Source organism: Vreelandella andesensis, assembly GCF_003989795.1.
GTDB lineage: Bacteria > Pseudomonadota > Gammaproteobacteria > Pseudomonadales > Halomonadaceae > Vreelandella > Vreelandella andesensis.
In genome coordinates this window covers 1-44221 of the sequence record NZ_RZHG01000031.1, presented here as the reverse complement: position 1 = coordinate 44221, position 44221 = coordinate 1, and the positions used below count along the sequence as shown (strand labels likewise).

Sequence of the window (44221 nt, the reverse complement as noted above, 5' to 3'; positions counted from 1 at the left end):
TAAATGCCGCCTGCAATATCTTACAAGCAGGCACCGCGCTGTTAGCCGGTGCTGAGAGTTGAAGTAATACCGAGGGTCACTCGGAAATCGACGCCTGTGGAGTTTGTATAAGACCGGCAATGCCAAGGCATTGAAGGCAACGGACAACGAAGCAGGAACCAGGAAGGCAACGACCTGGGAATCCGCCACTATAATCTCTGATTTAGTGGTCGGAGCGTGTCAACCGGCTGGCCCTTACGTCTGCTCTTTAGTCCGCCTACCTGTGCCACGGTGAGCGGCCTTCAAGCACAGCCGAGCTAAAGGCACCAGCAACCACAGCAGCGGCGTAAGTATCCAACGATAGACAAAACGGCCAATAATCAGCACTGGCAGTAATACCATCAACCAGACAAGAAATTGCCCAAGCCATATTGGCCAACCGAGCCATTGCGAAAAATTGGCCCCTAGAGCACTGACTAGGCTTGGGTGGCGAATAACCACATAGCCTGTGGTAGCCACCGCAGCCACTTTGGCCATACGCGGCAGCGCGGCGAAACGCCCGCCAGAGGCAACGACTCCTTGTCGTAGCCCTGCACGGGCACCCTGCGCTTCAACGCTGCCAAATCGAGCGGTACGGGCGGCTCGACCTGCCTTTAAGACCTTGACGGTGCTAGCCATGACGAATATGTCAACGCCAGCCCAGCCAAGGTCGCTTATGCCTATGGCCTCGCCGCGCCGCCACTGGCTTTCCAAATCACGCAGGCCTCTGGTAAAAAAATCTCCCACGCCCGATACCAACCGCTCGCCTTGCAGCCACTCAACATTACCATCATCGTCTACTACAAATTGATTGAGCAGCCCATGGCCGTTGCTATCGAGTAGCGCAATGCCCATCTGGCCACGCCGGTAAGGGGTCAGTTTTGCTATTGCGGTTTCGATGTCTGCCTCATCCATTTCAATGCCCGCAGCGGACTCATCGCTCCACCAGCGGCTGACCTGCTGATAGCGCTCACCAATCCAGTGCTGGGCGCGCAGCGACGCAATATCGTGATCACGGAAGTAGCTTATGGGCAGCACCGCATCCGCACCAAAGCGCACTAGCACTTGCTGGAATTGAGGCGATAATCCATAGTCGAGCAGCGTGCTTCGGGCGATATCCCCATGGCGTAATATCGCCAACGAGGCGCTCATCCATAGCGCTTGATCAGAGGCATAGCTGAGAAAGAGCGAGTTGATCGCCGCAGACTCTTGTTGAAGCCCAGGTTCAAGGGCGGGCAGCATCCGCTCGACTTCCAAGCGCACCAGTTTGTCTTCAAATGGCTCGTGGGAAGCGGCGACCGACAGCAGTCCAGCAATTACCACTGCTGATAGCACTATTAACTGCCAGGGCCGGAACGCCATTTACCCTAACGACTCCGCTGTCACAGCCTGGGTACCTGAGTTAGCACCTGAATCGTCACATCTCCAGGAATTTTATCCTGCTCAATCAACGAACGTACAAAGTGTACAGCCACGAAGGGGCGATATTTTTTAGAGGGGGCGGACAACATCATAGCAGCGCTCCATTCATTACTTTTTTCCAGGTAAATCTATTTTAGCTGGCCCTGTTTTAGCTGACCCTGTTCTAGGTGACTCTGTTTTAGGCTGGTCGGCTTGGTCGCTTATAGTAGATGACGTGCCGTTATGGACCATGGCAGCCTCCATACGATCAAGCTGAGCTTTTAACGTATGCACGTCGCTACGCAGAGATTGAAGTTGAGCAGAATCCCCTTCACCGCTATCCAACTCCATCTGCGCGCTCTCCTTTTGCATAACGTCGAGTACAATGCCGATCATCATATTGAGGAAAATAAACGCGGTGAGAAATATAAACGTCAAATAGTAGATCCAACTCCAAGTATATACTTCTTGGGTGGCATACATGACGTCAGTCCAATCCTCAAACGTAGCGATGCGAAACAACGTAAGCATCGCTACGGAAATGTTCCCCCACAAAAAATCGTCAACGTTATGGAACAAAAAGCTACCAAGGGCAGCATAGATATAAAAGATAATAAACATCAGCAGTACGACATAACCCATCCGGGGTATCGACTTCACCAACGCGCCCAGCAACATTTGCAATTCAGGAATCATCGACACCAAACGCAAAACACGGAAAATCCGCAGCAACCGCGCCAGCAACACCATCTCTGAGTCGTCCATGGGGATCAGGCTAGCAGTCACTATCAAAAAATCGAAAACATTCCAACCTTTCTTAAAAAAGCTGACTAAGTTGCGCTCGGCTGCCATTCTGATCAAAATCTCAATCAGAAAGAACACGGTTACGGCAATATCAAGATAAAGCAGCCACTGCTCTATTCGGGAGGTTTCCTCATAGGTTTTCGCGCCTATTACCAGGGCAGAAATCACAATGATGGAAATCACTACCCCTTCAAACAGCTTGTTGCTACGCAGCTTTTCGAAGCGGGCTTGCCAGGTATTGAATGGTTCACTCATGGAACAAGGAGTCTCTAAACGGTTAACGGCATCACTTTATATTAAAATCACACGCTTACTCTACAAGTGATACCTTGTTGTTTCACTTGGTGTATCTCCGTCACCCAGGTACCTGCTGCGACCTAGGTAATCTTTGATTTTTTGCGCTGGATAAGCCCATGACACTGCTGTGGATAGCCTTACTGCCCCTGCTCGGCGTGCTGGTGCCGGCACTCAATGCAAAACGCAGCCGCACTCTGTGCTCGCTAGCGACAAGCATACTGCCGGCCGTTGCCTTGCTGTTGACACTGCTGCAGATCCCTGCCCTGTTAGAAGGTGAAGCGCTGCGTTTTAACGCGGCATGGATGCCCGAACTAGGCCTGGAACTAGCCTTTCGATTAGATGGTCTGTCACTGCTCTTTAACCTTCTGATTATTGGCATCGGCCTTCTGATTTTATTGTATGCACATTTTTACTTAGCTAAAGATGAGCCATTTGGACGTTTCTACGCCTTTCTCATGCTGTTTATGGCATCGATGGTGGGTATTTCGATGTCAGACAATCTCATCTTACTCTGGTTATTCTGGGAACTAACTAGTCTTTCGTCATTTTTGTTGATTGGCTTTTGGTCGTATCGCAGTGATGCCCGAAAGGGTGCCCGTATGGCACTTACCGTTACCGGTGCCGGTGGACTGGCCCTGCTAGCAGGCTTACTGCTACTGGGTGATATGGCGGGCAGCTACCGAATGGACGACGTACTTGCCAGCGGTGCTGTGATCGTTGCCGACCCACGCTACCCACTGATGCTTGGGCTAGTTTTACTCGGTGCGTTTACCAAATCAGCCCAGTTTCCCTTTCAGTTTTGGCTACCTCATGCGATGGCAGCCCCAACGCCAGTTTCAGCCTATCTGCACTCGGCCACTATGGTAAAAGCAGGTATTTTTCTAATGGCACGTTTGCATCCTGCCATTGCTGGCAGCGAGCTTTGGAGTGTAGTAGTACCGCTAATAGGTACTATCACACTGCTCTATGGCGCGTGGTTTGCCCTCTTTAAAACTGACTTAAAAGGAATCTTGGCATTCTCGACCGTCAGTCACCTAGGCTTAATCACCGTATTGCTGGGCATTGGCAGCCCAATGGCGGTGTTAGCCGCCCTGTTTCACATTTTGAATCATGCCACCTTTAAAGCCGCGTTGTTTATGAGCGCAGGGATTATTGACCACGAAACGGGCACACGAGAACTCAAGCAACTCGGTGGGCTAAAAAAAGCTATGCCTGTTACAGCGTTGCTAACTACCCTGGCTGCCGCTGCCATGGCTGGTGTACCGTTTTTTAACGGCTTTCTTTCTAAAGAGATGTTTTTTACCGAAACGCTAGCGACCCCAGTGCTGGGTGGGCTTAGCTGGATACTCCCTGCCCTTGCAACATTAGGTGGCATTCTTTCAGTGGCTTATTCAGTGCGTTTGGTGCACGCCGTCTTTTATAAGCCCGCCAAAGAAGCAACGCCTAAAGCTCCTCACGAGCCACCTCACTTGATGCGACTACCCGTGGAAGTTCTAGTGGCTCTATGCGTTTTGGTCGGACTCTTCCCCGCTTTTTTTGCCACTGGCATTTTACAACTGGCGACTCAAACCGTATTGGGCGAACCGCTTGATTTCCATTTGGCAATTTGGCACGGCGTCAACCTTCCCTTAATCATGAGTGGGCTGGCTTTTGTTGTGGGATTCGCGCTTTATTGGCGACATGCTGACCTACGCCGTTTAGTAAAGCCGTTTGCCAGTGTTGATGCACTCCGAGTGTTTGAGCGCTCTATCATTACGCTTGGTTATCGTGCCGAGCAACTGATCACCAAGTTTGAAGGCAACTCGCTACAACGCTACATGGGCTGGCTGCTTTTTGCGGCGTTATTGATGGGCGCGGTTGGCTTGGCAAATATGAACGGCTTAACTGGCTCAAAAGGTAATCAGCCGATCGACGGCGTTGTTATGTTTGGTGCAGGCATGCTGATATTTGGGGGGATAGCAACCGCGGCAACCCATCGATACCGGCTAATTTCACTACTGATGCTTTCGGTGGTGGGTTTATTCGTTGCTCTCACATTTGCGCGTTTTTCAGCTCCGGACTTGGCACTGACTCAGCTATCGGTAGAGGTTGTGACCATGATATTGCTGATGTTGGCGCTATTTTTCTTACCCCAAAAAACGCCACGCGAATCGAGCCCTAAGCGCAACGCAAGGGATTTGTTACTGGCAGGGTCACTGGGCTTAGTGGTGGCTAGCCTTAACTATGCAGTGATGACTCGTGAAACACTGTCGATTTCTGAATTTTTTGTTGAAAACAGCAAGCCAGGCGGCGGCGGCTATAACGTCGTCAACGTGATTTTGGTCGACTTCCGTGGTTTCGATACGCTTGGTGAGATTACGGTACTCGCTATTGCAGGCTTGGCGATTTTCAAACTCTTGAATCGACTACGCCTGTTCATCCCCCATAGCGACGGCGAAGGGCGTGTTTGGTCTCCCGATCGCTACCCCGCCATTTTAACGTCGATTTCAATGACGTTACTGCCGCTAGCACTGCTGGTTTCTGCGTTTATCTTTCTGCGCGGGCACAACCAACCTGGCGGCGGTTTTATCGCCGGCTTGATTACTGCTGTCGCGCTTATCTTGCTCTACATGGCACGCGGCGTGGAATGGGCGCAAGAACGTCTTAACTTCCCTTTCCAACCCGTCGCCGTAGTAGGCGTTGCTGTTGCAACACTCACGGGGCTGGGCAGCTGGCTGCTGGGTTATCCGTTCCTGACGTCGTCTTTCGGTTACTTTACCTTGCCACTGATTGGCACCTTTGAGCTGGCTACCGCCCTGCTATTCGATCTCGGCGTTTATTTAGCCGTTGTTGGTGCAACACTAATGATTCTTGCTAATTTGGGTAAGGTCACGACATCACACCGCCCAGTCACAGAGCCTAAAACAAGCGCTGGTTCGAATACGCCCAACGACAAGGAGCCCCACTAAATGGAAATGCTTTATGCCATTACAACAGGCATATTAACTGCGTGCGGACTCTATCTAACTCTGCGGAGACGTACATTCCCCGTTGTGGTTGGCTTAACACTGCTCTCCTACGCGGTTAACTTGTTTTTATTTTCCATGGGGGGATTAACGACGGACGGGGCCGCCCTGGTTAATGAAAGCAAGAACATTGCTGACCCCCTGCCCCAGGCACTGGTATTGACGGCGATCGTCATCGGTTTTGCAATGACAGCCTTCGTGGTCATCCTGGCCATGCGTGCACGCAGCGAAGCGGGTAACGACCATGTCGACGGTAAAAAGGAAGACCACGAATGATTCAGCATCTAATTGTTTTACCCGTGGTACTACCGTTAATCGCGGGCATTTTATTGCTTTATCAACGCCAAGGATTAGTGCGTTATAAGCGCGCCGTCAGCGTAGTCGCCTCCGTGCTTTTGCTATTCGTCTCAATCGCGTTGGTCAACCAAGCAGCGAGTGGTGAAATTACTTACTACGCGCTAGGCGACTGGCAACCACCGTTTGGCGTAGTGCTGGTGCTAGATCGCTTGTCGGCATTGATGGTGCTAGTGACCGCTATTCTGGCAGTCGGTGCGGTCATTTTTGCCTGCGGCGGTGATGATGAAAAAGGCAGTAACTTTCATGGGTTGTTTCAATGGCAATTGTTGGGCATTAACGGCGCGTTTTTAACCGGCGATCTTTTTAATCTCTTCGTATTTTTCGAAGTATTGCTCTTAGCCTCTTACGCCCTACTGCTGCACGGGGGTGGCAAAGCACGCATCCATGCCAGTGTTCACTATGTGGTACTCAACTTAGCGGGCTCTTCACTATTTCTAATTGCCGTAGGCATCCTCTATGGTGCAACGGGTACACTGAACATGGCTGACATGGCCCATAAGCTGGCCAGTCTGCCCGCAGAGCGCGAAGGTTTAGTCACCGCAGGCGCATTAATGCTGCTGGTGGTTTTTGGTTTAAAGTCAGCTATTTTGCCCCTCTATTTTTGGCTGCCCCGCGCTTATGCTGCCGCACCTGCGCCAGTGGCAGCGTTATTCGCCATTATGACGAAGGTGGGTATTTACGCGATTTTGCGTGTTTATTCACTGATATTCAGCGATCAGGCAGGTGGGTTAGTGGCTCTAGAGCAGCCCTGGATATGGTGGTTAGCGCTAGCAACGCTAGCAGCAGCAGGTGTCGGTGTTATCGCTGCACGTGATTTACGCCTACTGGTAGCTTATCTGGTACTTATCTCGGTGGGCACACTACTGGCTGGAATTGGCATGCGCTCACCTGCTGCGACTTCAGCGCTGCTTTTTTATCTTATTCACACTACGTTGATTACTGGTGGGCTCTTTCTGCTGGCCGAAATGATAGGCCTTCAGCGGGGTAAACCCGGCACACGCATCGTTAAAGGCCGACCATTGGTTCAAGGGAATGCTCTGTCAATTACCTTTTTTGTTGGTGCCATTGCCATCGCAGGGTTACCGCCACTATCCGGCGCGCTAGGGAAAGCACTAATGCTCAACGCAGCAGAAGGTAGTGAACGTCTGTGGCTTTGGCCACTACTGCTACTGACAAGCCTTGCGTCATTAATTGCGCTATCTCGCGCAGGTTCAACGCTGTTTTGGCGCAGTCACCGAGGCAGCCCAAGTGGTAGTATCCTCTCACGTTACCAATGGATTGGCATGCTGTGGCTGCTTAGCGCGGCACCCCTAATGGTGGCCTTTGCTGGGCCAGTGAGTAGCTATACTCAAGCCACGGGAGAGCAGTTGGCCAACCCACAGCTATTGATAAATACGCTTCTGCCTGATGCTGGAGACACCCAATGATTGCCCCCCGCGCTTGGCTTCCTACGCCGGTACTATCACTGCTGCTGCTATTGGTATGGTTATTACTCGTACGCAGCTTTGCGTTTGGTCAAATTGTGCTAGGCAGCGCACTGGCTATCCTCATTCCGTTATTGACCCACCGCTTTTGGGATGCACGTCCGCGCATTGGTAAACCGTTCAAGCTGTTGCGTTTTGTACTTCGCGTACTAGGCGATATCGTCATCGCCAATTTCGAAGTAGCGTATTTAATTGCCAACCCCTGGCGCAAAGTTAAACCTCACTTTATTGAATATCCGCTGATGCTTGAAGAACGGTTCACTATTACGTTACTCGCCAGTACGGTCAGTCTCACACCTGGCACCGTCTCGGCAAATTTACGCATGGACGGAAAATCTCTTCTTATTCATGCACTTGATGTGGACGACGAGGACGCCTTAATTACCCATATACGCGAGCGTTATGAGCGCCCACTTAAGGAGATCTACGAATGCTAAGCGCTGCCCTGGTGATTACTTTAGCGCTGGTGGTAATGGCGCTGTTGATGAATCTTTATCGCCTAACCATTGGCCCTGACCTGCCAGACCGCGTGTTGGCGCTCGATACAATGTATGTCAACTCGATTGCACTCATCGTCCTGCTAGGGCTGTGGCTCAATAGCAAGACGTACTTTGAGTCCGCACTGTTAATTGCCATGCTCGGCTTTATAAGCACGGTGGCAGTATGTAAGTACATTTTACGCGGGGATATTATCGAATGAACCGTGTGACGTCTCAGGAGATGCGCCAATGTCGTTTTTCGTCGAAGCGCTAATTTCACTGCTATTAGTAGCGGGCGGGATTTTCGTATTTATCGGCTCGCTAGGTCTCGCCCACCTAAAAGACTTCTACATGCGCCTGCATGGCCCCACCAAAGCCACCACGCTTGGTATCGGCTGTATGCTTGTCGCTTCAATGGGTTATTTTTGGAGTGTCGATGGTAAGCCTGACGTACAAGAACTGTTGATCACTCTGTTTTTGTTCATTACGGCACCCGTTAGCGCGCACTTGCTCGCGAAGACGGGTCTGCATATGCAGCTTAAGTATGCTGACAAAACCCGAGGCAAGCCGGTAGAACTTCGCTCAGAAGAAGTAGGCGAAAAACCCGTACCTCACCCTGACAAAGGGCATGGTTAAAAGACAGAGACCTCCTCTCTCGATCGCTAAGCGCTGGCTGAAACGCCGGCGCTTTTATATGTCAAAGACGTGAGGCAGTAGTGGGAAGCGACACTTTCCGGTAAGCTCCTTGCGTTTTGTTAGCCTGTTTTGAGGTAATTCTATGTGGAGCCTGCTTAGGTTATCGGCACTGTCATTGACCACGTTGATGATAGCGGGTTGCTCAGACCCCAAAATAGACACAAGCTCAATGCCTGCTGCCGTTGTCTCTGTTGAGAAAGTGCGTAATTCACTCCCTACCTACAAGCGTGATGAGTTCGATCAAGCATTAACGATCATTGCCATGTCATCGTTTAGCGGCATCGATTTACTCAATGCCGGACGAATGAATGCCGCCGAAATTGCTGAATCAGCGAATGCCTACATGCATGGGCTAACGGGCGATGAGATTATAGATCGGGCTGACAAAATGTTACGCGAACGTCGCGCTCGGGAGCGCGAGCAGGCACTGCAAACGCTTGATCGTCTGGAAACTAAACAGGCTAGCGCTGTACACGATCAACAGCAACGCGCCCAGGTAAGCATTGAAAATGCCGATTATTACATCAGCACCAGCCCCTACGGTGCATTTGAACCTGTCATTGACCTTCAGGTAACCAATGGCTCCGATGAGGTCATTTCAGAACTATTTTTGCATGGCACATTGACCAGCCCAGACCGCGAAACACCGTGGGTCGATGAGACGTTCTACTATGTTATCGCTGGCGGCCTAGCTCCGGGCGAAACCGCGCAGTGGAGTCTTGCACCCAACCGTTTTGGCCCCTGGGGGAATAACCAGATTCCCCGCAATACGCAACTTACCTTAACCCTACAGGGGATAAATGACGCGCAAGATGAGCCTCTCTGGGATTCGCCACCGCTTAGCGACAATGAAACCGCTAAACTAAAAGCGCTGCGTGCCGAATATGGCGGTATTAACGCTCACGCTACTCAACAACCAGACGGCTAATGCTAACGGTGCTGATTCGGCGGTACTGAATAAAGGCGATGCTAGGCACCGCCCGTCCACTTACTTGGCAGCGCTATTAATCAATCGATTAAATCTGATTCTCGATAACCGATTAAATACAGCACTGCATCAATTCCCAACGTTGAAATTGCTTGGCGAGCTTGCGCACACACAACGGGCTAAAATTCCCGTGAGCCCCACGGTAGTCTTTTCATGCTGGCGGAGCTTGCCAGCGCCCGCCAGAAACGCTTTGCCCGCTTGCAAAATGTTGCAAGCAGCGTTCACATCGCGGTCATTGCCTTGGGTGGCGCAACTCGGGTAATCCCAGGTGCACACGTTGCGCAACATTTTGCCGGTGATATGACAACAGTGAAAGCAGCGTTTCGAGTGGAGATACCACTTGTCGATCTGGACGACATCGCGTCCACACCGCTCCGCCTTATACGCCAGTTGTTGGGTAAGCTGATGCCAGCCCACGTCGCTGATGGCCTTGGCCAGTGAGTGGTTTTTGAGCAGGTTTTTGATCTGTAAACTTTCGGCAACAATAACTTGGTTCTCGTGAATAAGCTGCGTGGAGAGTTTATGGGTAGCATCGCGGCGCTGATCGGCCACACCACGCGTCCGCTGATTTTGGTGGAATGATTGCCGATCGATGACTGCGGTCGGCAATTTTTACTGCGCGCGGTGGTCCCCTTTGCCAGTCGATCGCTGCCGATCTTCGAGAAGATCCACCACACTCTACCAACAGTGCATGCAGATTAAAGAAGGTTTCCGTGACATCAAAAGTCCCTTCTTCGGGTTGGGCTTCGGAATGCACCAGTCTTGTCAAAGCAAATGGATAGAAATCCTGCTGCTGATCGCGATGCTGGCCAATATCGTCATGATGGTAGTTGGACTGTACATTCGAGCTAGCGGGCAACAGCGGCACTACCAGAGAAACACTATCCGGCACCGGAACGTGCTATCCATATGACGCTTGGGACTGGAATGGCCTCGGTCTCACCAGCCCAGCGCTGTGCTCTGGCCACTTTGGGAGTTGCTTAAAGCGAGTCTGCAGGGGGAAGTCAGGGCGCAAGCCTTATGCGTAATCAAGGTAGTCTGATCGAAATTCTGTGGCGACCGATAAAATGCGTTTAATTATACATGAGTACCTACCTTCGTTTGATCGCCTTGCGATGAAATCCATCGCTTACTCGGAGGCTATGGATTCTATGAATCCAGGGAACTGAATGCGTGATTAATTTTTAATAAGTACTCAACGGTACCACTTAAACTCATGAATATAAGGCCCAGATTCATGATGTTTAGATTAATTTCTTCACCTCTTTCCATGATAAAGATCCTTTCCAAATTCACATTTTAATGTGATTTTTTACCCAAAGTATTTCTATAAGCTAAAAGTACATTTTGGTTACAAAACTATTGTCATTAGTATCAGTATCCAGGGTAAAAATACTACCATGTATAATCGTTCTAACGTCCTACTGTCGATTTGCCTGCTCGTCAGCCTAACGGCGGGCGTGGCGCATGGGCAAACTACTACTAACGCGCAGCGCGAAGCACTGGTTATCCAAGCACGCCAAGGAACTCTGGAAACATCAATCGAAGGTTTAAAGACACTTTATTACCAAACCCGTGATCTTCGTGTTCGCGAAGATTTGGTGGCACTGTTAGTGCGCGCCGATCGCCATCAGGAAGCGCTGACAATTTGCACCTGGTGCCAAATAGAAAATTACAGTGATTCCGAACTAACCAACCTAGCCGGTGCCGCGCGCAGTGCGGGTAAATACCAGCATGCACTGGAACTCTTCCGGATGCTCACCTACCGCGACTCTTCCAATGCAGATGGATGGCTTGGCCAAGCGTTGATCCATACCGACATGGGCAACTATACCCTGGCGGGCATATCCCTTCAGCAGTACAACCAAGTGGCTGGCACCACCACGGCAGGCCTAGAAGCGAGGGGCTACTTGGCGTCGGTGACCTCAGATGCCATACAAGAGCTGAGTGCTCGGCAAGCACTCCTAGCGCAAAACCCTGACAACACAGGTGAGCTGCATGCGCTGTATCGGTTAGCGGTAGGCCTAGGCGCAAGCGCTGCAGCAAACGGCATTATGCAAAGCAACCCAGACGCCTTTAGTGCAAGTGATCGCCTATGGCTGACCTACTATGAAGGGGTAACCGACATACGTCTGGGTATTCATACCGATCAGCCTTCAAGAGTCAACAGCGGTTTAGAACAGTTGAATAGCGTACTACGTGCCGACGATGCGCCCGAAGAACTGGTCACCATTGCCGAGTACGACAAAGTGGTAGCGCTGGCCCAATTGAGGCGCTTTTCCGAAGCTGAAGCGCTCGCGACGAGGCTCGAAAAACAGCACGGGCGATTACCCAGCTACGTGGATCGCGCCAGAGCCCATGCACTTAATGGAATGGGGCGCCCCAATGAAGCCATCGAACTCTACGAAAACCTGATTCGGCAATCCCCTGCGCTAGCGACTAATCCTGATGATCCTCTTTATGAGGGGCTATTTTACAGCTATGCCGACGCCCAGCGTTTTCGCGATGCTGATCGATTGCTCAAGGAGTGGATTGCCAGTGAGCCAGAAGAGCGCCTGGATTTCACTCAAACCCTGCGTATCGAAAACCCTAACTATCAGAAGGTATTGCTGCTAGAAGTGCTGCTGGATGCCTGGCGAGGGCGTAATGACGAAGCCAGTGAGCGTCTCGCCACCTATCAGGCGCAAGCGCCAGCTGAACCCTACTTATGGCTAACTAAAGGACATATCGAACGCGACAGGGGTTGGCCGAGAAAAGCCGAAGCGTCTTATCAGCAAGCAACACCATTACTGCCACCCGACCGACAGGAAGCTGCTCAGCATGGCGTACTGCTTTCTCGCTTACAGCATGGCCAGTGGAAAGGCACCACCACCGAGATCGCTAGAGAAATTGCACAAGCAAGTCCAAGCGCATCGCGGGATGATATGGCCCGAGAGTGGCGCGAACTCCGCGCGCCTCAGTTGAACAGTTCATTTGAGCGAAGTGAAGGGCAAGGCAGCGGCGCTCAAGCCTCAAAGGAGTGGCGCTATGAAGTGCTCCTGGAGGGGCCCCGCAACGATAGCGGCTCCCGCCCCTTCGCCCAACGAATCGGGCAGTTTGGTGCGTTTGAAGATGAGAACCTCTATGCCTCCTATAACGTAGCGGGCTACGAATGGAACCTATACCCCGCTATGGTAACCCTAGCAGCGGGTCACGGGTCACAGCTCAACGAAGACTTTCTTGCCATGGCAGAACTGCGTTACGCCGCATCAGATCATGTAACCGCAACGGCTGGTGTTGAACTTAACACTACCGACACTCCGCTACGAGCGCTGCGCGATGGCATCAACGCTGACCGCTACCGGGGTGAGCTGACCTACCGTCATGACGAGCGCGGTGCCGGTGCCATCGGTGTAATGGCCACCGACTTTGACGACAGCAATCTACGCCAATCGGTTTATGGCTACTGGAATCAAACGCTTTATCACCTGGACCGCTGGCAGATTAACGCTGCAGTGCAAGGGTCTGCTTCGCGCAATGACGAGGTTGAAGCCAGCTATTTCAATCCGAAACGCGATGCCAGCTTAGCGGGCGTTCTGTCCGTTAATTACGGGACCCCGTTTGATTATCGACAGTCCTTTATCCAAAGCGTTTCGCTAGGTTCAGGCCGTTATTGGCAAGAGGATTACGACAGTGAAAACACCTGGTCGCTGGGTTACCAGCATAGTTGGGAGTTAGCCCCCACCGTGAGCTTACAGTACGGCATTACCCGCGAAAGAGCTGTTTACGACGGTGTTCCCGAATATGACAACGTTATTTCAGCCGGTTTTGTATGGAGATTCCTATGACACTCTGGCGCGTCGTTGCATTGAGCGCAGCTTTGTTGGCTATCATCAATATTCAGCAGGTCCAAGCCGCACGCTCAACGGATGACTACGTGGTGATCAGCTACCACGATGTGGTGGATTTTTCTGTCACTCCCGATTTAGATATCTATTCGCAGACCATCACGCGCGATCGGTTAATTGAACACTTTAATCTGATTGCCGTGAGTGGCTACAAGCCTGTGAGCTTGCAGCAGATCATTGACGCCAAAGCAGGTGCAGAACCATTGCCGGAAAAAGCCGTACTGCTGACCTTCGATGACGGCTATCGAAGCTTCTACGATATCGTCTTTCCGCTGCTCAAACTGTACGACTTTCCCGCCGTACAAGCCGTAGTAGGAAGTTGGTTAAACGTGTCCCCCGGCGAACAGGTGCCTTATGGCAGCATCACCCTTCCTCGCGAACGCTTTTTGACCTGGGAGCAAGTCAAAACGCTAGACGAATCGCCGCTGGTGGAGATCGCTTCTCACACCTACAACCTCCACTACGGCGTTATCGGAAACCCGATGGGCAATGAACAAGCCGCTGCAGTAACCAGCATATGGAACCCGCGAGATGGCTACGAGAGCGAAGCGGACTACCTTGTGCGGATTCGCCAAGATATGGCAAAAACAAAACAGCTATTTGAACAGCACTTGGGCCGCCCCTCCCACATTATGGTGTGGCCCTACGGCGCTTACAGCGAAGCAACACTTGATATTGCCGCCGAATATGGTATGCAGTACACCTTCAGCTTACTCAGTGGACCTAACCAGCTTCACGACCCTATGCGCAGCATGAATCGCTACCTTATCGATCAGGAAACCAGCCTGCAAACGATTGAGGAGATTCTCTCCAACCGCTTGTGGGAGACAGAAGAACTACGCATCGTGCATATCGATCTCGATTATGTGTACGACGTTGATCCCGTCCAGCAAGAGCTAAACCTCGACAGGCTAATTGAGCGCATTTTCCGCTTCGGCGTTGGCACTGTTTACCTACAAGCCTATGCCGACCCAGATGGTGACGGCGTGGCCGATGCCCTTTACTTCCCCAACCGCCACTTACCGGTAAGAGCCGATCTTTTCAACCGTGTATCTTGGCAGTTAAAAAAGCGTGCCAATGTGAAGGTGTACGCCTGGATGCCGGTGTTGTCATTTGATTTAGGGCCTGATTATCGCTACGTCACCGATGTAAGAACCGGCGCGGAGTCGCCTGAGCAATATCGCCGGCTGTCACCTTATGTGGAAGAGAATCGCCGCATTATTCGCGAAATCTACCAAGACGTTGGCCGACTGACGAAATTTGATGGGTTGCTGTTTCACGATGACGCCTTCTTTACCGACTTTGAAGATGCCAATCCTGAAGCCTTGGCGGCGTATGAGCACGCGTCATTGCCACCAGATATCGACGCGATTCGCAGCGACGATAACCTGATGACCGCGTGGACCCGCTTTAGGACGGAGTACCTAACCGACTTCACAGCGGTGCTGGTGCAGGCGGCTAACTACTATCGCCAAGCCGACAACAAAGAGTTCACCACGTCTCGCAACCTCTATGCCGCAACGATTATGGAGCCGCGCAGTCAGCAGTGGTTTGCTCAAGACATCCAAAATTTCGCCAATGGTTACGACTATGTTGCCGTGATGGCCATGCCCTACATGGAAGAAGCGGACAACCCCAATGAGTGGCTGCGATCGCTCGCAAAGCGCTCACTCGCACAGGTGAGTGCAGACCAATTGGTCTTCGAGCTGCAAGCACTGAATTGGCGCACCCAAACCCCGATTCCCAGTCAAGAAATGGCCGAATGGGTGCGAATATTGCGCGAAGAAGGCATAAAGCACATTGGTTATTATCCAGACGATTTTCATCAAAATCATCCCGACATCAACGTGTTAAGGCCGGTTTTCTCTATCGCACGTCGTTTTAGGGTAACACCATGAACATACTCGACTCCTTGGCTATCTTCACCCTCGGCTACCCAAGCTTAATGGCGACGATATGGATTTGTGGTGGCATTTACTTCTACGTTCATTGGGAACGTAAGCAGCCGTGGCCGGCTACTTTTAGCTGGGATGAAGATGCTCCAAAGGTAACCGTTCTACTGCCCTGCTATAACGAAGGAGCAAATGTTGACGAGACAATTCACCACTTGTTCAAGCAGAACTATCCTTACATGGACGTTATCGCCATCAACGACGGCAGTAAGGATGATACCGCAAGCAAGCTGGATGCCTTGGCTCTGATCTATCCAACGTTAAAGGTGCTGCACCAGCCCAACCAAGGCAAAGCCAGCGCCATGAATAATGGTTTAAGCTATGCCAACGGCGAAATTATTGTAGGGATTGATGGCGACGCCATACTCGATTACGACGCCATCGGCTATATGGTTGGCCACTTCATGAGTAGCCCCAAGGTCAGTGGGGTCACAGGTAACCCACGGGTTAGAACCCGCTCCACAGCCATTGGCAAAATACAAACCGGCGAGTTTTCCGCCATCATCGGCCTAATAAAACGCGCCCAGCGCATCTATGGAATGGTGTTTACCATTTCAGGCGTCATCTGCGCCTTTCAGCGTAAAGCACTTAAGGAAATCGGTGGCTGGAACACCGACATGATCACCGAAGATATTGATGTGAGCTGGCGCTTGCAACTGGCAGGTGGCCAAGTACGTTACGAACCCAGAGCCATGTGCTGGGTGCTAATGCCAGAAACTCTGCGCGGTCTCTACAAGCAACGACTGAGGTGGGCGCAAGGTGGCGGCGAAGTTTTTCTACGCTACTTTTCGCAAACTATTCGCTTGAAAAATCGCCGGTTCTGGCTGCTCATGCTGGAATATATCATCAGCGTGATATGGTGCTACTCCGTTATCATCCTGGCACTGTTCTGGCTGATTTCTCAGCTCTTTGTACCCATAGCATGGCCCATCACCGCAAAGCTGCTCTCCTATTTTGGCAGCATTATGATCGCCATTAGCTTCGTTCAGTTTACCGTCAGTTTTTATATCGACAGTCGCTACGACAAAGAGATATTCCGCTGTGTTTACTGGAGTATCTGGTACCCATTCGCCTATTGGATCATCAATATGGCCACCGTCGCTATCGCCTTTCCCAAAGCAATGATGCGCCAAAAAGGAAGGCACGCCACCTGGACCAGCCCTGACCGAGGAGAGCAATTTCATGAACAATAAACTTGTGCCCGTCATCATCAACAACCCTTGCCAGAAAAGCTGGGATTACCGAATCCGCGACTTCTTAATCACACTCGCCACATTGGCACTGTGGGGTCTGGTGGCGGCCAAGCTATACATGTTCTTTATCGTGGAAGAAGCCATTATTGAGCAGCTGATCGGTTCGGTTATGATTAAGATAGTACTGATCGGTTTTCTCGTCACCTTCCTGACGTTTCACTGCTGGGCCGTATACAATAAGTACCTTCATACCAGCTACGTAAAGCGCCAGCTGCGCCACTTCCAGCAGCCAACGCTTGGCCTGGATAACGAAATAGAAGGCCCCGTAGAAAACCAAACTGTGAGCAAATCTTGGCGAACCCCACAAAAATAGACTATTAAATCACAACGATATGATAAAAAAACCTGCATGAGTCGACATGTTTTTCATTGTCAAACAAACAATATGCCCAAAGAGACCAATGCAATCCCATCAGTTCTTGCATACTCTGTTGACCTCATCACTCCCCTGATTCACGCCAAGCATTTCTTCGAGAAGGTGCATCATAAAAATGGCTGCCAACATTGTGAGACGTACTTGCTGGCCTCCCTGGCCAAGATACTGCCCGACAATGCCAAGCCGATTCTCGTCACTCCGATAACGACAACCACTCAAGTAAATTGGGAATAGCTGTGATTTCGTTTGACTTTTTATCGACCGCAAGCTGTCACAATACCAGACGTTGCTCCACCGCCCAGTCATTGACAAGGTGTAGTGGTGGTTGTTCATCGACATGGTCATAAGCGCGCCTAAGATATTTACCATCCTAGGCCCGACACCTTTTATATTGGCGGCAACGTCTGACATGAACGTCAAAAACCGCTTATGAAAGACCTGTGGATCTAGGTGTCTAAAAACGCGGCTGAACGTATCGTAACTTGGCGTCCCGTGCGGAAGTGAGAAAAACCGACCCAAAAAATCTGTTTTTGAACGTGCGAGTAGCGCTATATCTGAACAATCTTCTGCGCCGCTGATGACGACGCAGAGGACAATGAATAAGGTCTCGTTTAAGGGAAAACGGGAGTTGCTGCCTTTGGGATCAGAAAGGCTATCAAAACGACGTTTCGATGAGCATGGTTTCTCTCTGATGAAGCAAGCTTTAATGCTTCCAGAATGAATGCTCGCGAGACAATAAGTCCAATTCATTTGCGATAGCCTTGCGCTGCGCGCCTCGCGTTATCCTCCTCACACTAAAAGGTACGAGATTTGACGCGCATATTGATCAATCAATCGATTAAATCTGCTTCTCGATAACCGATTAAATACAGCACTGCATCAATTCCCAACGTTGAAATTGCTTGGCGAGCTTGCGCGCGCACAACAGGCTTGGCACGAAACGCGATCCCAAGTCCCGCTTTCGCCAGCATTTTAAGATCGTTGGCACCATCGCCAACGGCAATGGTCTGCGCTAAGGTAAAACCTTCCCGTAGCGCAATCTGCTCTAAAAGGTCGGCTTTGCGCTGTGCATCAACAATCGGCTCTTTTACTTCACCTGTTACTTTGCCATTTTCAATCACCAGCTCGTTGGCGTAGATTTCATCAAAGCCGAGCTTATCTTGAAGATGACGAGCAAAGTAAGTAAAGCCTCCTGACAGAATCACCGTGCGATAACCAAAACGCTTTAAGTTCGCCATTAACCGTTCAACGCCATCCATTAATGGCAGCTCGGCGGCAATCTCCTTCAAGACCGACTCGTCCAAACCGGCTAGCTTACTCATACGCTCGCGGAAGCTCTCTTGAAAATCCAGCTCGCCTCGCATCGCTCGTTCGGTCACTTCGGCAACTTCGTCGCCGACCCCATGACGGCGGGCTAGCTCATCAATTACCTCGGCTTTGATCAGAGTAGAGTCCATATCAAAACATACTAAGCGACGATGCCGACGCCAAATAGTGTCCTCTTGAATCGCAATATCGACACCCTGCTGGGCACCCAGCGCTAGGGCCTTTTCGCGAAGAGATTCTAGCTCTGCATCGCTTCCTCTAAGCCAACACTCGACGCAAGCACCATTAGCAGGCGAGTTGCCTTCAAGTGATTCGCGGCCTGAAAGACGGTGAATTAGTTCAACGGTGAGACCAAACTCAGCGGTCAGCGCACCCACTTCAGCTAAAATACCGGCAGGCAGCTTGGGGGCTAGCAGACTTAAGATCAGCCTTGGTTGGCTGGCCTGTTCGCTCCAACGCTGATAATCGTCGCCACTCACCGCAATGGCCTGTACGTCTAAATCTAGCGTATCCCCTGCTTCGCTTAGGGCGGCTTCCAAAGCACTGTCGTGCTCAAGTCCCACCAGTATTTCTAAAGAGAGCATGCCAAACGTCACGCTTTGATTAATATCTAACAGCCGAGCGCCACCCGCTGCCAATGCCTTGCCCAGGCCAGCTAGCTGGCCTGGGCGGGCCACCCCCGTCGCACGAATCAAATAACGCGTTGCCATGACTTACTCCCCCTCCTCTAAACAATCTACTTTTTGGAAACCGCGAGGCAATTTGCTGCCTCGCCTACCGCGTTCACCGCGATAATACGCGAGATCGTCGGCCTTTAAGGTTAGCTTACGCTTACCAGCATGAATAATAAGCTCACCGCTGTCTGCTACAACGGCAATATCACGTACAAACTCTTCACGACGTGACGCACGTGGACCAGGAATATCGAGCATTTTAATGCCTTTCCCTTTGGCCATCTCAGGTAACTGATCCAGCGGAAACAGCAACAACCTGCCTTCGTTGGAAACCGACGCCACCCAAAGATTTTCGCCATCAGGCACCTCAACGGGGGCCATGACGCTGCAACCTTTCGGCAAGCTGAGTACTGCTTTACCCGCTTTATTCTTGCCGGTAAGGGCTTCAAGCTGGGCGACAAAACCATAGCCTCCGTCGCTGGCTAATACATAACGCCTAGTGGGCGGTGCCAGCATTAGTCCTGCCATTCGCGCGCCAGCCGACACGTTGGCGCGCCCGGTAACCGGTTCGCCCTGACCTCTGGCGCTGGGCAAATTATGCGCGGACAGCGTATAAGCGCGCCCCGTATCGTCTAACAGCACCAGGGGCTGGTTGGTTTTTCCGCGAGCCGCCAGCTGAAAACTATCGCCGGCTTTGTAGGAGAGCCCTTCAGGGTCGATATCATGGCCTTTTGCAGAACGAATCCACCCCTTTTCAGATAAAACGACGGTAATCGGATCGGCGCCTAATAGCTCTACTTCAGAGAGCGCTTTCGCTTCGCTGCGCTCGACCAGTGGCGAGCGACGTGCATCACCGTGCTCTTTTCCCGCTGCGCGGATTTCTTTTTCAATTAAGGTGGTCAGCTTAGCTTCACTGCCTAGTAGGCCTTGCAGCGACTTACGCTCTTTCTCAAGCGCATCCTGCTCACCACGAATCTTCATCTCTTCCAGCTTGGCAAGATGGCGCAACCGTAATTCTAGAATCGCTTCAGCTTGACGTTCAGAAAGACTAAACGCAGCGATCAACGCAGGCTTAGGTTCATCCTCTTCACGAATGATACGAATCACTTCATCAAGATCGAGGTAAGCCGTTAATAAGCCTTCCAAAATATGCAGGCGGTCTTCGACTTTGCCTAAGCGGTGCTCTAAGCGGCGGCGCACCGTCGCGCGACGAAAGCGCAGCCACTCGCTCAGCATATCGGGTAGCGGCATCACGCGGGGTCGGCCATCCAGGCCAATCACGTTCATGTTCACCCGCACGTTCTTTTCTAAGTCCGTGGTAGCAAACAGATGCGCCATTAGCGATTCAACATCCACGCGGTTAGAGCGCGGCTCAATCACTAGACGAGTAGGCTCTTCATGGGTCGACTCATCGCGCAGGTCGGCCACCATCGGCAGCTTTTTGGCCTGCATTTGCGCGGCGATCTGCTCTAACACCTTGGCACCGCTGACCTGATAAGGCACAGCGGTAATCACGATATTGGCCTCTTCACGCACATAGCGGGCGCGCAGCTTGACCGAACCGCGTCCACATTCATAGAGCTTTCGCAGGTCTTCTGTCGGCGTGATGATTTCGGCATCCGTGGGGAAGTCAGGCGCGGGCACGAACGCCATCAGGTCGACGGTGCTCGCCTCTGGGTTGCGCAACAAATGACACGTCGCCTCGACCACTTCAGACACGTTGTGCGGCGGGATATCCGTTGCCATCCCGACCGCAATGCCCGTACCGCCGTTGAGCAGTACATGAGGCAAACGCGCTGGCAGGACAACCGGCTCTTGCATCGTGCCATCAAAGTTAGGGGTCCAATCTACATTGCCTTGGCCTAACTCGCTGAGCAGTACTTCGGCAAACTTAGAAAGCTTGGCCTCGGTGTAACGCATAGCAGCAAAAGATTTGGGGTCATCAGGGCTACCCCAGTTACCCTGCCCATCCACCAGCGGGTAGCGATAGCTGAACGACTGTGCCATTAGCACCATCGCTTCGTAACAAGCGCTGTCGCCATGGGGGTGAAACTTACCCAGCACATCACCGACGGTACGCGCCGACTTTTTGTACTTGGCATTGGCATGCAGGGCCAGTTCGCGCATGGCATATATAATGCGCCGCTGCACGGGTTTCATCCCATCACCAATGTTGGGCAAGGCGCGGTCTAAAATGACGTACATCGAGTAGTCGAGGTACGCTTTTTCGGTGTAATCGCGCAGGGACAGTCTTTCGACGTCACCCTCCGCTACTTGAATATCGATGGTCATCGGGAGTTATATCTCAATATCTGCGAGGTTGCCGTAATTTTCCAGCCACTTTTTGCGGTCGCCTGCACGCTTCTTAGCCAGCAACATATCCATCATTTCCAGGGTCCCATCGCCCTCTTCAAGCGTTAGCTGAACCAGACGCCGAGTTTCCACTGCCATGGTGGTTTCACGCAGTTGTAGCGGGCTCATTTCACCCAAGCCTTTAAATCGCTGAACGTTGGGCGTGCCACGCTTTTTCGCCAGCTGCTTGAGAATGGCGGCTTTTTCGCTCTCATCCAGGGCGTAGTGCACTTCTTTACCTAAATCGATGCGATAAAGCGGCGGCATGGCAACGAACACGTGCCCGGCATCCACTAGGCTGGGGAAATGCTTTACAAACAATGCACACAGCAGCGTGGCAATATGTAAACCATCAGAGTCGGCATCAGCCAAGATGCAGACTTTGTGATAGCGCAGCTTTTCAAGATCCGCGCTACCGGGGTCGGCACCAATGGCCACGGCGATATCGTGGACTTCCTGAGAACCATAAATATCATGGGTATCGACTTCCCACGTATTTAGAATTTTTCCACGCAGCGGAAGAATGGCTTGTGTTTCACGGTTGCGCGCCTGTTTAGCACTACCACCTGCTGAGTCGCCCTCAACTAAAAACAGCTCGCTGAGCGCAGGGTCTTGGCCAGAACAGTCGGCGAGTTTGCCAGGCAATGCAGGGCCGGAAGTGACTTTTTTACGGGCAACTTTTTTGGACTTTTTCTGACGCTGCTGGGCGGCGCTGATCACCATTTCAGCCAGCTGTTCGGCCTGTTCGATGTGGTGGTTGAGCCATAACGAGAACGCGTCTTTCATCACCCCCGACACAAAGCCCGCAATCGTGCGTGAAGAAAGCCGCTCTTTGGTCTGCCCGGCAAACTGAGGGTCAAGCATTTTAACCGACAGCACAAAAGAGGCCCGCTCCCACAAATCATCGGCGGTAAGCTTGATGCCGCGAGGCAACAGGCTGCGGTATTCACAGAATTCCCGCAGCGCCTCCAACAACCCTGAACGGAAACCATTAACATGAGTGCCGCCCTGGGGTGTGGGAATCAGGTTCACGTAGCTTTCCAGCAGCGCCTCGCCGCCTTCGGGTAACCATTGAATCGCCCAGTCAACGCCATGCTCGTCGTCGCTAAAATGGCCAACAAAGGGTTCGTTCGGCACCACCTCATAGCCATCGGTAGCTTCAGCTAGGTAGTCCCGCAGGCCATCAGCATAGGCCCATTCTGTCTTGGTGCCGTCAGGCTCTACCAGCGTAACGGCCAACCCAGGGCATAATACGGCCTTGGCGCGTAGCAAGTGTTTTAATTTTGAAAGGGCAAGTTTTGGGCTGTCGAAGTAGCTCTCATCTGGCCAGAAACGAACGAGAGTGCCCGTCGCTTTTTTGGGTGCTTTGCCAATCTCATGAAGCTCTTCTACTTTTTCGCCGAATTCAAAGGCCATGGCATGGCGCGCGCCATTACGGGTAACTTCCACATCTAAACGGCGCGATAAGGCGTTAACGACTGATACGCCAACCCCATGCAAGCCACCCGAGAAACGGTAGCTGGTGGCAGAAAACTTCCCTCCAGAATGGAGCTTGGTAAAGATTAGCTCGACACCCGACACGCCATGTTCGGGGTGCAAATCGATCGGCATGCCACGGCCGTTATCCTGCACTTCGATGGCACCGTCACTATGCAATACCACGCTAATCGCCGAGGCGTGTCCAGCGAGGGCTTCATCAACACTGTTATCAATGACCTCTTGAGCGAGGTGGTTAGGCCGTGAGGTGTCAGTGTACATACCGGGACGCTTACGTACCGGCTCGAGTCCTGACAGGACTTCAATGGAACTCGCGCCGTACTGGGAGGCATCAAACTGGGTCATGTAACGTCGGTTCCTAAAAAAATATCGCTAGCAGCCGCTCTGGGTACTTAAACTAGAAGTACGAAACTAGAAGTACTTACACTAGAAATACTTAGACTAGAAGTACTTAAATGGGTCGCTGGCGGCTTACAAAAGAGCACAGGATAGCGGAAAACGAAAAAACTGTATATCCAGCCATGAAAATCGAGTGACTGTGCTATTGCTGCTCTGCCGCCCAAAATGCTTCAATCAAGCCACGGCTAGAAGCGTCCATGCGTGAAATATCTCCAGTACCATCAATTATCGCCTGGGTGTCGGTGGCAATTTTTTTGCCCAGCTCAACGCCCCACTGATCAAACGGATTGATATCCCAAATAACCGCCTGAACAAATACCTTATGTTCGTACAGGGCAATTAGTGCGCCCAACGTAAACGGTGTTAGCTTATCCAACAGCACCGTCGTAGAAGGTTGGTTTCCACGGTAGCGCTTGTGTTCAGGCCGAGGGCCTTCATCCTCTAGGGCATCATCCCCCAGCATTAGCACCCGAGACTGTGCAAAACAGTTAGCCAGCGCTAACCGGTGCTGCGCCTTTAAATGGCGGCGTGTATCAGGGTCTTCTACCTCGTCATAACGCTTCAGCGGGGCAATAAAATCGCACACCACTGGCTGAGTGCCTTGGTGAAGTAACTGATAAAAGGCGTGTTGAGCGTTGGGGCCAAGCTGCCCCCACAGCACTGGGCAAGTTGAATAATTCACCGCATGGCCTTGGCGAGTCACCGATTTACCGTTGGACTCCATCTCAAGCTGTTCAAGATAGGCAGCAAAGTACTCTAAACGACCATCGTAGGGCAGTATCGAGTGGGCACGAATGTCCAGGAAATTGACGTTCCAGATGCCGGCTAAGCCCAGCAGAACTGGCAGATTTTCTTCCATCGGCGCGTCACGGAAGTGACAGTCCATTGCATGAGCACCGGCCAACAATTCACGGAAGTTATCCATGCCGACAACTAGCGCAATAGGTAGGCCGATGGTGCCCCATAAAGAGTAACGCCCACCGACCCAATCCCAGAACATCAGTTGGTGGTCAGGGGAAATACCCCACTCACTCATTTTTTCAGGGCTCGCCGACACGCCAATGAAGTGTTGGCGAATAATCAATTCTGCACTTAATGGCGCAGCGCTGGGAAGGTCGCCATGCTCGGAGAGCTTCCCTAACAACCAGTCTTTGGCCGTATTGGCATTGGAAAGCGTGTCGATGGTGGTAAACGACTTGGACGATAAAACGAACAGCGTTGTTTCTGGATTAAAGCGGCTCAGGTAATCCGCTAACTGAGAGCCATCCATGGTAGACGCAAAATGCACGTCTAATGAGCGTCCCTCTTTTGGGCGATAATCTGCCAGCGCATGAGTAACCATTAGCGGGCCTAGATCCGAACCACCAACGCCCAAATTCACCACATGGCGAATCGGCTTGCCGGTTGCACCTCGCCACTGCCCTGCTTGCAATCGCTGCACCATGCGCTCCATCTGTGCAAGGCTCGCATGCACAGTGGCCACCACATCTTCGCCTTCTACTTCAAGCGTGGCATCAGCAGGTAGGCGCAAGGCGGTATGCAGCGCCGGGCGATTTTCACTGATATTTACACGCTTACCACTAAGCAGTGCATCAATCGCCCCCGGCATTCCCGCTTCATGTGCCAACGCTAACAAGTGTTCAAGGGTGTCATCATCCCAGCGCTGCTTGGAAAGATCCAAGGTCAAACCTGCCACCTGACGGGTGAAATTCACCCAGCGACTATCGTCATTACCAAACAAATTTTTTAAATGAACGTGCCGCAGCGTTTCAGCATGATGCTTCAACGTCTGCCATGCAGGTAGCGTATCGGGGGTTGTGCGTGTTGCTGAAGCCATATGCCCTCTCCTTTGGCGTCGTTCCGTGCAGCAGGAATCTGTTATCGACAGGTCTGTTCTGCTTAACCAAGGCCGCGTAAACTACGCAGCCTTATTAATAATCCTGGCTTGCCCATGAGTGATGCATCTTACCGCGACGCTATCTTTTCAACACCCCTGGATAAGGTGGCAAGGTTCTCCTTCGACGAACAAGTCGTTGCGTGCTTTCCTGATATGATCCGCCGTTCGGTGCCTGGTTACGGGCAAATCCTCGGTATGTTGAGTTTAATTGCCCAACGCCACCTGCGCCACGGCGCGCATGTATACGACTTAGGCTGCTCGCTGGGCGCTTCAGGCCTAGCACTGGCAGGTGCACTCCCCGCCGACGCATTTCGCTATACCGGTGTGGATCTTTCGCCCGCCATGGTGGCTAGGGCAAAACAGACCTTTTTGGACGAGTGCCCGGATCACGCCATGCAAGTCGAGGAAGCCGACATACGTGCTCTTGAGTATGCACCTTCCGGCATGATCATTCTTAATTTTACGCTGCAATTTCTGCCCCCCGCTGATCGCGATGCCCTGTTGAAGCGGCTTTACGATGCCCTTGAACCGGGCGGCGTGCTGATTTTGTCGGAAAAAACCATTGATGCCGATGAGCGTGACAACGCTTGGCGGGTCGAGCGCTACCATGACTTTAAACGCGCTAATGGCTACAGCGATATGGAAATCAGCCAAAAACGTACTGCGTTGGAAAACGTACTGATCCCCGACACGCTTGATGCCTTGCATGGCCGGTTGGCCCAAGCGGGCTTTCCTCGCTCGATGACTTGGTTCCAGTACTTGAACTTCGCCTCGCTGATCGCCTTTAAGGAGGGCTAACGTGCCGCTGTTACCCGACGATCATCGCGCGATTTATCAGATCAAGCCAGCCAGGATGCCGCACTGACACCCTGGCTCGCCAAGTTACCAGAACAGCTGGCCAACGGGCTAGACCGCCAGCGCCATGGAGATCTATCTGCTTGGGAGAAAGCCGTTGCCAAGCTGCCGATTCTTCCCGAGGAACGCCTTGTTGATCTCGCCAGCGATACGGTGAGCATTGATGTTGCTTTGAGCAATAGCCAGAAGCGCCAGTGTTTTAACCTGCTGCGCAAACTGTCGCCCTGGCGCAAGGGTCCCTTTCGATTGGGCGGCATCGATATTGACACCGAATGGCGCTCCGACTGGAAATGGCAAAGAGTCGCCCCACACCTTGCGCCGCTTAAGTACCGCAAGGTACTGGACGTTGGCGGTGGCAGCGGCTACCACGCCTGGCGCATGGCCGGTGAAGGCGCGGCCTTTGTGCTGGTCATCGACCCTTCACCACGCTTTTATTGGCAGTTTCAGGCAGTCCGCCACTTCGTTGGCGATGCCGACGGCGGCCGCACGCAGTTCCTGCCGGTAGGCATCGAAGATGTGCCTGAAAAGTTGGGCTTTTTTGATACGGTATTCTCCATGGGCGTGCTTTACCATCGCCCATCGCCCCTTGAGCACTTGCAGCAATTAAAAGAGGCACTAGCCCCTGGCGGTGAGCTGATACTAGAAACACTGGTGGTGGAAGGCGATGAACAAACCGTGTTTGTGCCCGGCGAACGCTATGCCGCGATGCCTAACGTCTACTTCCTACCCTCTTCAAAAGCACTGTGCCACTGGCTAGAACGGTGTGGTTTTAGCAATGTGCGCGTGGTCGACGAAGCCGTCACAACCCTTGATGAGCAGCGCTCAACCGACTGGATGACGTACCAATCGCTAGCGGACTTCCTCGACCCCGATGACCCAACCCTCACCGTTGAAGGCTATCCAGCCCCGCGCCGTGCGGTAATCATCGCCAATCGGGCCTAATGATCATCGGCTAAGTCGTACATCGGCTATGTCGTAATTAAGTAGGGCTAGCTCTGTTAAAAGCAGTTGTACTGAAACAGTTCTTAATTACATACCAAGCAATGGCTTGGTTCATAATGAAACAGCTAGTAACGGCATTGCTCATATTTGTCGTCACTAGTTCTCTGCAAAACATCAAGGAGTGAAAATGGGTTTTTTAGCGTGGATTTTGTTCGGCCTTATCGCCGGTGTGATTGCAAAAGTGATTATGCCTGGTAAAGATCCAGGTGGCCTCATCATTACTATTCTTCTCGGTATTGCCGGCGCATTTGTAGGCGGCTGGATTGGCTCACTGGTTGGGCTTGGTACCATGGGCGACTTCAGCTTTGGCAGTTTTATCACCGCCATTGTAGGCGCATTGGTGCTATTGGCTGGCTACCGAATGATCAAGAATTGACATACTCCGACCACTAAATCAGAGATTATAGTGGCGGATTCCCAGGTCGTTGCCTTCCTGTTTCCTGCTTCGTTGTCCGTTGCCTGCAATGCCTTGGCATTGCAGGTCTTATACAAACTCCACAGGCGTTAATTTCCGAGTGCCCCTCGGTATTACTTCAACGCTCACCACCGGCTAACAGCGCGGTGCCTGCTTGTAAGATATTACTGGCCGCATTTACATCACGGTCAATGCCTTGGGTGCCGCAGCTTGGGCAATCCCAGGTTCGAACATTCAGCAGTAGCGATGCCATCACATAGCCACAGCCATGGCAGCGTTTCGAGCTTGGGTACCAGCGGTCGATCTGGACGAACTGGCGTCCTGCCCAGGTCGCCTTGTATTCAAGCTGGCGCACTAACTCCCCCCAGCCCACATCACTGATGGCTTTGGAAAGATGCCGGTTTTTAACCATGTTTTTCACAGCAAGACTTTCGGCAGCGATGACTTGGTTCTCGTTGATAAGCTGCGTGGTCAATTTGTGAAGATGATCTAGTCGCGTGTCGGCGATCTTGGCGTGACAGCGAGCGACCTTTAACCGTGCTTTGGCCCGGTTATTCGAGCCTTTTTGCTTGCGGCTGAGTTGCCGTTGCGCCTTCGCTAGCTTTTGGGCATAGCGGGCGGTATGGCGGGGGTTGTTAACCCGCTTGCCGTCACTGGTCACGAACAGGTCTTTAAGCCCCAGGTCGATACCGGCCATTTGGGGTGTGATCGGCAGCGCTTCGGTATCCACCTGGCACAAGCAGCTGATGAAGTAGCGGCCAGCGGCATCTTGGGACACCGTAACGGTGCTGGGCGTTGCAGGAAGCTCGCGGCTCCAGCGGATGTTAAGTGGTTCTTTGCACTTGGCGAGCGTGATCTGGCCGTCACGGTACGAAAACGCCGAACTGGCAAAGGTCGCCGACTGCCGATGTTTCTTGGATTTAAAGTTGGGATACCGCGCCCGTTTAGCAAAGAAATGCTTAAACGCGGTTTGCTGATGGCGCAAGCATTGCTGCAACGGCACCGAACTGACCTCTGCTAAAAAGGCCGTGTCCGGCTGCTTTTTCAGCTGGGTTAAGAACGCGCTGGCGTCGTTATAGCCGACCTTTTTCTGACGCTCATAGAACGCATCGGTGCGGTAGCGCAGCACTGCGTTCCACACATACCGCACACACCCAAACGTCCGCGCCAGCAAGGTGGCCTGCTCGGGCGTGGGGTAAAAGCGGTATTTGAAAGCGCGTTCGGTTTTCATTGCTTACAATTTAGCCTGATTTATGCAAGATAACAATACACAAGGCGTCCTGCGGACGCCACGCTATCCATCTCCACCCAATGCGGTGGCTTGGATGGAGTATTCCGCGCTTATCGATAACGCGTCCGCAACCCGCGAACCACAATAAAAGCCGCTCTATTTGAGCGGCTTTTTGCGTTCTTAATCAGGGCCTGCCAATCTTAACGCCGCAAAATCACCAGCCAGCGCCCAAGGTTCATCACGCTGGCCAACGAAGCAGCAACGTAGGTAAACGCACAGGCGGTAAGTACATGGCGAGCGCCCGGCATATCATAGGGCGGCACGTACTCTTTAAGCAGCGGCAACGCGCGGTTAAAGCTGGCATCAAATTCCACGGGCAACGTCACTAAGTGTACTAGGGCGGCGGTGCCAAAGCTGATGACAGCCATGGCGATGATCGCTGCCAACCCACCGGGCAGCCTTGTCAGCACAAACAAAAATGGAGCCGCCATCATTAAAATGGCGCCCAGCTTTTCTGCCTTTTGCGCGACTTGCACTAAACGGCCACGGGCTAACAGCGGCGCGTAGCCTTCATGATGCTGAATGGCATGCCCCACCTCATGAGCAGCGACGGTGACCGCCGTCAGCGAACGGCCATCATAATGGTCGGGGGTAAGGCGTACGCAACGTGATTCCGGATCGTAGTGGTCGCCAAATTCGGTACGCTCTACTCTCACACCTTCAACGCCCAAACGACGCAACAGGTGCTCTGCAAGTTCCGCGCCGGTGCCTGGGTAGTCATCTCGCCCACGGGTGTGGCGTTTTAATACCCACTTTGCCCAAAGGTTAGGCAGAACAAAAATAGCCAGCGCCAACACAATTAACACAATGAACATGGCAATTCACCGCTGATTAAGAACCTAGTTTAAAGACTCATTAACACGTGTTTAGTTTTATCAAGGCCAAAAGCAGGTGCACTTAACAAAACAACTACTCAGGCTCATTGTGATGCGTTTCTACATCCCGCTGCACGGCCTGCAGCCCTCTGGCAGAAATGTCGCCTTTAGAGTGGGCATGCTCAGCAATCAAAATGCTGTCAGCGGCAAGCACCAATTCACAGTCAGTATGAGCAATTTCATTCCGTAAACGCTGAATAGCCTGTTCCCGTTCAGGATCATTATCAACTCGACGGATATAGATTGCTTTGATTCGTGAGGGATATGCCTTCACCACCTCGGTATAAACCTCTGGGTCGTGCTGGCCGCTGTCACCAATCAAAATACAGGGCATATCGTGATAAAGCGTTAACATACGGTCGATTAAGTCGCGCTTGTGGGCTTCGGCCCGCCGTGGCCAAGGATGGCGCAGCGAAATCCCCCACTCACGTAGGAATAGAATAGGGCCGGCAGGAATTCGGTTAAGCTGGAAAAACGTTTCTAACATTTCATAAATCGCCCAAGGCCCACGAGAAACATACAAAATGGGGCGTTCTGCTTTCTCAGTCTTACCGCGATAAAGCGCCTGGTAGAGCGACGCAACTCCAGGAAAAGCCGTACGACGATGGGGTTTGCGGACAAACAGGCGATAAAGCATTTTGAGCTTTTCTGCGACGCCAGTGAACATGACGGTGTCGTCGATATCACTGATAACCAGCAGGTCAGCCTCGGGAGGAGGCACGTAAACTTCAACACTGGTTCGGATGGGCGAGTGGCCAGCTGCATGAACCATGATATCGGCGCGATGCCACGAAACATCGACTGGCAATGTGGTACTAATTGGCAGATGAGCATCAAAGTAGCCGTCACGATCCGTCGTTAGACACAACTGATTGTCGCCAATGCGTATATCCACGTTGGCATTAGCGAGGCCGCGTCGAAAGATACGTCGGGTGACATCTGCGGTGTCACGTAACATACCCCGCCGAGGTATCGCCCTACCCAGCGCGGCCTGACGAAACACGCGCCCCATAACAAACACTTCCTGCTGAGAACCGTAGCCTCGATAAGGATGCACCATCATGTCCCCATGACCACTGTCGCGCTTCATCGGTTTTGCCACCACGTGAGCCAACCGTTTAGCAAAGCTTGCCCACGGCTGATACCACGCCATTAATGGCACCCAGCCAAGAAACACCCACCTACGTCATCGGCATCTACTAAATTTTGCGTCATTCCCAACATTGGTTACTTCCTGTGATGACATCGCTGAATGGCCAAACGAGAACCAGTGTGGCGTAATGAATGGTCTCCCTCAACCGCCAAGAGCCATATTGTTAAGCGTTGTATAACACGTCTCCCAAGCCGCTAACGTCATAGCCTTGGAAAGCCTCTGCTCGCTGAGTAAAGCGCGCCTGACGCGTAAATGAGATAAGCGCTTGGACCGCCGGTTCGAAGTAACTTCGCCGGTTCATTACCAAATCAAAAGACTCTTCAATTAGCGGTATAAAATCTAAGTGCTGGCGGTGTGCTGCTGCCTCAACGCCAAGCCCGACATCCGCTTCACCCTGAGCGATAGAAAGCGCTAAGTCATCTTCGCTTAACGAAACGTTGGCTGCCCGGTTAAGCGTGCTCGGATCAATCGCTGATCGCTGTAGCAGACAACGTAGTAGCTGCGCTGCGCCCGCATCAGGTTGACGATGGGCAAGCGTCATTTGCTGACGGGAAATATCATTCAGCGACTGAATGCCATACGGATTGCCCGGCGCCACTAGCAATCCTTGCCGGCGCTTCGCCCAATGCAAGACGATTAAGTCCCGCACACCGCCCAGCCCTAGTGCCGCTGGCTCGTTATAGCGCCCAGATTCAGCGTTAAGTAAGTGAATACCTGCCAGCATGGCTTTACCTTCCAGCAAACGGCGCAAGCCATCACCACTGCCGTGGCACAGCGACGCCAAATCACTACCGCTTTCGCGAACCGCCCACTCCAACAGTGGGTCTTGACTACCCGCCAATACCAAAGGCAATGGTGAACGCAGCGCCTGGTCACTTTCTAAATGGCTGAGTACCCACATATCAATATGCTGTCGGGGAAAAAGCAATTTTCCGGTGGCGCGGCTGCAAGGTATCTGGCCCTGGCGCACCAAGTCATACACCTTACGCTCTTTTAAGCGCAAATAATCGGCAACCTCTGCCGTGGTGAGGTATTCCCTTAACATGTTTATGCGCCTCGCAATTTACTGCATATAGCTGCATATATTTCAAGCCAAAGTGCATTACGTCACGTTTGCATACATTATGCTAGCTAATGCACTTACCGTTAGTGAATACACTTAATGTCAGTTGCTAAAACAATGCCCAATAACAAAGACAATGGTGCGAACCGTAATGTCCGCAAGTGACAACCCTTTTTACACGGCGGTAGCGATGATTCTGGGAATGGATCAGGGGTTAATCGCTATTGTGACGCTATCACTTAAGGTATCGCTGATTGCCGTGCTTATCGCTAGCCTGCTGGCGTTGCCGTTGGGCGCAGCGCTAGCCCTGTGGCGCTTTCCTGGCCGCAATACATTGATTGTGCTGCTTAATGCGCTAATGGGCCTGCCCCCAGTGGTCGCCGGGCTATGTGTTTATCTGTTGCTTTCCCGCGCGGGGCCGCTAGGTCAGTTTGGGCTGCTGTTTACGCCGACGGCCATGGTCATTGCGCAAGTCATTTTAGTGTTTCCGATTATTGCTGCACTTACCCGCCAACAAGTAGAGGCACTGCATAACGAATACGCCGAACAACTACGCTCCCTGGGTCTTAATCAGCTGCGGATGATGCCCACATTGCTGTGGGACGCACGCTTCGGGCTATTAACCGTTATTCTCGCTGGCTTTGGCCGCGCCAGCGCTGAAGTCGGCGCGGTAATGATTGTCGGTGGCAATATCGATGGCGTCACCCGTGTCATGACCACCAGCATTGTGCTGGAAACCAGTAAAGGGAACCTACCTCTCGCGCTGGGCTTGGGCATTGTGCTGCTTAGCCTTGTGACAGTGATTAATGCGCTGGCCCACATGGTCAGTGAAACAGCCAAGAGGCGGTTAGGATGAATGCGTCTTTTTTTCCACCACCTATTTTACCATCTATTTCACCACCTCTGGTGGCGACCGTGCCAACGCTGCACTTTGGACAGGCCAGCTTTGATCATCGTGGCCATCGGTTACTTGCTCCCACTACGCTGACACTATCGGGCTGCCAACGCACACTTATCATGGGGCCCAACGGCGCGGGTAAAAGCCTATTAATGCGCTTAGCTCATGGCTTGCTAACCCCCAGTAGTGGCTATGTCAGTTGGCAAGAAAAAACGCCCACCCAAGCCATGGTGTTTCAGCGGCCAGTGCTACTGCGCCGCTCGGCGATCAATAACCTGACGTATGCACTGGCAGTTAGTGGAGTGCCGCGTCGGCAGCGCAAAGACATGGCCCTGGAAGCACTCGAAAAATTTGGCTTAGTCGCGCTTGCCAAGCGCCCCGCTCGAGTGCTCTCCGGCGGCGAACAGCAGCGCCTTGCACTTGCTCGTGCCTGGTTACTCAATCCTGCCGTGCTGTTTTTAGATGAGCCTACTTCTGCCCTTGACCCCGCCGCTATCAAGGCGGTTGAAGATGCGGTGAATGAATTTCATCGCAATGGTACCCGCATCATTATGACCACCCACGATTTACATCAAGCCCGCCGCCTAGCCGATGAGGTGGTATTTATGTATGGCGGCCAAGTGCTAGAGCACACGCCTGCCCATCGCTTTTTTGAAACGCCAGCTTCCACTCAAGCGGGAGCCTTTCTTCGCGGCGAACTTGTTGGCTAGCCCCAGGAGCACCCGATGAAAAAAACCACAACGTTAGCCACCGCTCGCTTAATAACCTCAGGATTAGTCGGCCTTTCGTGGAGTGCCTCACTACTCGCTGATGATGATTTCATCATCTTGGCGTCAACGACGTCGACTGAAAACTCAGGGCTCTTTGACGCGATTATCCCTACCTTCACCGACACCACGGGCATTGACGTGCGTGTGGTCGCCGTAGGAACAGGGCAAGCGTTTGAGATTGCCCGCCGCGGGGATGCCGATAGCATGTTGGTGCATGACACGGCTGGCGAAGAGCAGTTTGTCGCCGATGGCTACGCCAGCGAGCGTCTAGACGTGATGTATAACGACTTTGTGGTTGTTGGGCCAAGCGATGACCCTGCCGGCATTAGCAATAGTGATAATGTCATCGATGCGTTTTCACGTATCGCGAAAAGCGAATCCCCCTTTGCCTCTCGGGGAGATGATAGCGGCACTAACCGCGCCGAGCTGCGTTTATGGGAAGGCGCCGGGGTAGCCCCACAAGGGGAATGGTACCGCGAGTTAGGTAGCGGCATGGGGCCAACCCTAAATACCGCTGCAGGCATGAACGCTTACACGTTCACTGACCGCGCAACTTGGGTGGCATTTCAGAATCCCCAAGATTTAGTACTACTGTTTGAAGGCGACGATGCGCTGTTTAATCAGTACGGCAGCCTGCTGCTTTCTGAACAGCAGCACCCGCACTTGAAGCACGATTTAGCGGCCCAGTGGCACCGGTGGCTGGTGTCGGAACAAGGTCAGCAAGCGATTGCCGATTTTGCTGTCAACGGCCAACGGTTATTTTTCCCTAACGCGCTGCCATCCTCTAACACACAATAGCCCCGCTCCTTACGTAAAAGCCGCCTTGGTCTCAATGACCAAGGCGGCTTTTCGATTTCAACTAAGCTACTGTACTAGCACAGCAAAATTCAGCGCAGCAAAGTTTAGCGTAGCACGTCGCGAATATCGTTAGCTTCCCAATGCGGAAAATGCTTACGTACCAGCACGTTCAAGTCACGCTCGAAAGCCGCCCAATCGGTAGCGCCTGCCTGCTCACGTGCATCGGCTGCTCCACGAATCATGCCCGCCCCAACCGTGATGTTGTTCAGCCTGTCGATGATGATAAAGCTGCCGGTGCCTGGACTTGTGCGATAGTCATCTACTGGAATCGCAGCCGTTAACTCTACCTGGCAGCGAGCAATTGCATTTAACCCCAGCGAATCCGTGGTATGTCTTTCAAGTGTATTAACGTCAATCTGGTACTCGATAGCGCTTACCTGACCAGACAGATCGCGGGTGGCAAGCTTAAAGTCATACAGTTTACCTGGTGCCAGTACGTCTTCATGCATCCATACGATATCGGCCATAAACGCATTAGAAAGCGGTAACTCGGCATTGGCACTGACAATCCAATCACCGCGAGAAATATCAATCTCATCTTCCAAGGTAACGGTAATTGCCTGACCTGGGTAAGCAGCGTTTAAATCGCCGTCAAACGTTACCACTCGGGCAACCCGCGACGTTTTACCCGATGGCAGTACTTTTATTTCTTGTCCCGGATGCAAAACGCCTGCTGCTAAGGTACCGCAATAACCGCGAAAATCCAGATTCGGACGATTAACGTACTGAACTGGCAAACGTAAATCAGTGAGGTTTTGGTCACGGCTAATTTCGACACTTTCCAGTAGCTCAATCAGCGTTTTACCTTCATAGTCCGCACCGAAATACCAAGCGGTCTGATCACTTGGGTTAACTACGTTGTCGCCGTTCAATGCCGACATCGGTACAAAGCGAATATCCGGTGCGCTAAGGTTGGTGGCAAACGCGCGGTACTCATCAACAATTTCGTTGAAGCGCTGCTCTGAGAAATCCACCAAATCCATCTTGTTAACCGCAATGACCAAGTGCTGAATACCCAGCAAATCAGCGATAAAACTATGGCGACGGGTTTGAGTCTGCACACCATAACGGGCATCAATCAAAATAATCGCCAAGCTGGCGGTTGATGCGCCGGTGGCCATATTGCGGGTGTACTGCTCATGCCCTGGGGTATCAGCAATGATGAACTTACGCTTTTCGGTTGAGAAGAAGCGGTAAGCAACATCAATGGTAATGCCCTGCTCACGTTCTGACTGTAAACCATCTACCAACAGCGCCAAATCGACTGTGTCACCGGTAGTGCCGCTTGTTTTAGAGGCTTGTGTAATCGCTGCCAACTGATCTTCAAAGATCATTTTAGAGTCGTGCAGCAGTCGCCCGATCAGCGTGGATTTGCCATCATCAACGCTGCCGCAGGTGATAAAACGCAGCAGATCTTTGTTTTCATGCTCGTGAAGGTACTGCTCGATATTGTCAGCAATTAAATTGGATTGATGAGCCATGTGACCTACTCCTTAAAAATAGCCTTCGCGCTTTTTCTTTTCCATCGAACCGACCTGATCACGATCGATAGCGCGACCGCTGCGTTCACTGGTTTTGGTCAACAGCATTTCTTGAATAATCTCAGGCAGCGTGGCCGCCGTTGACTCTACAGCGCCAGTCAAGGGGTAGCAGCCCAGTGTTCTGAACCGAACAAATTTTTCTTCAGGCACTTCACCCGGCGCCAGGGGCAAACGGTCATCGTCAACCATGACCTGCATGCCATCACGCTCAACCACTGGACGCTTGGCAGCGTAGTAAAGCGGCACAATAGGGATCGACTCGAGATAGATGTACTGCCAGATATCCAACTCCGTCCAATTCGAAAGCGGGAAAACGCGGATTGACTCGCCCTTGTTAACGTTGGCGTTATACACATTCCAAAGCTCAGGACGCTGGCTTTTGGGATCCCAGCGGTGGTATTTGTCACGGAAGGAGTAAACGCGCTCTTTCGCGCGTGAGGCTTCTTCATCACGGCGCGCGCCACCAAACGCCGCATCAAAGCCATGTTTATCCAGCGCTTGCTTCAACGCCTGGGTTTTCATGATATCGGTATATTTTGCGCTACCGTGATCGAAGGGGTTGATATTGGCAGCCCGCCCCTCTTCATTGGTATGCACAATCAACTCCATCCCCGCTTCTTTTGCCATGCGGTTACGGAACGCGATCATTTCACGAAATTTCCAGGTGGTATCCACGTGCATCAACGGAAATGGTGGTGTCCCTGGGTAGAAGGCTTTGCGCGCCAAGTGCAGCATTACTGAGGAGTCTTTGCCGATGGAGTACATCATGACGGGGTTACTAAACTCAGCGGCAACTTCTCGAATAATGTGGATCGATTCCGCTTCTAACTGCTTTAAGTGGGTCAAACGTGCCGCGGCAGGTGTGGCGGGCGCCTCACGCTGGGACGCCGACGGCGCAGAAAACTGGTTCATTACCTACTCCCTCACAAAACGGTGCTTGCACGTGCAAACGCTACTTTCCGCCTAACGGTAGCGTTGCCGAAAGACGGTTATTTGCGAGTAGGGTAACGCCGAGCCATTAATAACCCAAAAGAATTAATAACTATCTTTTTATATCTTTATTGCCTAACAGCATTATGCTAGGTAAGAGGCTATACGAGAACACGCTCAATCCAGGTCTGCCAATTATTACCATGAAGGTCAATAATCCGGTAGCCGGGGCGGGAGGCTTCATCGATGGCAAACTGTTCAGCGCCTGGCAAGAACTGATCGGCAGTAGCGGGACAGCCATACACCTCAATCTCGGCATCCGCAGTACGATGCGGCTGGGCATAAGCTTGGTGGGCATGACCAAACAGAATGATTTTAACCTGAGAGTAGCCGTTTAACCGTTGCCAAAACGCATCACGATCCTTGAGACCAATCGCGTCCATCCACGTAGCGCCAACATCAACAGGGGGATGATGCATCACAATCACAGTTGGGCGGTCATCTTCTTCTAGGCGCTCAGCCAGGGCGTTTAAGCGCTCGGCACCTAATTCACCATAAGGCTGACCTTCAACGTGGGTATCCAACAGCAGTAATCGCCACTGCGCCAGATCAACCTCTTCCACCAACGGGTGCTCCGCTTGCATGAAAGCTAGCTGGTCATGATTGCCAGGAATCCAGAACCATGGGCACGGCAACGATGCCAGGGCTTGGTGCGCCAATGCGTAGGAAGCCGCCGTTTCGTCTTGGCTTACATCGCCGCTCAATACGACGACGTCAGGCCGTTCAGCAATCACCGCTTCCAACACACGTTCAAACTGCTGCCACGGAATCCCCGCTCGTGAACGAGCCGCTTTATCGGCATGCAGGTGCGAATCGGTAATCTGAATAAGTCGCATCAAGGCAGCTCCGGCATATCATAGGCATGGCCATGGGCTAAGCCATGCGCCAGCCACTCGCCCAGAAAGCGATTTAGCTGCAGCTTTTCATCGGGCTGGTGCATTCTGGCGTTCGGATAACGGTAGCGGCCGCTGAAGTGTCGCTCACGCTGGAAATCTGTCACTTCTGCCATACGCACATCATGGTAAAGATGGACACGCATTTTGGGGCCTTCAATAACGGCATCCAGTGGCCCGCTCTGGGTCACCTCCACCATGGTGGTATAAGGCGCCTGCTCCAGAATCTTAAGATGTAAATCGCCGAAATGTTGGTCGTCGCCATGCAGCGCAATATCACGTTGCTGGCCACTTTCCATATCACCTACCAAACGAATCATGCGCATATAGTTAGCGCTACACTCGCCCTGCAGGGACTTTAAATCGGTGACATAAGCGGTTCTAGCCATGTTCACTCCTTTTCAGATTCGCTTGGCGTTGTCGCTGCTCGATGAGAAGCAGCGCGAAGCGAAGCACGCTGGCCCGCTAACCAATGTAATCCAATCAAACACATGGCGTTGTCGAGTCTTCCCTGCTCCAGGAGTTCCCATGCGGTTGGAAACGTCACCAAATGAACACGAATATCTTCGTGCTCATCATCCAGGCCATGAATGCCCCCCATCCCCTGGGTGTCGACAAAACCGCAAAATAGTGTCACGCGTTCGTTACACGCACCCGGGCTTGGGTAATAGGTATGCAGTTTCGTCAACGCGCCAACCCGACAGCCAGACTCTTCCATGGCTTCACGGCGGGCAACTTCTTCAAGGGGTTCGTCTTTATCTGCCAGCCCCGCCACCAATTCTAGCTTCCAGGGGGAAAGCGGATCGTCAATCGCGCCAGCACGAAACTGCTCAACAAGCACTAACGTATCGCGATCAGGATCGTAAAGTAGTACGCCAACGGCATCGAAGCGGTTATGCACCTCACGACGCATTGTGCCGCTCCAGCCGCCTTCAAAGAGACGATGACGCAGCTCTAAAGCTTCCAAGCGGAAAAACCCCTGATAAAGGGTATCACGCTGAATAAGCTCAACATCGTCTCGGCCTAACTGAGGCGGCGCAGACGCATTGGGCACTAATGAATCAGGGCTAGATGCCATGCAGCACTCCCAGTGTTAACAATCGTTCCATTATCAATGCTTACTACTGGGAATGCCAATACGCGTATCAACCTTAGTGCTGGTTTAGCTGCTAAAGCTCGCCGAGGAGCGCCTCGGCATCCTGGCGCAGGGCCTCATCAGATGCTTGGCGGTTATCACGCGTAGTACCGCTCGCTGCGCGCTGGGCATGCTCGCGGGCAGCTTGGGTATTCCCCTCTTCTTTCAAGAACGCCGCATAGTAATAGTTCACATCAATACCGTCTGGGCGAATCTCCAGCGCGCGTTGAAACATACGTTCTGCGGTATCGCTATTGCCAAAGCCTAACGGCCTGCCTGGCGCACGGTCGTAAAGCGCTCCTAGCGTGACATAGGCTGATCCATTGCCCCCTTGCGGGTCGATCTCAATAGCTCGCTCCAATACGTCGCGGGCATCGCCAGCGGTGCCTAATGCGCCAAGCCCACCACGTTCACGGGCGTAGGAAGCCAATACAATGCCCTGCCAAATCAACACCTCCGCTTGATCAGGATGTTGACTGGCTAATTGTTCAGCCTCACTGACCAGCGCTTTTAACGTACTTTCGCGCTCGTTAGCTGGCATCTGCGTAACGGTGTGCTCCCAGCGATTTTTAAGCGAGAAGACGTCGCTTTCATAAGCCGATACGCTGAATGGGACAAGCGCCAGCGCACTGGCTAACGCCGCCGCAATGAGTAAACGAGAAAAAGGGGGTGTGCGCATAATAGGCTCCTGGTTTATTTTTGTGCTGTTTTAACAAGTAATACGTTTAATTGTGGGGCCTTAAGTCACCCACTCCGTTAATGTAACGAACGTTTGAATGAATCGCCAACTAAAACCACTTTGTGAACAACACTGTCATTAGCGTAAGCTGGTACTCTTTGTGGAGGTAAATAACGCAATGAAAGGCCGAAATATGACGCGCTGGCGCGATCCAGCCAAAGACCCGCGCCAAGCACCGAAGAGCAACCTGATTACTGCAGAGGGCGCGTCCCGCCTGCGCGCTATCCTGGATCACCTATCACGGGTTAAACGCCCTGCTATTTCGGCCAAAGTCGGCGAAGCCGCCGCTCAAGGCGACCGCAGTGAAAATGCCGATTACACCTATAATAAAAAAGAGTTAAACCGCGTTATTGCCAGAATTGGCTACCTAACGAAGCGTTTGGATGAACTGCAAATCGTTGATCGTTTGCCTGCCGACACCAGCAAGGTGTTTTTCGGCGCTTATGTAAGTTTGGAAGATGAAAACGGCGAAGAAGTGCATCTTAGAATTGTTGGCCACGACGAAATCGACACTAAAAAACGCTGGATCAGTATCGACGCCCCCATGGCCAAAGCATTGCTAGGGAAAGACGTGGGCAATGATATTACGGTGCTCACGCCCAACGGCGAGACGTTCTACACCATCACGGCGATTCGCTACGCTGGCATGTAAGCAAAAGGCTCTCTTTGAACCAAGGGCAACTGCTTACCCCTTACGTGCCCGATAGACTTTAAAGCGCCGATTATCTGCCAACGTTTCAACGTCTTGAAACACCCGTTGCAGATGATCTGGATAAGGTAAAAAGCCATTCGCTACGATCACCAGCTGCCCTCCCGCCCGCAAATGCGCGGGGGTTCCGCTGATCAAACGTTGACTCGGGCCATAGGTAATCTCTCGCTCCTGGTGAAACGGCGGATTACTCACAATCAGATCAAACTGTTCACCTTCAAGCGCTGAATAAACGTCGCTCTCTATAACTCGACCGCTAAGCTGGTTGGCTGCCAGCGTTCGGCGGCACGCTTCCACCGCAAAAGCACTGACATCCACGGCGGTGACCTGATGGCCTCGCGCGGCAAGCCAAGCACTGATAATGCCATCTCCACAGCCCATATCCAGCACGGTGAGCGGCTTTTTGGGCAAGCTGGTCTCTATGCTTTCCAGCATTAAACGCGTGCCTTCATCGACCTTGCCATGACCAAATACGCCAGGATGGCTAACCAACGTCAGGTTCAGTGCCTCAAAGCGTTGCCAAGCATCAGCTGGCTGTTCCATTGCCACCGTACGAGTGGCAAATAATGAACAACGACGCGCGTTATCAAGCTTATCGCAGCGCATGCCCAACTCGCTCAGTATTTTAGGCACGCGTTTGATGCCGCCCTGGTGCTCGCCAATAACATCGACCGGGGTGTTGTCAGGTAGCACATGGCATAGCCATTTTAGCCACCAGATCCCCAGCTGATGGGCTTTCGGCCAAAAAAGCACTATCTGCCCAGCCTGCTGGCAAAAAGGAACATCAAACGGGCTTGCTGCTGGTTTACCGCTGGATGACCAGTGCTCGCGAAGCGCTACATCGCCACTAATCATTGCTGTGGAGTGGGCTTGTAACCATGCATCAGCCGGCGGCGCAACAGGCCATAAATTAGCCGATTGGCCATAGAAACGTTCAAGAAGTTGGCAAGCGGGCAGTTGAGCGCTCATACATCAGCCTCGGGTTTAGTGAAGGTATAAAGTAAATAGCGGCCTAGCCGCCAGTGAGGGTCTTGGCGGCAATACTGCTTTTCGAGCGCTAGCAGCGTTGCCTGCTCGTTTTCTTGTGCGGGGGGATGGCGTAAATAATCCTGAAAAATGCGTATCCCGGCAACGTCCTTCATGGTTAGGCCGTTAGCCGCTCCCCACTGGCACATTTCATCGTGAGTGACCGGAGAAATAGGTGTTAAACGCTGCCGCTTGCCTTTGCCTTCTAACTGGTCGCTCAGCGCTTTCTGTAGGTTACCTTTGATGACGTTGGAAAAACGCAACGCATCGCGATTAAACACCATCAGGCTTAACTGCCCACCCGGCGCAAGAAGGCTGGCAAGCGTTTGCACAGCCCGCGCCGGCTCTCCTAGCCATTCAAGAACAGCGTGGCAAGTGATAAGCGGCCAAGGGCCAGGCGCATGTTGCAGCAACGACTGAAGTGGCGCGGCAAGATAACGAAGTTGCTCTGGCGGCCAAGCCCCTGCGGCACTTCGCTCGGTATGCCACGCACGGGCATGGGCCAACATATCTTCGGAAGGCTCAGCCATGGTGACTGAGTGGCCACGCTCAGCAAACCACGCAGAAAGCTGCCCCAAACCGCCACCCACATCAAGCACAGGCTGGCCTGTCAGATGCAGCATTTGTGGCAGCAAATAATCCAACATCGCTAGGCGCAGCTCGCCACGGGGCGCTTGATAAAGCGAACGAGAGAACTTATCGACCAAGCCGTCGAAATAGCGATCTCCCGCTTGGGTTAACTCATAGCTTTTTGATGTATTAGTAGGATGCATACATGGCGCCAAGCGTCGACTCAAAGCCGCGTAGTTTACCCTGCTTAAGCGTCAAACGCTTGTGGGCATACACAACACTGCCAATCATCATGCTGTTCCATCGCGGCTGCCAGCTGTAGCAGTTGCTTATCCTCCCCCAAACGCCCTATCACTTGCACGCCAACGGGCAACCCATTGTCCGCCACATGGAAAGGTACTGACATAGCAGGCTGGCCAGTAAGGTTTGCGAGTTGCGTAAACGGGGTACGGCTTAGCGCATCCACCGCCAAGTGTTTCAACATTCCTGCCTTCAGTGCCAACGTTGGCAGACCTGGAATGGCCAACAGGGACATCAACCGCTCGCGAGCCGCGGTGGGATACAGCTCTCCTATTTTGGGGGCAGTATCCGCGGCTACCGGCAACACCAAGGCATCATAGCGCTGGTGAAACTGGCTCATCTGCTCGGCGGCCGTATTCCAATAACGTTTAGCTAGCTCGTAATCACGGGCCGGCAGCTTGGCGCCCAACCTGCCAATCGCACGGGTAGCCGGCTCAATAGCTAACCGATGCACCGGCACACCAGTTTGCTGGCTTACCCACTGAAGGTCAGCGGCTAAGTGGCCCAGGTAGAGCGTCAGGTAGCTATCTGCCACTGCTTCGCCGTCAACTGGGGGGTCACACCACTCCACTTCATGCCCCATCTCAGCCAGGGCCTTGGCGGCTTTTTCGACGGCTATTGTGACATCTGCACTTACCTGGGTGCTCAAGCTGCGACTCAGAAAACCGCCCATCGACACGGCGATACGCAACGGCTTCGAAGAGCATGACAAAGCAGCCACATAACCCGTTTCACGCAGCACAGGGTAAGGACCGGAAGGTGCCATGCCGTTGATCTGCTCTAACAACGCCGCACTATCGCGCACGCTACGGGTGATGGCATGTTCGACCACCGCGCCTTGCCATACTTCGCCGTGAGCAGGCGCAAGCGGCACCCGACCTCGTGATGGTTTAAAACCAAACAAACCACAATAGCTGGCAGGAATGCGAATAGAGCCACCGCCATCGCCTGCTAGCGCAATAGGCACCATCCCGCTGGCCACCGCCGCCGCTGCACCGCCGCTTGACCCACCAGGGGAATGGCCCTTCCGGCATGGGTTTTGCGGGTGGGGAAATGCTTTTGGCTCGGTAATACCCATTAGCCCTAATTCCGGCGTAGCCGTTTGACCCACCACCACTAATCCAGCCTCTCGCACACGCTGAATGAGCAGCGAATCTTGTTTAGGGCACCACGCTGATAATGATGAGCTTCCGAACGCTAACGGCTCCCCCGCTAGCGCCATCAGCAAATCTTTACTTAATGTCGGCACCCCAGCAAACACCGCGCTTTCTGATACGTGGTCACGCTCGTGTTTTGCTTTGTCATAGCGCGTTCTCACCACCGCATGCAGAGACGGATTAAGCGTTTCAATCGCAGCCATTGCTGCATTGAACATTTCCGCTTGGCTTACCTCTCGGCGGCGAATGAGGTCAGTAAGGCCGGTGGCATCGTATTGCTGGTAATCGTCAAGATACATCGTATTGGCTCATTGTTATTAGGGCATGACACCAAGACTAGCACTTCCAGCTTGGTGATTTGCTAAGCACCCAGCGGCAGTGTGGTAGTTTTGAAGAAAAACGATAAGAAGCATTTCCTTATGTCGCACCAATACCTGTCATTGTTATCGCCTACCTATCAGCTTCTATTTAGCCGTTGGGTTGATGCGGTCGTGCGCACTGGTGTTTATCGACAAGCGCGGAATACGCCATCCAAGCTACCGCATTGGGTGGCGATGGATAGCACGGCGTCCGCAGGACGCCTTGTGTGCTGCTGTCTTACATAAAGTAGGCTAAATTGTAAGCCATGAAAACCGAACGCGCTTTCAAATATCGCTTTTACCCCACGCCCGAGCAAGCCACCCTGCTGGCGCGGACGTTTGGGTGCGTGCGGTTTGTTTGGAATGCGGTGCTGCGCTACCGCACCGATGCGTTCTACGAGCGCCAGGAAAAGGTTAGCTATAACGACGCCAGCGCGTTCTTAACGCAGTTAAAGAAGCAGCCGGACACGGCCTTTCTGG

The 44221-nt window shown here is 52.5% G+C and carries 39 protein-coding genes and 3 pseudogenes; 19 read left to right on the top strand and 23 right to left on the bottom strand.

What is annotated here, in order from left to right:
* Window positions 1-234: 234 nt before the first annotated feature.
* From ELY33_RS17460 to ELY33_RS17455, 3 genes are read right to left on the bottom strand one after another with little or no spacing between them, the layout of a single operon-like run.
* Window positions 235-1380 (bottom strand): hypothetical protein, encoded by a 1146-nt coding sequence (locus tag ELY33_RS17460; RefSeq protein WP_126949183.1) that lies wholly within the window; start codon window positions 1378-1380, stop codon window positions 235-237.
* A 20-nt stretch (window positions 1381-1400) separates the two neighbouring features.
* Entirely contained in the window at window positions 1401-1532 is a 132-nt protein-coding gene (locus ELY33_RS18300; RefSeq protein WP_279629887.1) for a hypothetical protein, read from the bottom strand.
* Window positions 1533-1548: 16 nt separating this feature from the next.
* Window positions 1549-2478: an ion transporter gene (locus ELY33_RS17455; RefSeq protein WP_126949182.1), complete on the bottom strand. Its 930-nt coding sequence runs from the start codon at window positions 2476-2478 to the stop codon at window positions 1549-1551.
* Between the two features lie 158 nt (window positions 2479-2636).
* On the opposite strand from ELY33_RS17455, the gene ELY33_RS17450 reads away from it, so the two are divergent.
* From ELY33_RS17450 to ELY33_RS17420, 7 genes are all read left to right on the top strand, one after another.
* Window positions 2637-5468 carry a monovalent cation/H+ antiporter subunit A gene (locus ELY33_RS17450; RefSeq protein ID WP_126949181.1) on the top strand — a complete coding sequence of 944 codons (2832 nt, stop codon included), beginning with the start codon at window positions 2637-2639 and terminating at the stop codon, window positions 5466-5468.
* Window positions 5469-5801 carry a Na+/H+ antiporter subunit C gene (locus ELY33_RS17445; protein ID WP_126949180.1) on the top strand — a complete coding sequence of 111 codons (333 nt, stop codon included), beginning with the start codon at window positions 5469-5471 and terminating at the stop codon, window positions 5799-5801. It begins immediately after the preceding gene.
* On the top strand, window positions 5798-7309 hold the full coding sequence (locus tag ELY33_RS17440; protein ID WP_126949179.1) for a monovalent cation/H+ antiporter subunit D: 1512 nt from the start codon (window positions 5798-5800) through the stop codon (window positions 7307-7309). The genes ELY33_RS17445 and ELY33_RS17440 overlap by 4 nt, the downstream gene beginning before the upstream one ends.
* Window positions 7306-7803, top strand: a complete 498-nt coding sequence (locus ELY33_RS17435; protein ID WP_126949178.1) for a Na+/H+ antiporter subunit E — start codon at window positions 7306-7308, stop codon at window positions 7801-7803. Before ELY33_RS17440 ends, ELY33_RS17435 begins: the two co-directional genes overlap by 4 nt.
* A complete protein-coding gene (locus ELY33_RS17430) occupies window positions 7797-8066 on the top strand; it encodes a K+/H+ antiporter subunit F (RefSeq protein WP_038485667.1) in 270 nt (89 codons plus the stop codon). The genes ELY33_RS17435 and ELY33_RS17430 overlap by 7 nt, the downstream gene beginning before the upstream one ends.
* Window positions 8067-8094: 28 nt before the next feature.
* The gene (locus ELY33_RS17425) at window positions 8095-8481 is read left to right on the top strand and encodes a Na+/H+ antiporter subunit G (protein WP_126949177.1); all 387 of its coding nucleotides are present in this window, start codon (window positions 8095-8097) and stop codon (window positions 8479-8481) included.
* Between the two features lie 142 nt (window positions 8482-8623).
* On the top strand, window positions 8624-9469 hold the full coding sequence (locus ELY33_RS17420; protein WP_340148144.1) for a DUF6694 family lipoprotein: 846 nt from the start codon (window positions 8624-8626) through the stop codon (window positions 9467-9469).
* 80 nt (window positions 9470-9549) lie between these two features.
* Here the strand turns inward: ELY33_RS17420 and ELY33_RS18415 are convergent.
* Window positions 9550-9648, bottom strand: a pseudogene (locus ELY33_RS18415) (phosphoserine phosphatase SerB); the annotation flags it as partial.
* 91 nt (window positions 9649-9739) lie between these two features.
* Window positions 9740-10081: pseudogene (locus tag ELY33_RS17410) on the bottom strand (RNA-guided endonuclease TnpB family protein); the annotation flags it as partial.
* A gap of 848 nt (window positions 10082-10929) precedes the next feature.
* Here ELY33_RS17410 and pgaA point away from each other — a divergent pair.
* Genes pgaA through ELY33_RS17390 form a run of 4 tightly spaced genes read left to right on the top strand, consistent with a single transcriptional unit; the run spans window position 10930 to window position 16934 of the window.
* Window positions 10930-13356: a poly-beta-1,6 N-acetyl-D-glucosamine export porin PgaA gene (gene pgaA, locus ELY33_RS17405; RefSeq protein WP_126949176.1), complete on the top strand. Its 2427-nt coding sequence runs from the start codon at window positions 10930-10932 to the stop codon at window positions 13354-13356.
* A complete protein-coding gene (gene pgaB, locus ELY33_RS17400; RefSeq protein ID WP_126949175.1) occupies window positions 13353-15314 on the top strand; it encodes a poly-beta-1,6-N-acetyl-D-glucosamine N-deacetylase PgaB in 1962 nt (653 codons plus the stop codon). The genes pgaA and pgaB overlap by 4 nt, the downstream gene beginning before the upstream one ends.
* Window positions 15311-16561: a poly-beta-1,6-N-acetyl-D-glucosamine synthase gene (gene pgaC, locus ELY33_RS17395; protein WP_126949174.1), complete on the top strand. Its 1251-nt coding sequence runs from the start codon at window positions 15311-15313 to the stop codon at window positions 16559-16561. Before pgaB ends, pgaC begins: the two co-directional genes overlap by 4 nt.
* Window positions 16551-16934 carry a hypothetical protein gene (locus ELY33_RS17390; protein ID WP_126949173.1) on the top strand — a complete coding sequence of 128 codons (384 nt, stop codon included), beginning with the start codon at window positions 16551-16553 and terminating at the stop codon, window positions 16932-16934. Before pgaC ends, ELY33_RS17390 begins: the two co-directional genes overlap by 11 nt.
* A gap of 99 nt (window positions 16935-17033) precedes the next feature.
* On the opposite strand, the gene ELY33_RS17385 is transcribed toward ELY33_RS17390, so the two are convergent.
* The 5 genes from ELY33_RS17385 to pgi form a co-directional block, all read right to left on the bottom strand.
* Entirely contained in the window at window positions 17034-17747 is a 714-nt protein-coding gene (locus ELY33_RS17385; protein WP_126949172.1) for a transposase family protein, read from the bottom strand.
* An 80-nt stretch (window positions 17748-17827) separates the two neighbouring features.
* Entirely contained in the window at window positions 17828-19033 is a 1206-nt protein-coding gene (serB, locus tag ELY33_RS17380; RefSeq protein WP_126949171.1) for a phosphoserine phosphatase SerB, read from the bottom strand.
* A 3-nt stretch (window positions 19034-19036) separates the two neighbouring features.
* The gene (gene parC / locus ELY33_RS17375; RefSeq protein WP_126949170.1) at window positions 19037-21289 is read right to left on the bottom strand and encodes a DNA topoisomerase IV subunit A; all 2253 of its coding nucleotides are present in this window, start codon (window positions 21287-21289) and stop codon (window positions 19037-19039) included.
* A gap of 6 nt (window positions 21290-21295) precedes the next feature.
* On the bottom strand, window positions 21296-23191 hold the full coding sequence (gene parE, locus ELY33_RS17370; protein ID WP_126949169.1) for a DNA topoisomerase IV subunit B: 1896 nt from the start codon (window positions 23189-23191) through the stop codon (window positions 21296-21298).
* Between the two features lie 196 nt (window positions 23192-23387).
* A complete protein-coding gene (gene pgi / locus ELY33_RS17365) occupies window positions 23388-25082 on the bottom strand; it encodes a glucose-6-phosphate isomerase (protein WP_126949168.1) in 1695 nt (564 codons plus the stop codon).
* A gap of 114 nt (window positions 25083-25196) precedes the next feature.
* Between pgi and cmoA the strand changes: the two genes are divergently transcribed.
* From cmoA to ELY33_RS17350, 3 genes and pseudogenes are all read left to right on the top strand, one after another.
* A complete protein-coding gene (gene cmoA, locus ELY33_RS17360; protein ID WP_126949167.1) occupies window positions 25197-25940 on the top strand; it encodes a carboxy-S-adenosyl-L-methionine synthase CmoA in 744 nt (247 codons plus the stop codon).
* A gap of 1 nt (window position 25941) precedes the next feature.
* Window positions 25942-26939: pseudogene (cmoB, locus tag ELY33_RS17355) on the top strand (tRNA 5-methoxyuridine(34)/uridine 5-oxyacetic acid(34) synthase CmoB).
* A 187-nt stretch (window positions 26940-27126) separates the two neighbouring features.
* The gene (locus ELY33_RS17350; protein WP_126949166.1) at window positions 27127-27375 is read left to right on the top strand and encodes a GlsB/YeaQ/YmgE family stress response membrane protein; all 249 of its coding nucleotides are present in this window, start codon (window positions 27127-27129) and stop codon (window positions 27373-27375) included.
* Window positions 27376-27532: 157 nt separating this feature from the next.
* Here ELY33_RS17350 and ELY33_RS17345 read toward each other — a convergent pair whose 3' ends face one another.
* The 4 genes from ELY33_RS17345 to ELY33_RS17330 form a co-directional block, all read right to left on the bottom strand.
* On the bottom strand, window positions 27533-28645 hold the full coding sequence (locus ELY33_RS17345; protein WP_126949165.1) for an RNA-guided endonuclease InsQ/TnpB family protein: 1113 nt from the start codon (window positions 28643-28645) through the stop codon (window positions 27533-27535).
* Window positions 28646-28845: 200 nt separating this feature from the next.
* Entirely contained in the window at window positions 28846-29520 is a 675-nt protein-coding gene (locus ELY33_RS17340; protein ID WP_126949164.1) for a zinc metallopeptidase, read from the bottom strand.
* A gap of 94 nt (window positions 29521-29614) precedes the next feature.
* Window positions 29615-30733, bottom strand: coding sequence for an App1 family protein (locus ELY33_RS17335; protein ID WP_126949163.1), 1119 nt, complete (start codon window positions 30731-30733; stop codon window positions 29615-29617).
* Between the two features lie 163 nt (window positions 30734-30896).
* Window positions 30897-31778 carry a helix-turn-helix transcriptional regulator gene (locus tag ELY33_RS17330; RefSeq protein WP_126949162.1) on the bottom strand — a complete coding sequence of 294 codons (882 nt, stop codon included), beginning with the start codon at window positions 31776-31778 and terminating at the stop codon, window positions 30897-30899.
* Window positions 31779-31947: 169 nt separating this feature from the next.
* On the opposite strand from ELY33_RS17330, the gene ELY33_RS17325 reads away from it, so the two are divergent.
* Genes ELY33_RS17325 through ELY33_RS17315 form a run of 3 tightly spaced genes read left to right on the top strand, consistent with a single transcriptional unit; the run spans window position 31948 to window position 34262 of the window.
* A complete protein-coding gene (locus ELY33_RS17325; protein WP_126949161.1) occupies window positions 31948-32652 on the top strand; it encodes an ABC transporter permease in 705 nt (234 codons plus the stop codon).
* Complete coding sequence (locus ELY33_RS17320) at window positions 32649-33404, top strand: ATP-binding cassette domain-containing protein (RefSeq protein WP_126949160.1); 756 nt, start codon at window positions 32649-32651, stop codon at window positions 33402-33404. The genes ELY33_RS17325 and ELY33_RS17320 overlap by 4 nt, the downstream gene beginning before the upstream one ends.
* A 15-nt stretch (window positions 33405-33419) precedes the next feature.
* A complete protein-coding gene (locus tag ELY33_RS17315) occupies window positions 33420-34262 on the top strand; it encodes an ABC transporter substrate-binding protein (RefSeq protein ID WP_126949159.1) in 843 nt (280 codons plus the stop codon).
* Between the two features lie 104 nt (window positions 34263-34366).
* Here ELY33_RS17315 and cysN read toward each other — a convergent pair whose 3' ends face one another.
* The 6 genes from cysN to ELY33_RS17285 all read right to left on the bottom strand — a co-directional run bounded on the left by cysN (window position 34367) and on the right by ELY33_RS17285 (window position 39560).
* Window positions 34367-35803, bottom strand: a complete 1437-nt coding sequence (gene cysN, locus ELY33_RS17310; RefSeq protein WP_126949158.1) for a sulfate adenylyltransferase subunit CysN — start codon at window positions 35801-35803, stop codon at window positions 34367-34369.
* A 12-nt stretch (window positions 35804-35815) separates the two neighbouring features.
* Window positions 35816-36775, bottom strand: coding sequence for a sulfate adenylyltransferase subunit CysD (gene cysD / locus ELY33_RS17305; RefSeq protein WP_126949157.1), 960 nt, complete (start codon window positions 36773-36775; stop codon window positions 35816-35818).
* A gap of 179 nt (window positions 36776-36954) precedes the next feature.
* A complete protein-coding gene (locus ELY33_RS17300) occupies window positions 36955-37689 on the bottom strand; it encodes a phosphodiesterase (protein ID WP_126949156.1) in 735 nt (244 codons plus the stop codon).
* The gene (locus tag ELY33_RS17295) at window positions 37689-38135 is read right to left on the bottom strand and encodes a DUF1249 domain-containing protein (RefSeq protein ID WP_126949155.1); all 447 of its coding nucleotides are present in this window, start codon (window positions 38133-38135) and stop codon (window positions 37689-37691) included. Before ELY33_RS17295 ends, ELY33_RS17300 begins: the two co-directional genes overlap by 1 nt.
* Before the next feature lie 2 nt (window positions 38136-38137).
* Window positions 38138-38824, bottom strand: a complete 687-nt coding sequence (locus tag ELY33_RS17290) for an NUDIX domain-containing protein (RefSeq protein WP_126949154.1) — start codon at window positions 38822-38824, stop codon at window positions 38138-38140.
* A 91-nt stretch (window positions 38825-38915) separates the two neighbouring features.
* Entirely contained in the window at window positions 38916-39560 is a 645-nt protein-coding gene (locus ELY33_RS17285) for a hypothetical protein (protein WP_126949153.1), read from the bottom strand.
* Between the two features lie 178 nt (window positions 39561-39738).
* Between ELY33_RS17285 and greB the strand changes: the two genes are divergently transcribed.
* A complete protein-coding gene (greB, locus tag ELY33_RS17280) occupies window positions 39739-40272 on the top strand; it encodes a transcription elongation factor GreB (RefSeq protein WP_126949152.1) in 534 nt (177 codons plus the stop codon).
* Between the two features lie 33 nt (window positions 40273-40305).
* Here the strand turns inward: greB and ELY33_RS17275 are convergent, their stop codons facing one another.
* The 3 genes from ELY33_RS17275 to ELY33_RS17265 are packed head-to-tail and all read right to left on the bottom strand — an operon-like array spanning window position 40306 to window position 43681.
* Window positions 40306-41298 carry a class I SAM-dependent methyltransferase gene (locus ELY33_RS17275; protein ID WP_126949151.1) on the bottom strand — a complete coding sequence of 331 codons (993 nt, stop codon included), beginning with the start codon at window positions 41296-41298 and terminating at the stop codon, window positions 40306-40308.
* On the bottom strand, window positions 41295-42128 hold the full coding sequence (locus ELY33_RS17270) for a methyltransferase domain-containing protein (protein WP_126949150.1): 834 nt from the start codon (window positions 42126-42128) through the stop codon (window positions 41295-41297). Before ELY33_RS17270 ends, ELY33_RS17275 begins: the two co-directional genes overlap by 4 nt.
* Window positions 42129-42172: 44 nt before the next feature.
* Window positions 42173-43681, bottom strand: a complete 1509-nt coding sequence (locus ELY33_RS17265; protein ID WP_126949149.1) for an amidase — start codon at window positions 43679-43681, stop codon at window positions 42173-42175.
* Between the two features lie 326 nt (window positions 43682-44007).
* Between ELY33_RS17265 and ELY33_RS17260 the strand changes: the two genes are divergently transcribed.
* Window positions 44008-44221 (top strand): helix-turn-helix domain-containing protein (locus tag ELY33_RS17260; protein ID WP_167470115.1); only part of this gene is annotated, 214 nt, incomplete at its 3' end.

What these genes read in the sequence shown, in the direction of transcription:
- ELY33_RS17425 (WP_126949177.1), top strand. Translation starts at nt 8,095, where the DNA reads ATGTCGTTTTTCGTCGAAGCGCTAATTTCACTGCTATTAGTAGCGGGC.
- ELY33_RS17445 (WP_126949180.1), top strand. Translation starts at nt 5,469, where the DNA reads ATGGAAATGCTTTATGCCATTACAACAGGCATATTAACTGCGTGCGGA.
- ELY33_RS17390 (WP_126949173.1), top strand. Translation starts at nt 16,551, where the DNA reads ATGAACAATAAACTTGTGCCCGTCATCATCAACAACCCTTGCCAGAAA.
- ELY33_RS17385 (WP_126949172.1), bottom strand. Translation starts at nt 17,747, where the DNA reads ATGAATTGGACTTATTGTCTCGCGAGCATTCATTCTGGAAGCATTAAA.
- ELY33_RS17290 (WP_126949154.1), bottom strand. Translation starts at nt 38,824, where the DNA reads ATGGCATCTAGCCCTGATTCATTAGTGCCCAATGCGTCTGCGCCGCCT.
- ELY33_RS17460 (WP_126949183.1), bottom strand. Translation starts at nt 1,380, where the DNA reads ATGGCGTTCCGGCCCTGGCAGTTAATAGTGCTATCAGCAGTGGTAATT.
- ELY33_RS17300 (WP_126949156.1), bottom strand. Translation starts at nt 37,689, where the DNA reads ATGCGACTTATTCAGATTACCGATTCGCACCTGCATGCCGATAAAGCG.
- ELY33_RS17270 (WP_126949150.1), bottom strand. Translation starts at nt 42,128, where the DNA reads ATGCATCCTACTAATACATCAAAAAGCTATGAGTTAACCCAAGCGGGA.
- ELY33_RS17450 (WP_126949181.1), top strand. Translation starts at nt 2,637, where the DNA reads ATGACACTGCTGTGGATAGCCTTACTGCCCCTGCTCGGCGTGCTGGTG.
- ELY33_RS17320 (WP_126949160.1), top strand. Translation starts at nt 32,649, where the DNA reads ATGAATGCGTCTTTTTTTCCACCACCTATTTTACCATCTATTTCACCA.
- ELY33_RS17430 (WP_038485667.1), top strand. Translation starts at nt 7,797, where the DNA reads ATGCTAAGCGCTGCCCTGGTGATTACTTTAGCGCTGGTGGTAATGGCG.
- cysN (WP_126949158.1), bottom strand. Translation starts at nt 35,803, where the DNA reads ATGGCTCATCAATCCAATTTAATTGCTGACAATATCGAGCAGTACCTT.
- parE (WP_126949169.1), bottom strand. Translation starts at nt 23,191, where the DNA reads ATGACCCAGTTTGATGCCTCCCAGTACGGCGCGAGTTCCATTGAAGTC.
- parC (WP_126949170.1), bottom strand. Translation starts at nt 21,289, where the DNA reads ATGACCATCGATATTCAAGTAGCGGAGGGTGACGTCGAAAGACTGTCC.
- ELY33_RS17330 (WP_126949162.1), bottom strand. Translation starts at nt 31,778, where the DNA reads ATGTTAAGGGAATACCTCACCACGGCAGAGGTTGCCGATTATTTGCGC.
- ELY33_RS17455 (WP_126949182.1), bottom strand. Translation starts at nt 2,478, where the DNA reads ATGAGTGAACCATTCAATACCTGGCAAGCCCGCTTCGAAAAGCTGCGT.
- ELY33_RS17325 (WP_126949161.1), top strand. Translation starts at nt 31,948, where the DNA reads ATGTCCGCAAGTGACAACCCTTTTTACACGGCGGTAGCGATGATTCTG.
- ELY33_RS17435 (WP_126949178.1), top strand. Translation starts at nt 7,306, where the DNA reads ATGATTGCCCCCCGCGCTTGGCTTCCTACGCCGGTACTATCACTGCTG.
- pgi (WP_126949168.1), bottom strand. Translation starts at nt 25,082, where the DNA reads ATGGCTTCAGCAACACGCACAACCCCCGATACGCTACCTGCATGGCAG.
- ELY33_RS17340 (WP_126949164.1), bottom strand. Translation starts at nt 29,520, where the DNA reads ATGTTCATTGTGTTAATTGTGTTGGCGCTGGCTATTTTTGTTCTGCCT.
- ELY33_RS17295 (WP_126949155.1), bottom strand. Translation starts at nt 38,135, where the DNA reads ATGGCTAGAACCGCTTATGTCACCGATTTAAAGTCCCTGCAGGGCGAG.
- ELY33_RS17275 (WP_126949151.1), bottom strand. Translation starts at nt 41,298, where the DNA reads ATGAGCGCTCAACTGCCCGCTTGCCAACTTCTTGAACGTTTCTATGGC.
- pgaC (WP_126949174.1), top strand. Translation starts at nt 15,311, where the DNA reads ATGAACATACTCGACTCCTTGGCTATCTTCACCCTCGGCTACCCAAGC.
- ELY33_RS17315 (WP_126949159.1), top strand. Translation starts at nt 33,420, where the DNA reads ATGAAAAAAACCACAACGTTAGCCACCGCTCGCTTAATAACCTCAGGA.
- pgaB (WP_126949175.1), top strand. Translation starts at nt 13,353, where the DNA reads ATGACACTCTGGCGCGTCGTTGCATTGAGCGCAGCTTTGTTGGCTATC.
- greB (WP_126949152.1), top strand. Translation starts at nt 39,739, where the DNA reads ATGAAAGGCCGAAATATGACGCGCTGGCGCGATCCAGCCAAAGACCCG.
- ELY33_RS17265 (WP_126949149.1), bottom strand. Translation starts at nt 43,681, where the DNA reads ATGTATCTTGACGATTACCAGCAATACGATGCCACCGGCCTTACTGAC.
- ELY33_RS17345 (WP_126949165.1), bottom strand. Translation starts at nt 28,645, where the DNA reads ATGAAAACCGAACGCGCTTTCAAATACCGCTTTTACCCCACGCCCGAG.
- ELY33_RS18300 (WP_279629887.1), bottom strand. Translation starts at nt 1,532, where the DNA reads ATGATGTTGTCCGCCCCCTCTAAAAAATATCGCCCCTTCGTGGCTGTA.
- pgaA (WP_126949176.1), top strand. Translation starts at nt 10,930, where the DNA reads ATGTATAATCGTTCTAACGTCCTACTGTCGATTTGCCTGCTCGTCAGC.
- ELY33_RS17350 (WP_126949166.1), top strand. Translation starts at nt 27,127, where the DNA reads ATGGGTTTTTTAGCGTGGATTTTGTTCGGCCTTATCGCCGGTGTGATT.
- cysD (WP_126949157.1), bottom strand. Translation starts at nt 36,775, where the DNA reads ATGAACCAGTTTTCTGCGCCGTCGGCGTCCCAGCGTGAGGCGCCCGCC.
- serB (WP_126949171.1), bottom strand. Translation starts at nt 19,033, where the DNA reads ATGGCAACGCGTTATTTGATTCGTGCGACGGGGGTGGCCCGCCCAGGC.
- cmoA (WP_126949167.1), top strand. Translation starts at nt 25,197, where the DNA reads ATGAGTGATGCATCTTACCGCGACGCTATCTTTTCAACACCCCTGGAT.
- ELY33_RS17420 (WP_340148144.1), top strand. Translation starts at nt 8,624, where the DNA reads ATGTGGAGCCTGCTTAGGTTATCGGCACTGTCATTGACCACGTTGATG.
- ELY33_RS17285 (WP_126949153.1), bottom strand. Translation starts at nt 39,560, where the DNA reads ATGCGCACACCCCCTTTTTCTCGTTTACTCATTGCGGCGGCGTTAGCC.
- ELY33_RS17335 (WP_126949163.1), bottom strand. Translation starts at nt 30,733, where the DNA reads ATGGCGTGGTATCAGCCGTGGGCAAGCTTTGCTAAACGGTTGGCTCAC.
- ELY33_RS17440 (WP_126949179.1), top strand. Translation starts at nt 5,798, where the DNA reads ATGATTCAGCATCTAATTGTTTTACCCGTGGTACTACCGTTAATCGCG.